General features: G+C 60.8%; 50 protein-coding genes (1 of these 50 running past the window's edge). 38 read left to right on the forward strand and 12 right to left on the reverse strand.

Annotated elements, in window-relative coordinates; all coding sequences use genetic code 11:
• The first annotated feature begins 145 nt into the window (after positions 1-145).
• The 12 genes from EJA72_RS23735 (at position 146) to EJA72_RS23790 (ending at position 14,990) form a co-directional block, all read left to right on the forward strand.
• Positions 146-1,891 carry a protein-disulfide reductase DsbD gene (locus EJA72_RS23735; protein WP_157714338.1) on the forward strand — a complete coding sequence of 582 codons (1,746 nt, stop codon included), beginning with the start codon at positions 146-148 and terminating at the stop codon, positions 1,889-1,891.
• Between the two features lie 132 nt (positions 1,892-2,023).
• Positions 2,024-2,479 carry a type II 3-dehydroquinate dehydratase gene (gene aroQ / locus EJA72_RS23740; protein ID WP_157714339.1) on the forward strand — a complete coding sequence of 152 codons (456 nt, stop codon included), beginning with the start codon at positions 2,024-2,026 and terminating at the stop codon, positions 2,477-2,479.
• Between the two features lie 24 nt (positions 2,480-2,503).
• Complete coding sequence (gene accB, locus EJA72_RS23745; RefSeq protein WP_157714340.1) at positions 2,504-2,968, forward strand: acetyl-CoA carboxylase biotin carboxyl carrier protein; 465 nt, start codon at positions 2,504-2,506, stop codon at positions 2,966-2,968.
• Between the two features lie 17 nt (positions 2,969-2,985).
• Positions 2,986-4,344 (forward strand): acetyl-CoA carboxylase biotin carboxylase subunit, encoded by a 1,359-nt coding sequence (accC, locus tag EJA72_RS23750; protein WP_157714341.1) that lies wholly within the window; start codon positions 2,986-2,988, stop codon positions 4,342-4,344.
• 339 nt (positions 4,345-4,683) lie between these two features.
• Positions 4,684-5,562 (forward strand): 50S ribosomal protein L11 methyltransferase, encoded by an 879-nt coding sequence (prmA, locus tag EJA72_RS23755; RefSeq protein WP_157714342.1) that lies wholly within the window; start codon positions 4,684-4,686, stop codon positions 5,560-5,562.
• Between the two features lie 30 nt (positions 5,563-5,592).
• On the forward strand, positions 5,593-6,801 hold the full coding sequence (locus EJA72_RS23760) for a DUF3426 domain-containing protein (RefSeq protein ID WP_157714343.1): 1,209 nt from the start codon (positions 5,593-5,595) through the stop codon (positions 6,799-6,801).
• Positions 6,802-6,986: 185 nt separating this feature from the next.
• A complete protein-coding gene (gene dusB / locus EJA72_RS23765) occupies positions 6,987-7,997 on the forward strand; it encodes a tRNA dihydrouridine synthase DusB (protein WP_157714344.1) in 1,011 nt (336 codons plus the stop codon).
• Positions 7,994-8,314, forward strand: a complete 321-nt coding sequence (gene fis / locus EJA72_RS23770; RefSeq protein ID WP_007907419.1) for a DNA-binding transcriptional regulator Fis — start codon at positions 7,994-7,996, stop codon at positions 8,312-8,314. The genes dusB and fis overlap by 4 nt, the downstream gene beginning before the upstream one ends.
• A gap of 81 nt (positions 8,315-8,395) precedes the next feature.
• Positions 8,396-10,003 (forward strand): bifunctional phosphoribosylaminoimidazolecarboxamide formyltransferase/IMP cyclohydrolase, encoded by a 1,608-nt coding sequence (purH, locus tag EJA72_RS23775; RefSeq protein ID WP_157714345.1) that lies wholly within the window; start codon positions 8,396-8,398, stop codon positions 10,001-10,003.
• A gap of 153 nt (positions 10,004-10,156) precedes the next feature.
• Positions 10,157-11,452, forward strand: a complete 1,296-nt coding sequence (gene purD / locus EJA72_RS23780) for a phosphoribosylamine--glycine ligase (protein ID WP_157714346.1) — start codon at positions 10,157-10,159, stop codon at positions 11,450-11,452.
• 99 nt (positions 11,453-11,551) lie between these two features.
• Positions 11,552-14,329 (forward strand): hybrid sensor histidine kinase/response regulator, encoded by a 2,778-nt coding sequence (locus EJA72_RS23785; protein ID WP_178129553.1) that lies wholly within the window; start codon positions 11,552-11,554, stop codon positions 14,327-14,329.
• A gap of 64 nt (positions 14,330-14,393) precedes the next feature.
• Complete coding sequence (locus EJA72_RS23790) at positions 14,394-14,990, forward strand: MarC family protein (protein WP_157714347.1); 597 nt, start codon at positions 14,394-14,396, stop codon at positions 14,988-14,990.
• Positions 14,991-15,069: 79 nt separating this feature from the next.
• On the opposite strand, the gene EJA72_RS23795 is transcribed toward EJA72_RS23790, so the two are convergent.
• The 6 genes from EJA72_RS23795 to cobG form a co-directional block, all read right to left on the reverse strand.
• Positions 15,070-15,717, reverse strand: coding sequence for a hypothetical protein (locus tag EJA72_RS23795; RefSeq protein WP_157714348.1), 648 nt, complete (start codon positions 15,715-15,717; stop codon positions 15,070-15,072).
• A 66-nt stretch (positions 15,718-15,783) separates the two neighbouring features.
• Positions 15,784-16,590, reverse strand: a complete 807-nt coding sequence (locus EJA72_RS23800; RefSeq protein ID WP_157714349.1) for a hypothetical protein — start codon at positions 16,588-16,590, stop codon at positions 15,784-15,786.
• 194 nt (positions 16,591-16,784) lie between these two features.
• Positions 16,785-18,488, reverse strand: coding sequence for a precorrin-3B C(17)-methyltransferase (gene cobJ / locus EJA72_RS23805; protein WP_157714350.1), 1,704 nt, complete (start codon positions 18,486-18,488; stop codon positions 16,785-16,787).
• Entirely contained in the window at positions 18,488-19,219 is a 732-nt protein-coding gene (locus EJA72_RS23810) for a precorrin-2 C(20)-methyltransferase (protein WP_157714391.1), read from the reverse strand. The genes cobJ and EJA72_RS23810 overlap by 1 nt, the downstream gene beginning before the upstream one ends.
• Positions 19,219-19,845 (reverse strand): precorrin-8X methylmutase, encoded by a 627-nt coding sequence (locus tag EJA72_RS23815; RefSeq protein WP_157714351.1) that lies wholly within the window; start codon positions 19,843-19,845, stop codon positions 19,219-19,221. The genes EJA72_RS23810 and EJA72_RS23815 overlap by 1 nt, the downstream gene beginning before the upstream one ends.
• Entirely contained in the window at positions 19,838-21,145 is a 1,308-nt protein-coding gene (gene cobG, locus EJA72_RS23820; protein WP_306110003.1) for a precorrin-3B synthase, read from the reverse strand. Before cobG ends, EJA72_RS23815 begins: the two co-directional genes overlap by 8 nt.
• A 142-nt stretch (positions 21,146-21,287) precedes the next feature.
• Between cobG and cbiE the strand changes: the two genes are divergently transcribed.
• The 22 genes from cbiE to ureC all read left to right on the forward strand — a co-directional run bounded on the left by cbiE (position 21,288) and on the right by ureC (position 43,500).
• On the forward strand, positions 21,288-22,499 hold the full coding sequence (gene cbiE, locus EJA72_RS23825; RefSeq protein WP_157714353.1) for a precorrin-6y C5,15-methyltransferase (decarboxylating) subunit CbiE: 1,212 nt from the start codon (positions 21,288-21,290) through the stop codon (positions 22,497-22,499).
• A complete protein-coding gene (locus EJA72_RS23830; protein WP_157714354.1) occupies positions 22,492-23,589 on the forward strand; it encodes a cobalt-precorrin-5B (C(1))-methyltransferase in 1,098 nt (365 codons plus the stop codon). Before cbiE ends, EJA72_RS23830 begins: the two co-directional genes overlap by 8 nt.
• Positions 23,586-24,320, forward strand: a complete 735-nt coding sequence (locus EJA72_RS23835; RefSeq protein WP_157714355.1) for a cobalt-precorrin-6A reductase — start codon at positions 23,586-23,588, stop codon at positions 24,318-24,320. The genes EJA72_RS23830 and EJA72_RS23835 overlap by 4 nt, the downstream gene beginning before the upstream one ends.
• Positions 24,321-24,619: 299 nt before the next feature.
• Entirely contained in the window at positions 24,620-25,018 is a 399-nt protein-coding gene (locus EJA72_RS23840) for a DUF2946 domain-containing protein (RefSeq protein WP_157714356.1), read from the forward strand.
• 48 nt (positions 25,019-25,066) lie between these two features.
• Positions 25,067-25,546, forward strand: a complete 480-nt coding sequence (locus tag EJA72_RS23845; RefSeq protein ID WP_157714357.1) for a copper chaperone PCu(A)C — start codon at positions 25,067-25,069, stop codon at positions 25,544-25,546.
• Between the two features lie 21 nt (positions 25,547-25,567).
• The gene (locus tag EJA72_RS23850; RefSeq protein WP_157714358.1) at positions 25,568-26,026 is read left to right on the forward strand and encodes a DUF2946 domain-containing protein; all 459 of its coding nucleotides are present in this window, start codon (positions 25,568-25,570) and stop codon (positions 26,024-26,026) included.
• Between the two features lie 224 nt (positions 26,027-26,250).
• Positions 26,251-28,368: a TonB-dependent copper receptor gene (locus tag EJA72_RS23855; protein ID WP_157714359.1), complete on the forward strand. Its 2,118-nt coding sequence runs from the start codon at positions 26,251-26,253 to the stop codon at positions 28,366-28,368.
• A gap of 161 nt (positions 28,369-28,529) precedes the next feature.
• The gene (locus EJA72_RS23860) at positions 28,530-29,909 is read left to right on the forward strand and encodes a PepSY domain-containing protein (RefSeq protein WP_157714360.1); all 1,380 of its coding nucleotides are present in this window, start codon (positions 28,530-28,532) and stop codon (positions 29,907-29,909) included.
• A 208-nt stretch (positions 29,910-30,117) separates the two neighbouring features.
• On the forward strand, positions 30,118-30,906 hold the full coding sequence (locus tag EJA72_RS23865) for an ABC transporter ATP-binding protein (protein WP_157714361.1): 789 nt from the start codon (positions 30,118-30,120) through the stop codon (positions 30,904-30,906).
• The gene (locus tag EJA72_RS23870; RefSeq protein ID WP_157714362.1) at positions 30,903-31,850 is read left to right on the forward strand and encodes an ABC transporter substrate-binding protein; all 948 of its coding nucleotides are present in this window, start codon (positions 30,903-30,905) and stop codon (positions 31,848-31,850) included. The genes EJA72_RS23865 and EJA72_RS23870 overlap by 4 nt, the downstream gene beginning before the upstream one ends.
• Positions 31,847-32,857, forward strand: coding sequence for an iron ABC transporter permease (locus EJA72_RS23875; protein ID WP_157714363.1), 1,011 nt, complete (start codon positions 31,847-31,849; stop codon positions 32,855-32,857). The genes EJA72_RS23870 and EJA72_RS23875 overlap by 4 nt, the downstream gene beginning before the upstream one ends.
• Before the next feature lie 316 nt (positions 32,858-33,173).
• Complete coding sequence (urtA, locus tag EJA72_RS23880; protein ID WP_059405752.1) at positions 33,174-34,439, forward strand: urea ABC transporter substrate-binding protein; 1,266 nt, start codon at positions 33,174-33,176, stop codon at positions 34,437-34,439.
• 197 nt (positions 34,440-34,636) lie between these two features.
• Positions 34,637-36,139 (forward strand): urea ABC transporter permease subunit UrtB, encoded by a 1,503-nt coding sequence (gene urtB, locus EJA72_RS23885; protein WP_157714365.1) that lies wholly within the window; start codon positions 34,637-34,639, stop codon positions 36,137-36,139.
• A complete protein-coding gene (urtC, locus tag EJA72_RS23890; protein WP_157714366.1) occupies positions 36,139-37,218 on the forward strand; it encodes an urea ABC transporter permease subunit UrtC in 1,080 nt (359 codons plus the stop codon). The genes urtB and urtC overlap by 1 nt, the downstream gene beginning before the upstream one ends.
• The gene (gene urtD / locus EJA72_RS23895) at positions 37,215-38,084 is read left to right on the forward strand and encodes an urea ABC transporter ATP-binding protein UrtD (protein WP_157714367.1); all 870 of its coding nucleotides are present in this window, start codon (positions 37,215-37,217) and stop codon (positions 38,082-38,084) included. Before urtC ends, urtD begins: the two co-directional genes overlap by 4 nt.
• A gap of 142 nt (positions 38,085-38,226) precedes the next feature.
• Positions 38,227-38,925 carry an urea ABC transporter ATP-binding subunit UrtE gene (gene urtE, locus EJA72_RS23900; RefSeq protein ID WP_019582243.1) on the forward strand — a complete coding sequence of 233 codons (699 nt, stop codon included), beginning with the start codon at positions 38,227-38,229 and terminating at the stop codon, positions 38,923-38,925.
• A 30-nt stretch (positions 38,926-38,955) separates the two neighbouring features.
• Positions 38,956-39,795 carry an urease accessory protein UreD gene (locus EJA72_RS23905; RefSeq protein WP_157714368.1) on the forward strand — a complete coding sequence of 280 codons (840 nt, stop codon included), beginning with the start codon at positions 38,956-38,958 and terminating at the stop codon, positions 39,793-39,795.
• Positions 39,796-39,969: 174 nt separating this feature from the next.
• On the forward strand, positions 39,970-40,272 hold the full coding sequence (gene ureA, locus EJA72_RS23910; protein WP_007907366.1) for an urease subunit gamma: 303 nt from the start codon (positions 39,970-39,972) through the stop codon (positions 40,270-40,272).
• Between the two features lie 9 nt (positions 40,273-40,281).
• Positions 40,282-40,815: a GNAT family N-acetyltransferase gene (locus EJA72_RS23915; protein ID WP_157714369.1), complete on the forward strand. Its 534-nt coding sequence runs from the start codon at positions 40,282-40,284 to the stop codon at positions 40,813-40,815.
• A gap of 6 nt (positions 40,816-40,821) precedes the next feature.
• Entirely contained in the window at positions 40,822-41,355 is a 534-nt protein-coding gene (locus EJA72_RS23920; RefSeq protein WP_157714370.1) for a GNAT family N-acetyltransferase, read from the forward strand.
• Positions 41,355-41,660 carry an urease subunit beta gene (locus EJA72_RS23925; RefSeq protein WP_157714371.1) on the forward strand — a complete coding sequence of 102 codons (306 nt, stop codon included), beginning with the start codon at positions 41,355-41,357 and terminating at the stop codon, positions 41,658-41,660. The genes EJA72_RS23920 and EJA72_RS23925 overlap by 1 nt, the downstream gene beginning before the upstream one ends.
• A 139-nt stretch (positions 41,661-41,799) precedes the next feature.
• Positions 41,800-43,500 (forward strand): urease subunit alpha, encoded by a 1,701-nt coding sequence (ureC, locus tag EJA72_RS23930; RefSeq protein WP_157714372.1) that lies wholly within the window; start codon positions 41,800-41,802, stop codon positions 43,498-43,500.
• A 51-nt stretch (positions 43,501-43,551) separates the two neighbouring features.
• Here ureC and EJA72_RS23935 read toward each other — a convergent pair whose 3' ends face one another.
• Entirely contained in the window at positions 43,552-48,822 is a 5,271-nt protein-coding gene (locus EJA72_RS23935) for an NEL-type E3 ubiquitin ligase domain-containing protein (protein ID WP_157714373.1), read from the reverse strand.
• A gap of 236 nt (positions 48,823-49,058) precedes the next feature.
• Between EJA72_RS23935 and EJA72_RS23940 the strand changes: the two genes are divergently transcribed.
• Both EJA72_RS23940 and EJA72_RS23945 read left to right on the forward strand, forming a co-directional pair.
• On the forward strand, positions 49,059-50,189 hold the full coding sequence (locus EJA72_RS23940) for a sensor histidine kinase KdpD (RefSeq protein ID WP_157714374.1): 1,131 nt from the start codon (positions 49,059-49,061) through the stop codon (positions 50,187-50,189).
• A gap of 243 nt (positions 50,190-50,432) precedes the next feature.
• Positions 50,433-51,362, forward strand: coding sequence for an RHS repeat-associated core domain-containing protein (locus tag EJA72_RS23945; protein WP_157714375.1), 930 nt, complete (start codon positions 50,433-50,435; stop codon positions 51,360-51,362).
• 93 nt (positions 51,363-51,455) lie between these two features.
• Here EJA72_RS23945 and EJA72_RS23950 read toward each other — a convergent pair whose 3' ends face one another.
• Positions 51,456-51,761 (reverse strand): chaperone modulator CbpM, encoded by a 306-nt coding sequence (locus EJA72_RS23950; RefSeq protein ID WP_157714376.1) that lies wholly within the window; start codon positions 51,759-51,761, stop codon positions 51,456-51,458.
• A gap of 23 nt (positions 51,762-51,784) precedes the next feature.
• The gene (locus EJA72_RS23955) at positions 51,785-52,732 is read right to left on the reverse strand and encodes a DnaJ C-terminal domain-containing protein (protein WP_157714377.1); all 948 of its coding nucleotides are present in this window, start codon (positions 52,730-52,732) and stop codon (positions 51,785-51,787) included.
• A 297-nt stretch (positions 52,733-53,029) separates the two neighbouring features.
• Between EJA72_RS23955 and EJA72_RS23960 the strand changes: the two genes are divergently transcribed.
• Complete coding sequence (locus EJA72_RS23960; protein ID WP_157714378.1) at positions 53,030-54,304, forward strand: Hsp70 family protein; 1,275 nt, start codon at positions 53,030-53,032, stop codon at positions 54,302-54,304.
• A 133-nt stretch (positions 54,305-54,437) separates the two neighbouring features.
• On the opposite strand, the gene EJA72_RS23965 is transcribed toward EJA72_RS23960, so the two are convergent.
• The 3 genes from EJA72_RS23965 to EJA72_RS23975 form a co-directional block, all read right to left on the reverse strand.
• Positions 54,438-55,451, reverse strand: a complete 1,014-nt coding sequence (locus EJA72_RS23965; RefSeq protein WP_157714379.1) for an AI-2E family transporter — start codon at positions 55,449-55,451, stop codon at positions 54,438-54,440.
• A 240-nt stretch (positions 55,452-55,691) separates the two neighbouring features.
• On the reverse strand, positions 55,692-55,997 hold the full coding sequence (locus tag EJA72_RS23970; protein WP_157714380.1) for a PsiF family protein: 306 nt from the start codon (positions 55,995-55,997) through the stop codon (positions 55,692-55,694).
• 64 nt (positions 55,998-56,061) lie between these two features.
• Positions 56,062-56,856, reverse strand: a complete 795-nt coding sequence (locus EJA72_RS23975; RefSeq protein WP_157714381.1) for a helix-turn-helix domain-containing protein — start codon at positions 56,854-56,856, stop codon at positions 56,062-56,064.
• A gap of 97 nt (positions 56,857-56,953) precedes the next feature.
• On the opposite strand from EJA72_RS23975, the gene EJA72_RS23980 reads away from it, so the two are divergent.
• A protein-coding gene (locus EJA72_RS23980) for a DMT family transporter (protein ID WP_157714382.1) crosses the window boundary here: on the forward strand, positions 56,954-57,671 show its 5' portion. The gene runs 158 nt beyond the window's last position; only the first 718 of its 876 coding nucleotides appear in the window; it begins with the start codon at positions 56,954-56,956; its stop codon lies off the right edge, out of view.

Consider the following 57,671-nt stretch of genomic DNA (forward strand, 5'->3'; position numbering starts at 1 on the left):
GGCTCGCTCCCACAAGGATCGCGCACAATCCTGTGGGAGCGAGCCTGCTCGCGATGGCGTCAGAACAATCACCCCATAATTCCCCGCCCTGCACACCGCACAACTGTCCGCTATCATGCCCCCTATTCCGATACGCGAGACTGTCATGCGCCGTTTGCTCTGCCTGCTGCTTTTAGTGCTCGCCCTGCCGGCCTACGCCACCGGCTTGCTGGAGAACCGACCCAGTTCAACGCTGGGATCGATCAACAACAGTGCGGACTTCCTGCCGGTGCGCGAAGCCTTTCAGCTGAGCCTGGTAGAAAGCACCCCGCAATCGATCAAACTGCGCTTCGTCGCCACTGACGGGTACTACCTCTACCGCCATCGCTTCCAGTTTCGCGCCGATCCCGCCGACGTCGTGCTCGGCACCGCGCAACTGCCCAAAGGCGAACAGAAACACGATGAGTACTTCGGCGACGTCGAGGTCTACCACGGAATTCTCGATGTCGAGTTACCGCGCACCGATCAACGCGCCTTCAACCTGGCTGTGACATATCAGGGCTGCGCCGACAAAGGCCTGTGCTATCCGCCTGAGACCGAACGCCTGAGCATCGATGGCGTCGGCGGCCCTGCCCATGAAAGCTGGGGCTGGCGCGAACTCGCACTGTTCTTCCTCGCGGGCCTTGGCCTGACGTTCACGCCCTGCGTACTGCCGATGCTTCCGATCCTCTCCGGTGTGGTACTGCGCGGTCAGGTGGGCGGTCTGCGTGGCTTCAATCTGTCCCTCGCCTACGTGCTGCCCATGGCCGCGTGCTTCGCCCTGCTCGGCGCTCTGATGGGAATGTTTGGCGCACAGCTCAATCTCCAGGCGCGGCTTCAATCGGCCTGGGTGCTGGTGCCGTTCGCGATGTTTTTTGCGGTGTTTGCCCTGGCGATGTTCGGCGTCTTCGAGCTCAAGCTGCCTCACGCCATCAGCAGCCGACTGGACCGAATCGCCGGCCGCACCGAAGGCGGCTCGTTGTGGGGCGCGGCGGTATTGGGCGTGGTTTCCAGCCTGCTGGTGTCGCCCTGCGTTTCGGCGCCGTTGGCCGGCGCGCTGCTGTACATCAGCGCCAGCGGCGATGCGTTGGGCGGTGGGTTGAAGTTGTTCATGCTCGGTCTCGGCATGGGCGCGCCGCTGTTGCTGGTCGCCACCGGCGGCGCAGCCTGGCTGCCGAAAAGCGGGCCGTGGCTGGTCTATGTGAAAAACGCGATCGGCGTGTTGTTGCTGGGATTGGCCATCGGTTTGCTCAGCCGCGTGTTGCCGGGCGAGATCACCCTGCTGCTGATCGGCTTGCTGGCCGGCGGTGTCGGCCTCTTCATGGGCGCGCTGGAGTTCGTCTACAAACCGCCGCGAAAACGCCTCGGTCAACTGCTCGGGATGTTCCTGGTGTTTTACGCGCTGGCCTGCTGGTACGGGGCGTTCAGCGGTCAGACCGATCCGCTCAATCCCATCGGTCAACCGCGCGTGGTGACCGGCCATCAGCAACCGCAAAAAGACGTCAGTGACTGGCAAACCGTCAGCACCCCTGCGGAACTGGACCGGATCCTCGTCGAGGCCAGTGCTTCCGGAACGCCACTGTTGCTCGACTGGTACGCCGACTGGTGCATCAGCTGCAAAGTCATTGAACACGAAGTGCTGAACGATGCGAAGGTCGTCGAACGGCTCAAAGGCTATCGCCTGATCCGTTTCGACATCACGGCCAGCAACGCCGAACAACGCGCCCTGCTCGGCCGCTACAAACTGTTCGGCCCGCCCGCCCTGATGTTTTTCGGCAAGGATGGCGTCGAACGCGCCGATGTGAGGGTGATCGGCGAGATCAATGCTGCAGACTTCGCCGAACGTGTCGCGAAAGCAAATGACCGGATTTAATCACGCAGTCACAAATTTTTCGTAAACATCGGTCATCGTGCTGGCTATTGCAGAGAACTGGACAGTCACAAAGGCTTTGCGGCATAGTCGCCGGGTTCTGACAATTGCACACAGATAACCAAGGAACAGCAGATGGCGACCTTACTGGTTCTGCACGGACCCAACCTGAACCTGCTCGGCACCCGTGAACCGGGCGTCTACGGGGCAACCACCCTGGCGCAGATCAATCAGGATCTGGAGCGCCGTGCCCGTGAAGCCGGCCACCATTTGCTCTACCTGCAAAGCAATGCCGAGTACGAATTGATCGACCGCATCCACGCCGCTCGCGGCGAAGGTGTGGACTTCATTCTGATCAACCCAGCAGCTTTTACGCATACAAGTGTCGCATTACGTGACGCGCTGCTGGCGGTGAGCATCCCATTCATCGAAGTGCATTTGTCTAACGTGCACAAACGCGAACCTTTCCGCCATCACTCTTACTTCTCCGATGTAGCGGTGGGAGTGATCTGCGGCCTTGGCGCCAGCGGTTATCGACTGGCCCTGGAGGCCGCCCTGGAACAGCTTGAACTACAAGCTAAACGCCCCTGACCGACCCTTGGGAGTTGATGATTCATGGATATCCGTAAAGTTAAGAAACTGATCGAATTGCTGGAAGAGTCCGGCATCGACGAGCTCGAGATCAAGGAAGGCGAAGAGTCCGTACGTATCAGCCGCCACAGCAAGACGCCGGCTCAGCAGTACTACGCACCGGCGCCAATGCACGCTCCGGCTCCAGCGCCTGCCGCTGCTGCAGCACCTGCTGCCGCTGCAGCACCTGCTGCTCCGGCCGCGCCAACCCTGAACGGCACCGTTGCCCGTTCTCCTATGGTCGGCACGTTCTACCGCAAATCTTCGCCGTCCTCGCCATCCTTCGTTGAAGTGGGCCAGACCGTGAAGAAAGGCGACACCCTGTGCATCGTTGAAGCGATGAAGATGATGAACCACATCGAAGCTGAAACCAGCGGTGTGATCGAATCCATCCTCGTCGAAGACGGCCAGCCGGTTGAGTACGACCAACCGCTGTTCACCATCGTTTGAACCGCGGAGAAACTTTGATGACTGCGAAGTTGGAAAAAGTTCTGATCGCCAACCGCGGTGAGATTGCCCTGCGCATTCTGCGCGCCTGCAAAGAGATGGGCATCAAGACCGTCGCCGTTTACTCAAAGGCTGACAAAGAGCTGATGCACCTGGGCCTGGCAGACGAATCCGTCTGCATCGGTCCGGCTTCGGCCGCTCACTCTTACCTGCACATTCCGGCAATCATCGCCGCGGCCGAAGTGACGGGCGCTACCGCCATTCACCCAGGCTACGGTTTCCTTGCGGAAAACGCCGATTTTGCCGAACAGGTCGAAAACTCCGGCTTCGCGTTCATTGGCCCGAAAGCCGAGACCATTCGCCTGATGGGCGACAAGGTATCGGCCAAGCACGCCATGATCGCGGCTGGCGTTCCAACCGTTCCGGGCTCCGACGGCCCGCTGCCTGAAGACGAAGAAACCGCTCTGCGCATTGGTCGCGAAGTCGGTTACCCGGTGATCATCAAAGCCGCTGGCGGCGGTGGTGGTCGCGGCATGCGCGTCGTGCATAAAGAAGAAGACCTGATCTCCTTCGCCAAACTGACCCGCACCGAAGCAGGCGCGGCGTTCGGCAACCCGATGGTCTATCTGGAAAAATTCCTGACCAACCCACGTCACGTGGAAGTCCAGGTGCTTTCCGATGGCCAGGGTCAAGCGATCCATCTGGGCGACCGCGATTGCTCGCTGCAACGTCGTCACCAGAAGGTTCTCGAAGAAGCGCCGGCACCAGGCATCGACGAGAAAGCCCGCGCTGAAGTCCTCGCTCGCTGCGTCAAGGCGTGCATCGACATCGGCTACCGTGGCGCCGGCACTTTCGAGTTCCTTTACGAAAACGGTCATTTCTACTTCATCGAGATGAACACTCGCGTCCAGGTAGAACACCCGGTTTCGGAAATGGTCACCGGCATCGACATTGTCAAGGAGATGCTCAGCATCGCCGCCGGCAACAAGCTGTCGTACACCCAGGATGACGTTGTCATCCGCGGTCACGCGCTGGAATGCCGGATCAACGCCGAAGACCCGAAAACCTTCATGCCGAGCCCGGGCACGGTCAAGCATTTCCACGCTCCAGGCGGCAACGGCGTTCGCGTCGATTCGCACCTGTACAGTGGCTATGCCGTTCCGCCGAACTACGATTCGTTGATCGGCAAGCTGATCACCTACGGCGCAACCCGTGACGAAGCCATGGCGCGCATGCGCAATGCGCTGGACGAAATCGTTGTCGACGGGATCAAGACCAACATCCCGCTGCACCGCGATCTGGTCCGTGATGAAGGCTTCTGCAAAGGTGGTGTGAACATCCACTACCTGGAACACAAGCTGGCTGACGAAAAGCACTAAGCTTGTATCCCGTCAACAAAGCCGCCTTCGGGCGGCTTTGTTGTATCTGGACATTACCGAACACAAATCCCCTGTGGCGAGGGAGCTCGTCGGATCGCCGCACCGTCCCGCTCGGTTGCGCAGCAACCGCAAGACCATTCAACACCGGCCTGTCAGGCAGATCCGCATTTGCCATTTGGGACCGCTTCGCGCTCCAGCGGGAGCAAGCTCCCTCGCCACAGGTCATCCGTTCACTTGCGAGCCTGTCTACCCGGTCGTCTTCTGCCGCGCGCTCGCGTAAACTTGCGCGCTTCTCGCAGCCCGCTAGGCTGCAATCAACATTATTCAAAGGTGCCCGCCATGCCTTGGCTGCAAGTCCGTCTCGCCATCAGCCCAGAACAAGCCGAAACCTACGAAGACGCTTTCCTTGAAGTGGGCGCCGTGTCGGTGACCTTCATGGACGCCGAAGATCAGCCGATCTTCGAACCGGAACTCAATACCACGCCACTGTGGTCGCACACGCACCTGCTGGCCCTGTTCGAAGGTGGCACAGAAGCCGCTGCCGTACTGGCGCACCTTGAGTTGCTGACCGGAAGCCCGCTGCCCGAGCATCACAGCGAAGTCATTGAAGACCAGGACTGGGAACGCAGCTGGATGGATGGTTTCCAGCCGATGCGTTTCGGCCAGCGCCTGTGGATTGTGCCGAGCTGGCACGCCGCGCCTGAGCCGGACGCCGTGAACCTGCTGCTCGATCCGGGCCTGGCATTCGGTACCGGCACCCACCCGACCACCGCGCTGTGCCTGGAGTGGCTCGACGGCCAGGACCTGAAAGACTGCAACGTGCTGGACTTCGGTTGCGGCTCGGGCATCCTGGCAATTGCCGCCCTGCTGCTCGGCGCCAAGGAAGCCGTCGGTACCGATATCGACGTGCAGGCGCTGGAAGCCTCGCGCGACAATGCCGGGCGCAACAATATTGCAGAAGCGCTGTTCCCGCTGTACCTGCCAGAAGATCTGCCGCAGGTTCAGGCCGACGTATTGGTGGCGAATATCCTCGCTGGCCCGTTAGTCTCCCTGGCGCCGCAGCTGTCGAGCCTGGTCAAGCCGGGTGGCCGTCTGGCACTGTCGGGCATCCTCGCCGAGCAAGGTGAGGAAGTCGCCGAAGCCTACGCGCAAGACTTCGATCTGGACCCGATTGCCAATCGCGATGGCTGGGTGCGCATTACCGGTCGTCGGCGCTAGAATGGACGCCTGCATAAACCGGATCGCCGCATGACCGATAGCTTCGTCACTCAGTGCCCGCATTGCCAAACCAGCTTCCGTGTCAGCCATGCTCAATTGAGCGTGGCCCGCGGAGTAGTTCGTTGCGGCTCGTGCTTGCAGGTGTTCAACGCGGCCAAGCAGTTGCTCGAACAAGCCGGCAAGGAAGCAGTGGCGCCCGTCGCTCCGACGATCGTCGACGCGCCGGAGCAGCGGGCCATCAGCCTCAAGCAGTGGACCGCCGCCGAGCTGGATCTGGACAGCCTGGACCTCGATGAAGAACTTGCCCGGCTTGAACAGCGTGAAATCCAGCCGACCACCGAATTCGGCGGGCATCGCGAAGACAGCCTGAGCGCTCGGCGTGACAATCCGGAAACCGAAGAAACCTGGTCCGACAGCCTGTTCAGCGAATCGGCGGCCGACCGCGCGCAGACCGCTGAAGACGATTTGCCGGAACTCGAGCTCGAACCCAGCAATCACGAGCGCACCGAACCTTCGCTGTCGCTGGAGCTGGAAGAGCTCGAGGAGCCTCAACCTCCACAACTGCGCCTGCACGACCCGCTCGACGCCCCGCTTCACCACGAACGCCTGTCGGCCACCGACGAGATTGACGACGACCTGCCGTCCATCGCCCCACTGCGCAAGCGCCGTGAGCGCAGCGAACCGGCCATGCACGCCGAAGTGTTGCAGGACCTGACCGACGACCCGTTGCAACTCGATTGGCAGAAACGCCGCTCACCCTGGGGACGCCGGTTTTTCTGGATCCTGCTGATCCTGCTCGGCGCGGCCGGGCTTGTCGGCCAGTACGTCGCCTATCATTTCGACGAACTGGCGCGCCAGGACCAATACCGCCCGTGGTTCCAACAGCTCTGCCCGCAAATCGGCTGCACGGTGCCGTCCAAAGTCGACATCGCGAAAATCAAAAGCAGCAACCTGGTGGTCCGCAGCCACCCCGACTTCAGTGGCGCACTGGTGGTCGATGCCATCATCTATAACCGCGCGCCCTTCTCCCAGCCGTTCCCGCTACTGGAACTGCGTTTCGCCGACCTCAACGGTCATCTGATTGCCAGCCGTCGCTTCAAGCCTGGCGAGTACCTCAACGGCGATCTCGAAGGCATGGTTGAAATGCCACCGCAAACGCCGATCCACATCGCGCTGGACATTCTCGATCCAGGTCCCAAAGCGGTGAACTACAGCCTGAGCTTTCATTCGCCCGAGTGAAACGGTTCACCGATCACGGATTGACGACGGCTTTCTGACTTTGCCCGCGTGGACCAAACCGCTGGCAATAACAGAATAACTGTTCAGATTTTGTTCAATTCAGCCTTTATCCAGTCATCGAGAGCGGGTATCATGCCAACCCTTTTTCGAACTCTCATGATCCGGCCCCACAACAGGGAAGTCCTATGTCGGCGGTACGCATCGGTCCATATACATTGCACAACGGCTTGATCCTCGCCCCGATGGCGGGCGTCACAGACCAGCCCTTTCGTCAGCTGTGCAAGCGATTGGGCGCAGGACTTGTAGTCTCGGAAATGGTCACCAGCGACATGAGTTTGTGGAACACCCGCAAATCGCGCATGCGCATGATCCACGAAGGTGATCCCGAGCCACGCTCGGTACAGATCGCCGGTGGTGATGCACAGATGCTGGCGGATGCGGCCCGGGCCAATGTCGAACTGGGTGCACAGATTATTGATATCAACATGGGCTGTCCGGCGAAAAAGGTCTGCAACAAGGCCGCCGGTTCCGCCCTGTTGAAAGATGAAGCCTTGGTGACCGAGATCCTGCAGGCCGTAGTGGCCGCAGTCGATGTGCCGGTCACCCTGAAGATTCGCACGGGCTGGGACCGGGACAACAAGAACGGCCTGACCGTGGCGAAGATCGCTGAGCAGGCCGGCATTACGGCGTTGGCGGTCCATGGCCGCACCCGTGCTGATCTGTACACCGGTGAAGCCGAGTACGACACCATTGCCGCGATCAAGCAGGCGGTGTCGATGCCGGTTTTCGCCAACGGCGATATCGATTCGCCAGAGAAGGCCCGCTACGTGCTCGACGCGACCGGTGCCGATGGATTGCTGGTTGGACGGGCCGCCCAGGGGCGGCCATGGATTTTTCGTGAGATCGATCATTTTCTGCGTACCGGCGAAAAACTCCCGGCGCTGGAATTGATCGAGGTGGAACGCATTCTGCTAGAGCATCTGGCCGCACTGCACGTCTTCTATGGAGACGTCATGGGGGTCCGTATCGCTCGGAAGCATGTGGGCTGGTATCTCGCAACCTTGCCGGGCGCCAGGGAGTTTCGCGCCCACTTCAATCGTTTGGAAGATACGGAAGCACAATGCGCCAACGTTCAGGGCTTTTTCGCTGAACGTTACAAGAGCCTGACAGGGGACGGAGAGTGGGTGGCCGCATGACGATGATGACCGAGACTTTAGTGAGTGGAACAACACCCGTGAGCGACAACGTGAATTTGAAACAGCACCTCAATACGCCTAGCGAAGAAGGTCAGACCCTTCGCGGGAGTGTCGAGAAGGCGCTGCACAATTATTTCGCCCACCTTGAGGGCGCTGCCGTCACGGATGTGTACAACCTGGTGCTCTCCGAAGTCGAGGCTCCCCTGCTCGAGTGCGTGATGAACTACGTCAAGGGCAACCAGACCAAGGCCAGCGAGCTGCTCGGACTCAACCGAGGGACGCTGCGCAAGAAACTCAAGCAGTACGATTTGCTGTAAGCATTCAATCAAACCAGAAAGGCGCCCGCGTAAAAACGGTCGCCTTTTTTGCTGACTCCTTTGCTTTTGATGGAAATTGAAATGACCGACCAGACTACCCGCCTGCCGATCCGCCGCGCCTTGATCAGCGTTTCCGACAAGACCGGGATCCTCGAATTCGCCAAAGAGCTTGAAGCCCTGGGCGTCGAGATCCTCTCCACCGGCGGAACGTTCAAGCTGCTGCGTGACAATGGCGTTGCCGCAGTGGAAGTCGCGGATTACACCGGTTTCGCAGAAATGATGGACGGTCGGGTCAAGACCCTGCACCCGAAAATCCACGGCGGGATCCTCGGTCGTCGCGGTATCGATGACGCCATCATGAACGAGCACGGCATCAAGCCTATCGATCTGGTCGCGGTCAACCTGTACCCGTTCGAAGCCACCATCAACAAGCCAGGCTGTGACCTGCCGACCGCGATCGAGAACATCGACATCGGCGGCCCGACCATGGTCCGTTCCGCGGCAAAAAACCACAAAGACGTGGCCATCGTGGTCAATGCCAGCGATTACGCCAGCGTTCTGGAAGGCCTGAAGGCCGGCGGCCTGACCTACGCTCAGCGTTTCGACCTGATGCTCAAGGCATTCGAACACACCGCCGCCTATGACGGCATGATCGCCAACTACATGGGCACCGTGAACCAGGCGGCTGACACCCTCAGCACCGAAGTTCGCAGCGAGTTCCCGCGCACCTTCAACAGCCAGTTCATCAAGGCTCAGGAAATGCGCTACGGCGAGAACCCGCACCAGAGCGCGGCGTTCTACGTGGAAGCCAAGCCTGCCGAAGTCGGCATCGCCACTGCGACCCAACTGCAAGGCAAGGAGCTGTCGTACAACAACGTGGCCGACACCGACGCCGCGCTGGAATGCGTGAAGAGTTTCGTCAAGCCGGCCTGCGTGATCGTCAAGCACGCCAACCCGTGCGGCGTGGCCGTGAGCCCGGACGCCGAAGGCGGCATCCGTCAGGCCTACGAACTGGCCTACGCCACCGACACCGAATCGGCGTTCGGCGGCATCATCGCGTTCAACCGCGAACTGGATGCTGAAACGGCCAAGGCGATCGTCGAGCGTCAGTTCGTCGAAGTGATCATTGCGCCATCGGTCAGCGCAGAAGCCCGCGCCATTGTCGCGGCCAAAGCCAACGTGCGCTTGCTGGCTTGCGGCGAGTGGTCGGCTGACCGCGCCGCTGCGTGGGACTACAAACGCGTCAACGGTGGCCTGCTGGTGCAGAGCCGCGACATCGGCATGATCGGCGCCGATGACCTGAAAGTCGTGACCAAACGTGCTCCGACCGAACAGGAAATCAACGACCTGATCTTCGCCTGGAAAGTCGCCAAGTACGTCAAGTCCAACGCCATTGTCTACGCCAAGAACCGTCAGACCATCGGTGTCGGCGCCGGCCAGATGAGCCGCGTAAACTCCGCTCGTATTGCTGCGATCAAGGCTGAACACGCCGGTCTGCAGGTCGCCGGCTCGGTCATGGCTTCCGATGCGTTCTTCCCGTTCCGCGACGGTCTGGACAACGCGGCCAAGGTCGGCATCACCGCGGTGATCCAGCCAGGCGGCTCGATGCGTGATAACGAAGTGATTGCTGCGGCCGACGAAGCTGGCATTGCCATGGTCTTCACCGGCATGCGCCACTTCCGTCACTGATAAGACGATCAACTGTGGGAGCTGGCCTGCCAGCGATGGCATCCCCTCGGTTTAATGGATAAACCGAACCGCCTGCATCGCTGGCAGGCCAGCTCCCACAGAAAAGCGTCCCTGCGGCGCTCAACAGAATTTGCGTCATCCGAGGTTTTTGAAATGAATGTTTTGATCATTGGCAGCGGTGGCCGTGAACACGCCCTGGCCTGGAAAGTGGCTCAGGATCCGCGCGTGCAGAAGGTTTTCGTGGCGCCGGGCAATGCCGGTACCGCCATCGAAGCCAAATGCGAGAACGTCGCTATCGACGTACTGGCCCTTGAGCAACTGGCCGACTTCGCCGAAAAGAACGTTTCCCTGACCATCGTCGGCCCGGAAGTGCCGCTGGTTGCCGGCGTCGTCGATCTGTTCCGCGCCCGTGGCCTGGATTGCTTCGGTCCGACCGCTGGCGCCGCTCAGCTGGAAGGTTCGAAAGCGTTCACCAAGGATTTCCTGGCTCGCCACAAGATCCCGACCGCCGACTACCAGAACTTCACCGAGATCGAGCCCGCCCTGGCTTATCTGCGTGAAAAAGGCGCGCCGATCGTGATCAAGGCCGATGGCCTGGCCGCCGGTAAAGGCGTGATCGTCGCCATGACCCTGGCCGAAGCTGAAGAGGCCGTGCGTGACATGCTCGCCGGTAATGCCTTTGGTGAAGCCGGTTCGCGCGTCGTGATCGAAGAATTCCTGGATGGCGAAGAAGCAAGCTTCATCGTCATGGTCGACGGCAAGAACGTACTGCCGATGGCCACCAGCCAGGACCACAAGCGCGTCGGCGACGGCGACACCGGTCCGAACACCGGCGGCATGGGTGCTTACTCCCCTGCACCGGTTGTGACCAGCGAAGTGCACAAGCGCGTCATGGATTTGGTGATCTGGCCGACCGTGCGCGGCATGGCCGATGAAGGAAACGTCTACACTGGTTTCCTGTACGCCGGCCTGATGATCGACAAGGCTGGTAACCCAAAAGTCATCGAATTCAACTGCCGTTTCGGCGACCCTGAGACCCAACCGGTCATGCTGCGTTTGCAGTCGAGCCTGGTGTTGCTGGTCGAAGCAGCCCTGGCGCAAGCACTGGACAAAGTCGAAGCGCAATGGGATCCACGTCCGAGCGTCGGTATCGTGCTCGCGGCTGGCGGCTACCCGGGCGACTACGCCAAAGGCGTGGCCATCAACGGTCTGGATGCGGCGGCGGCACTGGAAGGTAAAGTCTTCCACGCCGGTACTGCCCTCAAGGACGGTCAAGTGGTAACGGCCGGTGGTCGGGTGTTGTGTGCCACCGCCATGGGCACCAGCGTCGATGCTGCCCAGCAACAGGCTTACAAACTGGCGGCCAAAATTGATTGGGAAGGCAGCTTCTATCGCAAGGACATTGGCTACCGTGCCATTGCCCGCGAGCGAGGCGAAAACCAGGAATAAGAGCGCCATTGGGCGAGGCAAGGACTTCTGGTCCTTGCCACACTGTTCCGGCGCTGCGCATCGTTGTAATCTGGCATCAACCTACGAAGGGATTTCGCCGTGCGCTGGCTCAGGATTGCCATAGGCTTCACCGCCACTCTGCTGACCTTGCTCTGCATGCTCCCGGCCCAGGCCGCGCAAGGCAGTGGATGGGCCGTATTGCTCGACGAACAGGGCGATCTGCAACTCAGCGACATCCGTTCCGCTCGCTACACCAATCAATTCAGCCCCATCGAACTCGAACGCCTGACCGCGGCCGAGCCCGAAGGTGCGTTGTGGCTGCGTTTCAGGCTTGCACCCGGCAAGCATGAACAGCTGCTGCGGGTGTTCGCGCCCGACCTCTCAAGCTTCAATCTCTATGTGCTGGACGGCGATACGCTGGTCGAGCATCTGAACACTGGCACCGAGCAACCCCAGGCAGAACGGCCCCTGCCCAGCAGCGACTTCATGTTGCCGTTGCCACAAAGCGACAAACCCCTCGACGTTTACCTGCGACTGGTTTCCGACCACCAGTTGAGGCCTTACATCACGCTGGAATCAGCGGTCGTGACCGCGGCCAATCAGACGCAGACGCTGATTTACGGCCTGCTGTTCGGTTGCATCACCATGCTGATCCTGCACAACCTCATCCGTTACGCCTACACCCGTTCGCGCAGCGCTCTCTGGCTGGCTGGTTGCGAAGCGCTGCTGATGCTGAGCCTGGTGCTGCTGCTGAATGTGGCCGGCCCCTGGCTGCCGGACTGGCATGCGATACAAACGCCGGGGGCCTACCTCTCCCTGCTGCTGACTGCACCGTGCGGACTGATGTTTGCCTATCGGTTCTTTGCACCGCTGGGCCCACACCCGCTGAACAAGGTACTGCAAGCCGACATCGTGCTCATCAGCGTCTGCGCCCTGCTGTTGCTGTTCGTCAACACGTTGCCGCTGAACATCATCACTTATGCACTCGTCGCCCTGGCGGGTCTGACGATGCTGTTCGTCAGCGCCTGGCATTGGCAAAAAGGCTATCGACCGGCGCGCCTGTTCGTGGCCGCCATGGTGGTCTTCAACCTCGGCACGTTGATTATCCTGCCGGCCCTGCTGGGGCTGACCCTGGTAGAACCCCAAGGGCTGATCACCACCTTGCTGGTGTTTATCTGTATCAGCGGCCTGCTGATGAGCATTGCCCTGAGTGAACGCCAGCGCAGCATCACTGAAGACCGATTCAGTATCAGCCGCGACCTGGCCGCCAGTAATGCCGAGATCAACGCAAAAGCCGAATTCCTGGCGAAGATCAGCCACGAGATCCGTACCCCAATGAATGGCGTATTGGGCATGACCGAGCTATTGCTGGGCACACCGTTGTCCGTCAAGCAGCGCGACTACGTGCAGACCATCCACAGTGCCGGTAACGAACTGCTGACACTGATCAACGAGATTCTCGACATCTCCAAGCTCGAATCCGGGCAGATCGAACTGGACGATGTGCAGTTCGATCTGAATGCGCTGATCGACGATTGCCTGAGTATCTTCCGCGCCAAGGCCGAGCAGCAGAATGTCGAGCTGATCAGCTTTATCCAGCCGCAAGTACCCCGTGTCATCAGCGGTGACCCGACGCGCTTGCGCCAGACGCTGCTGAGCCTGCTGGAAAACGCCCTGAAGAAAACCGACGAAGGCGAAATCCTGATCGTCGTCGCGCTCGACGAACGCAGCGCCAAACCGCGCCTGCGCATCGCGGTGCAGGACAGTGGCGAGCCGATGGAGGCCGAGGAACGCGACGCACTGATGCACGCCGAACTGCACAGCAAGAACTTCCTCTCGACCACCCGCCTGGGGGGCAACCTGGGCCTGGTCATCGCGCGGCAGCTGATTCGCCTGATGCACGGCGAATTCGGCATCAAGAGTGGCGCCAGCCAGGGCAGCACCCTGTGGCTGACTTTGCCGCTCGACCCTGACCGACTCGAACACCCGACGTCCGACCTCGACGGCCCGTTGCAGGGTGCACGGGTGCTGGTGGTTGATGACAACGACACGTGCCGCAAAGTCCTGGTGCAGCAATGCAGCGCCTGGGGCCTGAACGTCAGTGCGGTGGCGTCGGGCAAGGAAGCGCTGGCACTGCTGCGCACCAAGGCCCACTTGCGCGACTACTTCGACGTGGTCCTGCTGGACCAGAACATGCCTGGCATGACCGGCATGCAACTGGCAGCCAAGATCAAGGAAGACCCGAGCCTTAACCACGACATCCTGCTGATCATGCTCACCGGCATCAGCAATGCACCGAGCAAAATCATCGCGCGCAATTCCGGGATCAAACGCATCCTCGCCAAACCGGTGGCCGGCTATACCCTGAAAACCACGCTGGCGGATGAACTGAACCAGCGCAACAAAGGCCTCGCCGTGTCGCAGGTTCCACCGACCGGCCCGACCTTGCCGGTCAAGGTTCCCAGCGATTTCCGCATCCTGGTCGCCGAAGACAACAGCATCTCGACCAAGGTCATTCGCGGCATGCTGGGCAAGCTCAACCTGCAGCCGGACACTGCCAGCAATGGCGAAGAAGCCTTGCAGGCCATGAAAGCGCAGCGCTACGACCTGGTCTTGATGGACTGCGAAATGCCCATTCTCGATGGTTTCTCGGCCACTCAGCAATTGCGTGCCTGGGAAGTCGGCAACCAGCGGACGCGCACGCCCGTGGTGGCGTTGACCGCGCACATTCTCGCCGAGCACAAGGAGCGCGCGCGCCAGGCCGGCATGGACGGGCACATGGCCAAACCGGTCGAGCTTTCGCAATTGCGCGACCTGATCGAACATTGGGTGGCACAGCGCGATCTGCAGAACCGCACCGCCACTCAAACGTCCTGAGCCGACAGACGCTGAAACGCCTGATAGACTCCCCCTCGACTTCCCTCGCCAGTGAGCTTGCACCATGCTCCACGTGTTGTTCAGCGTTTACCTGAAGATGCTGGTGCTCTACAGCCCGTTCTTCGTCTTGTCTTGCTTCATTAGCCTGACCCGCGGTTATTCGCGCAAGGAACAGCGTCGACTGGCCTGGAAAGTGGCCCTCGCCACGTTGGTGTCCAGCGTCTTGCTGTACTTGTTCGGGCGGGTGATTTTCAGTGTGTTCGGCATCACCGTGGACGCCTTCCGTATCGGTGCGGGCAGCGTCTTGTTCATCTCGGCGCTGGGCATGGCCCAAGGCAAGTCGGCGGTGCAGACCGACAACGTGCAACAGGACGTGACCATCGTCCCGCTGACCATCCCCCTGACTGTCGGCCCCGGCACCATCGGTGCCCTGTTGGTGATGGGCATAAGCCAGCCGCACTGGGATGACAAAATCACCGCCATCCTCAGCATCGCCCTGGCCAGCTTCACCGTCGGCGTGGTGCTTTACCTGTCCAATCGCATCGAACGCATTCTCGGTGATCAGGGTTTGCAAATTGTCAGTCGCCTGATGGGGCTATTCGTCTGTGCGCTGGCAGCGCAAATCATCTTTACCGGGGTCAAGGGCTACCTCGTGCCCTGATTCACCATGGTTTCTGCGCAACAAAAAAAGGCCCTGTGTTCAACAACAGGGCCTTGTCGTTCCAGTGCTGCCAGACCGATCAGAGCGTCAGTTTGCGCACGAAGATTTTGCTCGAGTACGCGTCTATTTTCTCGTGGACCCGCTCACGGTAGCGCTCAAACACATCACGATTGAAAGCAAACACTCCGCCGTCAGGCATGATCACGACCTCCTTGTAAAACTCGTCCCAGAAGAACGCTTGCCCGGAAACGTGAGTGCGATAGCGCAAACCGTAGAGACACACGACTGTTTCACCCGAGCCCAAGCGTTCGCACGGTGCACATTTAAGAATGCCTGCACCGCCCCGAGCGATATTGCCCTGAAAAAAATCCCAGGCGAACGCGTCCAGTTTCAGGGCGCGGTAGGTTTGCGTCACAAGCTGCGCCATGCGCTTTGACCCGACACGGCCAATCGTGGAATAACTGATGTCCAGGAGCTGATGGACAGTGGACACCCGGATGGGTTCTGTAGGGATGATCGCTGTCAGCGTGAAACCTGCTTTCAGCAATCGCCCCTGATAGTAATCGAACCACATCTTGTTCGAGACAAGCCCCGGGTATTTGTCATTCGCCGCCAGCTCTGCATACAGCAAGCAGTCCTGTATATCTTGCCGGTCCTGAGCCTGTACGGTGTCGGCAAAGGACAACAGACAGCCACCCACTACTACCGCATCAACCAGCGCTGGCATGGTGTGACCTCACCGATTGCTCATGTAAAACACCGAAGTTATCCATGACGATGGTTCCTTTCGGTTTTATTTTCCGGTCAACTTTTTGAACAGCGCATCACCAAACTGATCGATATAGTTATAAATCAAATGGCGCTTGCGATCGAATACACGCTTATTAAACTTTCGCACACCCGCAGCCTGGAAAATATTCAACCCATCCGTCTTGAATGTAAAAAACAGAAAGTGGCCATCATAGTCTTTGCTAACAATATCCAGGCCACCCGTGACCATCGCCATGCCGCCGCCCGGCGCGACAATACAGGGCACCGCCTTAAAGCTGACCACTTCAGTGTCCGTGTTTCCCGATTCGACGATCTTCAGCGCCTCCTTATCGCCCTTCAGCTTTTCCAGACCCGACGCCACCAGGCCCAACACATTGCCAGTCCCCACACTGATGACAGTTTGAAGTATCTGTAATAACGCTTCGTTCATCGTCAGCGTCAGCTGTTTGGAGTCGTACCTTTTGAAGGTGTAGCTTTCGCTCACCCAACCAATCGCCCTCAAGGCTTCGTTGTAGGCGCTGTAGCGCTCTTTCAGTGAAGTACCGGCGGGCAGATTTCTGACAATGGCTTCGGCAAATGCCTGGCTATCCAGCGCGTCCTGTTTGTCGTCGTCTGAAAGCTTCTGCTCGAATACAACTAGCGAAGGCCCAACGACGGAGGCGTCGTATTCGGGTGACAACGGCGTGGCCAAAACCTTGTTGAGCGTGGCTGCCCTTTTGACCCGCCGACGGCGAGGCATTTCAGCCAACCGGACTTCGATGCGATTGAAGTATTCATCTTGTTGGGCATCGTTGAGTACACAATCGATTTCACCATTAACGTTTGACATATTTAATTCCTTATTAAAATCCAACCGCTCCTTGCGGCCAGACTCAAACTAAAACAGGAAATTCATGCCTTCAAGTTTATTATCAGGAAAAACCATTCCAATCATTACCAGCCATAAAAAAAACGCCGACAAGAAGACAACTTATCGGCGCTCTATTATTTTATAAAAACAACTTCCGAACGGGGCCGTTAATATTAACCAGCAGGTTTGGTCTGATACCAGCGCGGCGTATACACCCACTTCCCGCCCTCGACGCGGGGAAAGACACAGGTGGTGGAGGAACCGATCAGCACCATCGTGCGCATGTCCACCTGATCGGGGGTCAGTTGCCCCAGCGTGATGACCCGCAACGTCTGCCCCGGACGGCCGACATCCCGACCCAACACCACGGGTGTCTGGGGGGTACGGTGCCGGGCGACGATTTCCAGCGCGCGGCCGAGTTGCCACGGTCGTGAGCGCGAGATCGGGTTGTAGAAAGCCAGTGCGAGATCAGCCTGTGCGGCGAGATCCAGGCGCTTTTCGATGATGTCCCAGGGTTTGAGGTTGTCCGACAGCGACAGCACACAGAAGTCATGCCCCAATGGCGCGCCGGCTTGAGCGGCGGTGGCCAGTGATGCAGAAACCCCTGGCAGGATTTCCAGGTCAACGTTGTGCCATGAAGCATCATCAGATTCGTGCAACGCTTCCAGCACCGCGGCCGCCATGGCAAAAACACCCGGATCGCCAGATGACACGACCACGACTGAACGCCCTTGGGCCGCCAGTTCGAACGCATGACGGGCGCGCTGCATCTCTTCGCGGTTGTCGGTGCAATGCATCACCTGATCGGTGCGGAACGGGCCGGCCATGCGCACATAAGTTTCGTAGCCAAGGATATCGTTGGCCCGGGCCAGTTCGGCTTTCACCGCCGGCACCATTAACTCGGCCGCTCCGGGGCCCAGGCCGATCACCGCCAGACGACCACGAGCACGACCAATCGACAACGGGTCCAATGGCTGTTCAGCGACCGCGATGGCGATGGCCTCGTCGCCGAGGAGGGCTGCGGGCTGGCCCACAGCATCACGTGCCAGCTCGGCCAGCGCGCCGACGTCATCGGCAAAACGCAATGGCACACCCAACTCCAGGGCTGCGTCACGCAGTGCCGGGCTGGCCATTTCGCTGTCGGCAGCCAGAAGGCAGGCTACCGATTGCACGGCAATTTTTTCCCGATGCAGAGCATCGCGAATGGCGCCCGGCAGATTGACCACGCTGGCATTCACGGCGACCAGCACCCGACGTGGGTAGATCAGCAATTCATTGGCCACCGCCTCACGCTCGACATGATCGACATGAACCGCCAACCGGGCCTGCGGGTTTTCCTTCAACTGTGCTTGTGCCAGCCAAGGCGCCGCGCCCTCGATGCGCACTGTTTCACCGGCCAGCAAATCGGAAACGAAGCGCTTGCCCAGCTCCAGATCCCCCAGCGCATAACCACTCGGCGGGTTGAGCAGGCAAGTGCCGAAGCGTAATTCCCCACTCGTGGTAATCGCCGCGGCCACATCGAGCGCCGCCGCGATCTCGCGCGCCAGCACGTTCACCCCGCCCAAGCCGCCGAGCAACGGCACCACTGCGCTGCCGTCCTCGGCCACCGCCAGAACGGGTGGCTCGACACCTTTCTCAAGCAGCAAGGGCGCCAGCGTGCGAATCACGATGCCGGCGGCGCACAGCGCAATGATCGGTGTGTCCTGCAGATAGAGTTCGCGCACAGTCGCACCGAACTCCTGATAAGTGCGATCCGCGCCCTCGACCCGACCGGCCAGGCCGTGGATCAGGGCACCGGGATACACCTGCTGGATCTTTTGCGCAGTCGCGAGGCTGCCATTGCCGAGGACGACAATCGCCGGAGCTGGACGAGTCATCAGCCTTGCCACCTTTCACCGGGAACGATGATCAACGAGAAATAGGGTGAGGACATGGGCTCGACCTGATCCAGCGGAACGATTTTCTGATTGGCCATGGTCGCGCGTTCGACGTACAGCGCGCGCTCCGCCAGACCGAGTTCTTCGAGCACCTGCCGGACCTTGGGAAAATTGCGTCCCAATTTCATGATCACCGCGGCATCGGCATCGGCCAGGCGACGCTTGAGGTCGTCATGGGGCAACACGCCGGACAGCACCGACAAACTCTGATTGCGATACACCAGCGGCGCGCCGAGTACCGAAGCGCCGCCGAGCATCGAGCAGACACCCGGCACCACTTCCGCTTCGTAGCGCTCGGCCAGGCGATCGTGCAGGTACATGTAGGAGCCATAGAAGAACGGATCACCTTCGCAGATCACCGCTACGTCGCGCCCGGCATCGAGGTGCGCGGCGAGCTCTTCGCCGGCCGCATCGTAAAAATCGCTGATCACTTGTTCATAGGACAGCGGGGCCGGCAACGCTTCGGTGGTCACCGGGTACACCAGCGGCAGCAAGGTCTGAGCTTCCTGCAAATGCGCTTCGATGATGCCGAACGCATTGCCCTTCTTGCCCTTGGCGACGAAGTACGCCACCACCGGCGACTCGCGCAGCAGGCGCAGGGCTTTGACGGTAATCAGTTCCGGATCACCAGGACCAACGCCGAGGCCGATCAAACGTCCACGTGGCTGCATCATTCGATCTCCGTGGCGAGGGCATTGACGGCGGCGGCGGCCATGGCGCTACCGCCCAGCCGGCCCTGCATGATGACAAACGGCACGCCGCGACTGTCGGCGGCGAGCGCGGCCTTGGATTCGGCGGCGCCGACGAAGCCTACCGGGAAGCCGAGGATCAGCGCCGGTTTCGGCGCGCCAGCGTCAAGCATTTCCAGCAGATAAAACAGCGCGGTCGGCGCGTTGCCGATCACCACGACGCTGCCTTCCAGGTGCGGGCGCCACAGTTCGAGCGCGGCAGCGGAGCGGGTGTTGCCCAGCTCACGGGCCAGATCGGGGACGCTGTCATCGCGCAGGGTGCAGATGACCGGGTTGTTCGCCGGCAGGCGCGTGCGGGTCACGCCTTCGGAAACCATCCGCGCGTCGCACAGAATCGGCGCACCGGCGGCCAGCGCATCGCGCCCGGCCTTGCCTGCGCCTTCAGAGAATTGCAGGCCGTCAATGGCATCGACCATGCCGCAGGCGTGAATCACCCGGACCGCGAGTTTTTCCAGATCGGCCGGAATGCGCTCGAGGTTGGCCTCGGCGCGAATGATCGCGAAGGAGTTGCGATAGATCTCCTGACCGTCGCGGATGTAATCAAGCATCTAGGGGGCTCCGTGCGCGGGCGTCGAGCAAGGCTGCGACCGCTTCAATAGTAAGGTTGTGTGCGTGCAAGGCGCCGAAACCCGGCTGCCCCGCTTCACGAAAATAGACGTCGTAGTGACCGGGGGCGACGGCCAGCAACGTGACCGGCGCGGTATGCGCGGCAGCGCAGGAACGCTGGCAGCCGGACAGGTGAACGTTCAGCGTTTGGCCGCGAACCTGCAGCAGCGCCGCCAGTTGCCCGGCATCGCCTTTGGTGTCGGCCAGGCCTTTGCCGCAGCCGGTGGAGCCAGTGCAGGCAATCAGGTGCGCCAAGGCATCGTCGACTGAGCAACGCAGGCCGAGCTGTTCGAGCCTGTGGATAACTTGAGACGCGGTATCACCCTGAACACCGGGCAGTAACAGACTTTGCCAAGGAGTAAACCGCAGGCTTCCATCGCCCCACTGCCGCGCCAGTTGCGCAGCACCCCTGAGCATCATCGGATCGAGACGGCCCAGCGGCGGCACAGCGCCGATGTAGACAAGCCCGGCTTCACGCTGTGGATGAGCGCCGATGTGCAAGTCGTTCGGGCTGACGCCGCGCTGCCAAGTGTCGATGGGCATCAATGGCACCCGCTCGGCAAGACGCGCGAGAAAATCGTCGAGCGCGCATTCGGCAAGCAAATGCCGCATGCGTGTCTGTTCAGGTCGAGCGCCCTCCAAAAACAACTCAAGCACCGCGACTACCAGCGCGTGCCCCTGCTCCAACTTCACCGCCCTCACCGGCGCATCCACCGGGCACCCGGCCAGACCGAAGGCGAACACCGGCTCGCCGTCCCGATCAGCGGCGGACAACCACAGGTCATGGGGATGTTCGAGCATGGCCAGACCTTCGCCGCCATCGAGTTGCACGGCAAACTTGGCGCTGAGGTCGTGGAAGCGTTCATCGCCTTGCAGGGTGGCGAGGATCTCCTCGGCCAGCGGGCGCGTATCGACCCGCATCTGCCGATCGATGCCCGCGCCGGGGCTGAGCATCAGGTTGCGCACATCGTCGCCAGCGGCGCTGTTCGGGCCGAGGCCCGCGACCATCAAACTGTCGATCAACGCGCCGTGCTCACGGCCAATTCCGCGAATCTGCAGGTTGGCGCGGTTGGTCGCTTCGATCACCCCGCCGGCGAAACGCTCGGCCGCGTCGGCCACCGCTTCGGCCTGGGACGCCGTGATCGAGCCGCCATTGAGCTTGATCCGGCAGATGCCGCCGTCCAGCGCCTGGACAATACGCAGCAACCCCGGACAGGCCGAGGGGCGTAAGGCTGATGACATCGGGCGTTCGTTCAAAGGGGTGACCGGCAATGTGGGAAAGGCGCTTCGCAAGCGAAGGCGCGGTATTATGCCTGCTTTGTTCGACGGCATGAAAAGCCTGCCCGTCGGAACAGTACGTGTGTGGACTTTTTGAGGACTGCCAATGGCGCCCTGGCTGACAGTAGTAGGCATCGGTGAAGACGGCTACAAGGGCCTGGGCAAGAATGCCCGGCAAGCCCTTTTGGGCGCTTCACGGATTTTCGGCAGCCCGCGCCAGCTGGATTTGTTGCCTGTGTGCCTGCGCGGCGAGCGCCTGTTGTGGCCGAGCCCGTTCTCCCTCGAGCCGTTACTGGCCCTGCGTGGCGAGCCGGTGTGCGTGCTGGCCAGCGGCGACCCGATGTTCTTCGGCGTCGGCGCCAGCCTCGCTCGGCAAGTCCCCGGCGACGACATGTTGATCCTGCCGGCGCCCTCTTCCTGTTCCCTGGCCGCCGCCCGAATGGGTTGGGCGTTGCAGGAAGTGGTGACGCTTTCGGTGGTCGCCCGCCCCCTCGCCGCGCTGAACGCCCATATTTTCAGCGGCGTTCGCCTGCTGGTACTGAGCAACGACGGGCAAAGCCCGGGCGCAATCGCCGCGCTGTTGCGTGATCGCGGGTTCGGGCCGAGTCGCCTGAGCGTGCTGGAACATCTGGGCGGCGCCACTGAACGACGCATCGACGCCATTGCCAATGACTGGACCGACCCGGTGATTGCCGACCTTAATCTGATCGCCATCGAATGCATCGCCGAGCCCGATGCACCGCGCCTTTCGCGGCTGGCCGGGTTACCGGACTCGGCATTCAGGCACGATGGCCAGCTGACCAAGCGCGACGTGCGCGCGATCACCCTCGCCCGCCTCGCGCCGACACCCGGCGAACTGTTGTGGGACGTCGGCGCGGGCAGTGGTTCGATCGGCATCGAATGGATGCGCGCGCACCCCAGTTGCCGGGCGCTGGCCATTGAGGCCGATGAAGGCCGGCAGCAGTTGATCGAGCACAACCGCGATGCGCTCGGTGTGCCCGGCCTGCAATTGATTCGCGGCAGCGCGCCGCACGCACTGGCGGGTCTCGAACGCCCGGACGCCATTTTCATTGGCGGCGGGGTTACCCGTGAAGGCGTGCTGGAGGCCTGTTGGGCTGCACTCAAACCTGGTGGCCGGCTGGTGGCCAACGCAGTCACCCTGCAAAGTGAAATGACCCTGATGGCCTGGCGTGAACAGCACGGCGGTGAGCTGACGCGCATTCATATCGCGCAAGCGCAACCGCTGGGGGATTTCGATACGTGGCGTCAGGCGCTGCCGATTACTTTGCTCGACGTGGTCAAACCCCTCGATGCGTGACGAAACCGCCGAACAACCCGCGCCGCTGCGCAGCGGCCTGACCACGGGCAGCTGCGCCACCGCCACGTGCCTCGCCGCCGCTCGCCTGTTGCTGGGGGGCGTGAGCTCGGACGCCGTGGAAATCACCCTGCCCAAAGGCAAGCAGGTGCAAATGCGCCTGGAGTTCTGTCGGCGGCTGGAGGACGGTGCCGAGGCCGGAACCATCAAGGACGCCGGCGACGATCCCGACGTGACCCACGGCGCCCTGCTCTATTCCCACGTGCGCCTCGGCACCGAGCCCGGCATCCGTTTCAAAGCCGGGCGTGGTGTCGGCACCGTCACCCGGCCGGGGCTGGTGTTGGGTGTGGGCGAACCGGCGATAAACCCGGTACCGCGCAAGATGATCACCGATCACTTGACCCAGCTGGCCAGCGAGTTCAACTACGGCGGCGGCTTCGACGTCACGATCAACGTCGAGGGCGGTGAGGCGCTGGCCTTGAAAACCATGAACCCGCGCCTTGGCATTCTCGGCGGCCTGTCGATCCTCGGCACCAGCGGCATCGTCCGGCCGTTTTCCTGTGCGGCCTACATTGCCTCGATCCACCAGGGCATCGATGTCGCAAAAACCAACGGTTACCTGCACATCGCCGCGTGCACCGGCAACGCCAGCGAAGACACCATGCGCCGGGTCTACAACCTGCCGGAAATCGCCCTGATCGAAATGGGCGACTTCGTCGGCGCCGTCCTCAAGCACCTGCGCAAAGTCCCTGTGGATAAACTCAGCCTGTGCGGCGGCTTCGGCAAGATCAGCAAACTGGCGGCCGGGCACATGGACTTGCACAGCCGGCATTCCAGCATCGACCTGCCGCAACTGGCCGACTGGGCAGCGGCGGTGGGCGCCGATGAAACGTTGCAGCAGGCGATCCGCGACGCCAACACCAGTCAGCAAGCCCTGGCGATGGCCAGCGCGGTGGGCATCGCCCTCGGTGATGCGGTGTGTCAGCACGCGCTGGAGTTTGCCCGCAGCGTGGTGCCGGCGCAGGTTCAGGTTGAAGTGTTTGCCATCGATCGCCAGGGCGGCATTGTCGGCCATGCCGGAGCTTTTCAATGAAGCGTATTTTGCTGCTCGGCGGCGTGACTGAAGCCTTGGCGATCGCCCGCACGCTGGGACCGGAACACCTCTACAGCCTGGCCGGCGTTGGTCGGGTGCCGACGGATTTGACCTGTCAGGTGCGCGTCGGCGGCTATGGTGGTGCAGAGGGGCTGGCGCAATTCATCCGTGATGAAGGGATCGATCTGCTGCTGGACGCAACCCATCCTTACGCCGCACAAATCAGCCAGAACGCAGCGACCGCCGCGCAGGTGACCGGCATCACTTGCTGGGCGCTGCGACGTCCGGCCTGGCAACCGCAACCCGGCGACGACTGGCGTGAGGTCGGCGACTGGGCCGAACTGATCGAGTCCCTGAAACCCTTCCGCCGACCGCTGTTCACCCTCGGCCGCGAACCGTTGCAGCACCTGCACGAAATCCCGCCGGAGCAATTCTGGACGTTGCGCGCACTGGACGTTTACCCGGGCAACGAACGCTGCGAAATCATCGGCGCACGAGGGCCGTTTCTGCTGGAGGACGAGCGCGAGCTGTTTGAACGGCGACAGATCGATGTGCTGATCAGCAAAAACAGCGGCAGCACCGCGACCGAGCCGAAGCTGGACGTGGCGCGGGAGCGGGGAGTGCCGGTGATCGTGTTGAGGAGGCCAGAGTTGCCAGCGGTGGATCGGGAGTTCGGGTCGGTGACAGACGTGCTGACTGCCCTGATACCAGAACCACCCCAAAACCTGTAGCAGCTGGCGAAGCCTGCGTCCGACTGCGCAGCAGTCGTAAATCCTGCACCCGCGAATAACCTGAAAGACCGAGTCGATTGATTTTACGACTGCTTCGCAGCCGGACGCAGCCTCCGGCAGCTGCTACAGAGAATGTGTAACGGCTGATCTGGACGGGGCTGGCAATTTAAAATTCGCGGCTATCATGAAGGCTATGGATGTTTGGCGCTGCGACACCACACCGCACGCCGCTTTTTTACTTATCGGCCCTGATCAGGCTAAATAGCCGCGCTTGATCGCCCACCCAATGGATTTTGCCCATGTCCCGACAACGGCTCGCAATTGCCTGGATCGCCTGCTTCGCAGTGCTGTTCAACCTGCTCGCCATGCCGATGACCGAAGCGATGGCGCAGACGGCGAAATCGCCGGTCGAGCAGCTGTTGTGGGGCAGTTTTTGTACGTCCAGCGGGACGAAGATGGTGGCGATCTCTCTGGGCACTGTCGAGCAGAAGGCCCCGCAAAACGACGATCATTCCAACATGCAGCATTGCTGGTGTTGCTCCGGTTCCGCGCCATTGGTGGCGTTGCCGGGGCATGTGCCGCAGCTGTATTTCGCGCGTTTCGAGGCCAATCGAAGCGTGCCTTCCGTTTCACTCGATACCCCCAGTCCGCGCCAGCAATGGCCGAGTCTCAATCCCCGCGCGTCCCCTCTGGTGTGATTCCTTCTCGCAATTGACCTGCGTCTTGAATCGCTCTGGAGAACTGCCATGTTGAACAAACTCATCGTTCTGGCTGCGTTGCTGCTGCCCGCCTGCTTTGCCAATGCCCATGAATACAAGGCCGGCGAACTGCAAATCGCGCATCCCTGGTCGCAGGAACTGCCACCCAATGCGCCGACCGTTGCGGCGTACTTCGTGATTCACAATGCCGGCAAAACGGACGACCGGCTGCTCAGTGTCGACTCACCGATTGCAAAGGTTGCCCAGTTGCACGAGCACGTGATGCAAAACGATCTGATGAAAATGCAGCAGGTGCCGAGCGTGGACATCCCCGCCGGTGGCGACATCACGTTTGCACCGATGGCCTATCACGTGATGCTGTTGGATTTGAAGGACCGCAGCCTGCTGAGTGATGGCAAGCGCTTCCCGCTGACGATGCATTTCGAGAAGTCCGGTGACGTGACCGTCGAGGTCGCGGTGCAGAAAACCGCGCCGGACGGCATGCAAGCGCACGTGCACACTCAGTAATCAACAGAGCCGAAAACGCCCATGCGCCCGCTTAGCGCCAGGTCATCCGCCGCCCGCCGTCAGCCGTTGAGCCTGACTCGCGGCAGCTGGATCAGCCTGTTCGCCATGTTGATGATCTTTATCGGCCCACTGATTTCTCAGTCGATGCCGATGAATCAGCGCGCCTCCGCGTTGATGCAAGTGTCCATGAACCTGTCGATGGACATGAGCATGGACATGCCGTCGATGGAGCACGCCGACCACGGCGCGCAGTCCGCCGAAGAACACTGTCCACCCAAAGCCTCCCACCATGCGCTTTGGGAAAAATGCGGCTATTGCAGCCTGTTGTTCAACTGCCCGGCACTGACCGGCGGTCAGTCCTTCGTCGCCTTCGACACACCCATAGCCACACCCTTCACCACACCCGCCCTTCGCCTTGGCCACGCCCGGCAAACCTTCTTCCCCGGCGCCCGAACCCGCGCCCCACCCATCGCCGCGTAAACACCCACCCGATCTCACACGGTTCTGAAGATTGCCTGCGCAATCCCTGTGGAACGGGCTTTTGTGGCGAGGGAGCTTGCTCCCGCTTGAGTGCGCAGCACTCACAATATGGGGCAGCTTCGCAGCCCAGCGGGAGCAAGCTCCCTCGCCACACAAGCCCGCTCCCACAAGGAGTGGCGCTGGCGGTCGGCCGTGTCGTTTACGACTGTTCGATGGAAATTGTCATGTCCAGGTTTTCTGCTGACACACGCTTGAGCATTGCCCAGGCTTTCTTTGCCCCGGACGAATCCAGTATTCGTTTCCGCCGCGCGTCCGCCGTTCTTTGCGGCGCACTTCTGACACCGATGGTGCAGGCCGATGAACACGCCGGGCACCCGGAAGAACTGAGCCCGACGGTCATCACCGCCATCGCGCCGAGTTCGCCGCTGACCATCGTCACCAACCCCAAGGACCCGCGCCAGCCCGTGCCGGCCAGTGATGGTGGCGACTACCTGAAGACCATTCCGGGCTTCGCGCTGGTCCGAAATGGCGGCACCAACGGCGATCCGGTGCTGCGCGGCATGTTCGGCTCGCGGCTGAACATCCTCACCAACGGCGGCCAATTGCTGGGCGCCTGCCCCGGCCGCATGGACGCGCCGACCTCCTACATTTCGCCGGAAACCTACGACACACTCACCGTGATCAAAGGTCCGCAAACCGTGCTTTGGGGGCCAGGCGCCTCGGCCGGCACCCTCCTGTTCGACCGCGAGCCGGAACGCTTCGGCGAACTCGGCACCCGGGTGAACGCCAGCGTATTGGCCGGTTCCAACGGCCGTTTCGACAAAGTGGTGGATGCCGCTGCCGGCGGCCCCTTGGGTTACGTGCGCGTGATCGGCAACACCGCGCACTCCGATGACTACAAAGACGGCAACAACGACACCGTGCCGTCGCGCTACGACAAGTGGAACGGCGACGTCGCGGTGGGCTGGACGCCAGACGCCGACACCCTGCTGGAATTGACCGCCGGCAAAGGCGATGGCGAAGCGCGTTACGCCGGGCGCGGCATGGACGGTTCGCAGTTCAAGCGCGAAAGCCTCAGGCTGCGGTTCGAGAAATCCGGCATCGGTGACGTGCTGGACAAGGTCGAAGCGCAGATCTACTACAACTACGCCGACCACGTGATGGACAACTACACCCTGCGCACACCGTCCGGCACCGGGATGATGGCCGGCCCGATGGCCTCGAACGTCGATCGCCGAACCCTCGGTGCACGGATCAAAGCCACCTGGCGCTGGGCCGATGTGCAGTTGATCAGCGGCATCGATGCACAGACCAACGAACATCGCCAACGCAGCGCCATGGGCGTCGACGTCTACAAGGACCTGCCCTACACCAAGGACGCCGACTTCCACAATTACGGCGTGTTCAGTGAATTGACCTGGTACGCCGCCGACCGTGACCGGTTGATCACCGGCGCACGACTGGACCGCGCCTCGGCAAAGGATTACCGGCAGACCACCGGTTCGGGAATGATGACCCGCCCCAACCCGACCGCCGACGACACCCGCGCCGACACCCTGCCCAGCGGCTTCATCCGTTACGAACACGACCTGGCCGACAGCCCGACCACGCTGTACGCCGGCCTCGGTCACACCCAGCGTTTCCCGGATTACTGGGAGCTGTTTTCGCCCAACTCGGGGCCCGCGGGTTCGGTGAATGCCTTCGACGCGATCAAGCCCGAGAAAACCACCCAGCTCGACGTTGGTGCGCAATACAAGACCGCCCGCCTCGAAGCCTGGGCCTCGGGTTATATCGGGCAGGTGCGCGACTACATCCTGTTCGACTACACGCCCGGGATGATGGGCATGACCTCGCAGGCCGAGAACATCGACGCGCGAATCATGGGCGGCGAGCTGGGCGCCGCGTACAAGCTGACGGATCACTGGAAGACTCACGCAACCCTGGCCTACGCCTGGGGCAAGAACAGCAGCGATGGCAATGCACTGCCGCAAATGCCGCCGCTGGACGGCCGTTTAAGCCTGACCTACAGCGAAGACAACTGGAGCGCCGGCGCCTTGTGGCGAGTGGTCGCGGCGCAAAACCGCATCGACCAGAACAAGGGCAACGTGGTCGGCAAGGACTTCGACAAGACCGCCGGTTTTGGCGTGTTCTCGCTCAACGGGGCGTATCGCATCAACAAGAACTGGAAGGTCAGCAGTGGCGTCGACAACCTGTTTGGCAAGGCTTACGCCGAGCATTTGAACCTGGCCGGCAATGCCGGTTTTGGCTACCCGGCCAATGACCCGCAGGCCATCAAGGAGCCGGGGCGAACGCTCTGGACCAAGGTGGACATGAGCTTTTAACAGCATCGCCCTGTAGGAGCGAGCTTGCTCGCGATGGTCGCAAACGATAACGCGGCCATTCTGAATGAACGCGGTGTATCCGAATTCATCGCGAGCGAGCTCGCTCCTACATGGCCCGCAAAATGACAACTAAAAGATCCAAGCCAAGCGGAGCACACGAGATGAAACAGCCCAAAGTGAATTTCTACAACCTGGCCTGGCGCTGGCATTTCTATGCCGGTCTGTTCGTCGCGCCCTTCATGGTGATGCTGGCCCTGACCGGCGTCATTTACCTGTTCAAGCCGCAACTCGATCCGTTGATGTACGGCAGCCTGATGAACGTTCCGGCCGGGCATCACAGCGTCCCGGCCGACGACCTGCTCAAGCGCGTGAAAGAGGCGTATCCACACGGGACGATCAAACAATACCTGCCACCGGTCAACGCCGAGCGCAGCGCGCAATTTGTCGTGATTAATGGCGGCAATGAGCTCAACGTATTTATCGATCCGTACCACGGCGACATCCTCGGCGAGCAAGACGCCAAGATGAATCTGCAAGCCATTGCGCGAGCCATCCACGGCGAATTGATGATTGGTACGGTCGGTGATCGACTGGTCGAACTGGCCGCCGGCTGGGCCGTGGTGCTGGTGGTGTCCGGCGTATTCCTGTGGTGGCCGCGCGGTCAGGCCGCGGGCATTTTGTGGCCACGGCTGAGCAGCCGCGGCCGCGTGTTGTGGCGTGACCTGCATGCCGTCACCGGTTTTTGGGGCGCCACGTTTCTGCTGGTGATGCTGCTCAGCGGCATGACCTGGACCGGGTTCTGGGGCCAGAAATACGCACAAGTGTGGAACGTGTTTCCGGCAGCGATGTGGGACGACGTGCCGAAGTCGGACGTCGAGGCGCGCAGCCTGAATACCGCCACCCGCCAGACCGTGCCTTGGGCCATGGAAAACACGCCGATGCCCATGTCCGGCGATCACGCCGAGCACATGGCCCACGGCGGCGCTCAAGCCGGTCCCGCCGCGCCGACCATCAGCCTGCAAGACGTGCAGAACATCGCCATGCAGCGCAAGGTCGAACCGGGTTACAGCATCACCTTCCCGACCACGGCGACGGGCGTATTCACCATCGCGGTGTTCGCCGATGACCCACGCAACGACGCCACGCTGCATATCGATCAGTACACCGGCGATGTCCTCGCCGATGTGCGCTGGGAGCATTACGGCGCCGTCGCCCGCGCCACGGAAACCGGCGTAATGCTGCATGAAGGCAAGATGTTCGGTGCGTTCAATCAGATCGTCGTGCTGCTGATCTGCTTGATGATTTTGCTCAGCGCAGTCAGTGGCGTGGTGATCTGGTGGAAGCGTCGGCCACAGGGCAAGTTCGGCGTTCCACCGCTGCGCCACGACCTGCCGAAATGGAAAACGGCGATGGTCATCATGTTTGCACTGGCCGTCGCGTTTCCGTTGGTGGGCGCGTCCCTGGTGGTGGTCTGGGTCCTGGATCGACTGCTGTTGTCACGATTCACCCGGCAAACTGAATCGGCTTCATCTTCATCGTGAAACAGGCGAGATGCGCGGTTTAGAGGGTTCTGTAGACTTTCCGCGCTGATCGCCCACCGCGATCATCTTTCGATTCAAGGGCCCCTTCGCGGGCAAGCCCGGCTCCTACAGGGTTTATGTCGTTCACAAAAATTGCGAACGACACAAACCTTGTAGGAGCCGAGCTTGCTCGCGAAGAGGCCATCAGCATCACCTCAAGAGTTACTGCATGACCTCGCTAACCCTCACCAACCTCTCTTGGACACCCCTGGGCCACGGCCACTGCCATCACCAGTTCCAACTGCGTGACGCCAGCCTGCACATCGCCGCCGGTGAGTTCGTCGGGTTGATCGGCCCCAACGGCAGCGGCAAGACCAGCCTGCTGCGCTGCGCCTACCGTTTCAGCAAACCCGAGGCCGGTGAGGTCCGGCTCGACCATCACAACGTCTGGAAGCAATCCTCGCGTTGGTGCGCACAACGCATCGCCGTGGTGCTGCAGGAGTTCCCCGATGCCTTCGGCCTGACCGTCGAGGAAGTGGTCGCCATGGGTCGCACGCCGCACAAAGGCCTGTTCGACGGCGACACCCTCGAAGATCACCACCTGGCGACTCAAGCCCTGGAGTCCGTCGGCCTCAAGGGTTTCGAAGACCACGCCTTCGCTACCCTTTCCGGCGGTGAAAAACAGCGGGTGATCCTCGCCCGCGCCCTGGCCCAGCAGCCGCAATTGCTGATCCTCGACGAGCCCACAAACCACCTCGACCCGCGCTTTCAGCTCGAACTGCTGCAACTGGTCAAACGCCTGAACATCGGCACGCTCGCCAGCATCCACGACCTCAATCTCGCTGCCGCTTTCTGCGACCGGCTGTACGTGCTCGATCACGGTCGCATCGTCGCCAGCGGCACTCCCAAAGACGTCCTGACCACTGAGCTGTTGCACAACGTATTCGGCGTCGACGCGCTGATCGATGAGCACCCTTTGCACGGCTACCCACGAATCACCTGGATCACCCAACCATGACTTTGCGTTCACTGCTGTCCGTCGTTCTGTTGCTGGGCAGTGCCCAGTCGTTTGCCGAGGCGACGAAATATCCACTGACGATCCAGAGCTGCAACCGCGAAGTGACATTCAAACAGGCACCGAAGCACGCGGTCAGTCACGACATCAACATGACGCAAATGATGCTCGCTCTCGGCCTGAAGCCGAGCATGGCCGGCTACAGCGGCGTCAGTGGCTGGAAGTCGGTCACGCCTGACATGCAGGCCATCCTCGACGGTCTGCCGGAGTTGTCGGCCAAGTACCCGTCGGTGGAAACGCTGCTCAACGTCAACGTCGATTTCTTCTTCGCCGGGTGGGATTACGGCATGCGAGTGGGCGGTGACCTGACGCCGCAGACGTTGCAACCGCTGGGCATCAGCGTCTACGAGCTGACCGAGTCCTGCGCCTTCGTGATGAAGCGTCCACCAGCCAGCCTGGAAGACACTTACAACGACCTGAGCAACCTCGGCAAGATCTTCGACGTGCAGGACCGTGCCAACGCCTTGATCGCCGGAATGCAGGCGCAAGTCGCCGAGGTGCGCAGTCACTTGCCGGCGGATAAACCTCGGGTCTTTCTGTATGACAGCGGCGAAGACCGGGCCATGACCTCCGGCCGATTGGGCATGCCGCAAGCGCTGATCGACGCGGCGGGCGGGCGCAATATTCTCGATGACGTCGAGGCGAGCTGGACCCGCGTGAACTGGGAAAACGTGGTCGAGCGCAATCCGCAGGTGATCGTGATCGTCGACTACGGCGAAGTCACCGCCGCGCAGAAAGAACAATTCCTGCGCAGTAACAAGGCGCTGCAATCGGTGGACGCGATCAAGCACCAGCGCTTCATCGTCATTCCGTATGTGCAGGCCACGCCGGGCATCGACAACGTGTTGGCCGTCGAAACCCTGGCCAAAGGTTTCCGCGGCGAATGATCAATCGTCGCTATGCCGTGTTGCTCGTCGTCCTCGGGGCGTTGCTGCTGGTGTCGTGCGTGGTGTCGCTGGGCTTCGGCCCGGCGCGGGTGCCGGTGGACGTGGTGTGGCGGATTTTGCTGCACAAGGTGTTCGGTGTCGGCGACGTGAGCTGGGCCACCGGCCAGGAACACATCGTGTGGTTGATCCGCGTGCCGCGCATGTTGCTCGGTGCATTGGTCGGCGCCGGCCTGGCGTTGATCGGTGCGGTGCTGCAAGCGGTGACGCGCAATCCGCTGGCTGACCCGCACCTGCTCGGCGTCACTTCCGGGGCGACCCTTGGCGCGGTGATCGTGGTGCTGCATGTCGGTGAAATCGTCGGCCTGCTGACGTTGCCGATCGCGGCGTTTGTTGGCGCGCTGCTGAGCATGCTGATCGTGCTGCTGATCGCTAACCGCAACGGGCGGCTGGACAGTGACCGGCTGTTGCTGTGCGGTGTGGCGGTGTCGTTCGTGATGATGGCGATTGCCAATCTGCTGTTGTTTCTCGGTGATCATCGCGCCAGTTCAGCGGTGATGTTCTGGATGCTCGGCGGGCTTGGGCTTGCGCGCTGGGAACTGCTGGCGGTGCCGGCCGCCAGCGTGTTGCTCGGGCTGGTGTTGCTGCTGGGCATGGCCCGGCCGCTGAACGCGTTGATGGCGGGTGAACAGACGGCCGTGACCCTGGGACTTAACGCCCGCACCGTGCGGTTGCGGGTGTTTTTGATTGCGTCGCTGATGACCGGGGTGCTGGTGTCGATCAGTGGCTCCATCGGGTTTGTCGGGTTGATGGTGCCGCACATTGCCCGTCGATTGGTGGGTGCCGAACACCGGCGTTTGCTGCCGGTGTGCGTGTTGTTGGGCAGCGTGTTCCTTGTCTGGGTCGATGTCGCTGCGCGCACGCTGATCGCCCCCGAAGACTTGCCGATTGGCGTGGCCACCGCTGCCATCGGCGGCCTGTTCTTCATCGGCCTCATGCGCCGTCGCTGACACACATAAATCAAAACTGTGGGAGCGAGCCTGCTCGCGATGAGGGCGTATCAGTCACCTTTTATGTGTCTGACACTCCGCCATCGCGAGCAGGCTCGCTCCTACATTTGATCTGCGGTGTCGCCCCAATGTGGCGCACCTGCTCGCACCAACACACCGGGCACGGCCCTTCATGGTGCGTCGCCATCCCCGCGCAACCGCTCTAACACGACATTTCCATACCAAAAGCCGACCGGGCACAGCCTTTGCAAAACACCCTTCAGTAGTCCGCATCTGCCAACCAAGAAAAAATTCTAATGTTCATGGAGATCGCACAATGAAGCGTCGCAGCTTGATCAAGGCTTTCACACTCACGGCAAGCATTGCCGCGATGGGCATGACCTGGACTGTCCAGGCCGCCGAGACCATCAAGGTCGGTATTCTGCATTCGTTGTCCGGCACCATGGCGATCTCCGAAACGTCGCTCAAAGACATGGCGTTGATGACCATCGACGAGATCAACGCCAAGGGTGGCGTGAACGGCAAGATGCTGGAGCCGGTGGTGGTCGACCCGGCGTCGAACTGGCCGCTGTTCGCGGAAAAGGGTCGTCAGCTGCTGACTCAGGACAAGGTGGCCGTGGTGTTCGGTTGCTGGACTTCGGTGTCGCGTAAATCGGTGCTGCCGGTATTCGAAGAGCTCAACGGCTTGCTGTTTTACCCGGTGCAATACGAAGGCGAAGAAATGTCGCCCAACGTGTTCTACACCGGCGCCGCGCCGAACCAGCAGGCGATCCCTGCCGTTGAATACCTGATGAGTGAAGAAGGCGGCAGCGCCAAGCGCTACTTCCTGCTCGGCACCGACTACGTCTACCCGCGCACCACTAACAAAATCCTGCGCTCGTTCCTGCATTCCAAAGGCGTGGCCGACAAGGACATCGAAGAGGTCTACACCCCGTTCGGTCACAGCGACTATCAAACCATCGTTGCCAACATCAAGAAATTCTCGGCCGGTGGCAAAACCGCGGTCATCTCCACCGTCAACGGCGACTCCAACGTGCCGTTCTATAAAGAGCTGGCCAACCAGGGCCTGAAGGCCACCGACGTTCCGGTCGTGGCGTTCTCGGTCGGTGAAGAAGAACTGCGCGGCATCGACACCAAACCGCTGGTGGGCAACCTCGCGGCGTGGAACTACTTCGAGTCGGTAGAGAACCCGGCGAACAAGAAATTCGTCGCCGACTGGAAAGCCTACGCGAAGAAACACAACCTGCCGGGCGCCGACAAAGCGGTGACCAACGACCCGATGGAAGCCACCTACGTGGGCATCCACATGTGGGCGCAAGCGGCCGAGAAAGCCAAGTCCACCGATGTCGACAAAGTCCGCGAAGCGCTGGCCGGCCAGACGTTTGCGGCGCCGTCGGGCTACACGCTGACCATGGACAAGACCAACCACCACCTGCACAAGCCGGTGATGATCGGCGAGATCCAGGCGGACGGTCAGTTCAACGTGGTGTGGCAGACCGAAGGCCCGATCCGCGCCCAGCCGTGGAGCCCGTTCATTCCGGGCAACGACAAGAAACCTGAGTATGCGGTGAAGAGCAACTAAGCCACTGGGTGTCGGGCTTGAGCATGGAGCTTGGGCCCAACACAACTCCCTGTGAGACCGGACTTTTGTGGCGAGGGAGCTTGCTCCCGCTGGACTGCGCAGCAGTCCCGTTTTGGGGCCGCTTCGCGGCCCAGCGGGAGCAAGCTCCCTCGCCACATGAGTCTGCTTCCACATTTAGTCCGCGCAAGGCCAATGACATGCCCACCGCCCTTTACCGCTTCATCCTCGCCATCGCACTTTTATTGCCAATGGCCGCGCATTCCGGCGATGCCGAAGACTTCGTCTCTGCCAATCCCGTGCAGCAAGCCAAGCTCCTGGAAACCTGGGCCGCGCAGCCCGATCCGGCCCGTGTCGAGCTGATCAACGCCCTGCAACAAGGCGAGTTGACCATCGACGGCCAAGCCAAACCCCTGCGCCTGAACAACCGCCTGCGTGGCCTGATCGACAGCGCGCTGGCCAGTCATCAATTGCTCGCCGCCGACGCGAAAACCCGTCTGGTCGCCGCACAGCAATTGCAAAAAAGCGCCAAGCCGGCGCAGCTGAAATTCCTCGACCAGCAACTCGCCGCAGAAAAGGACGACAGCGTTCACGCCGCGCTCAGCCTGGCGCTGGCCAACCTGCAATTGGTGGACGCCGACCCGGCCGTGCGCCTCGCGGCTGTGCGTCTGTTGGGTGAAACCGGCGACCCGCTCGCCCGCACTCGCCTCGAAAGCCTGCTGGAACCGGGTGTCGAAACCGACGCTGCTGTGCGCACCGCCACCGAAACCAGCCTGGCCCAGGTCAAACGCAAACTGCTGATCGGCGAAATCCTCGGTCAGGCGTTCAGCGGCATGTCCCTCGGTTCCATCCTGCTGCTCGCCGCCCTCGGCCTGGCGATTACTTTCGGCTTGCTCGGCGTCATCAACATGGCCCACGGCGAGATGCTGATGCTCGGCGCGTACTCGACGTACGTGGTGCAGTTGATGTTCCAGCGCTTCGCCCCGCAAGCCATCGAGTTCTACCCGCTGATCGCATTGCCGGTGGCGTTTTTCGTCACCGCCGCCATCGGCATGGCGCTGGAACGCACGGTGATTCGGCACCTCTACGGTCGTCCGCTGGAAACCCTGCTCGCGACCTGGGGCATCAGCCTGATGCTGATCCAGCTGGTGCGGTTGCTGTTTGGTGCGCAGAACGTCGAAGTGGCCAACCCGGCGTGGTTGTCGGGCGGGATTCAGGTGCTGCCCAACCTCGTGCTGCCGTACAACCGCATCGTGATCATCGCCTTCGCCCTGTTTGTGGTGGTGCTGACCTGGCTGCTGCTGAACAAGACGCGCCTGGGCCTGAACGTGCGCGCCGTGACCCAGAACCGCAACATGGCCGCTTGCTGCGGGGTGCCAACCGGGCGCGTGGACATGCTCGCCTTTGGCCTTGGCTCTGGCATTGCCGGCCTCGGCGGCGTGGCGCTGAGCCAGATCGGCAACGTCGGCCCGGACCTCGGCCAGAGCTACATCATCGACTCGTTCCTGGTGGTGGTGCTCGGCGGTGTCGGTCAACTGGCCGGCAGCGTGCTCGCCGCGTTCGGCCTCGGCATCGCCAACAAGATTCTCGAACCGCAGATCGGCGCCGTGCTCGGCAAGATCCTGATCCTCGCGCTGATCATTCTGTTCATCCAGAAGCGTCCGCAAGGCCTCTTCGCACTGAAAGGACGGGTGATCGACTGATGAACCAGCCCCTGATGCTCACGGCCAGCCAAAAGGCCGGCCCCAAAGTCACGATTGCCGTCGGCGTAGTGATCCTCGTTGTGTTGCTGGCGTTGCCGTTGATGTCGCTGTTATCGCCGGTCAGCGTGTTCCACGTCTCGGCCTACACGTTGACACTGGTGGGCAAGATTCTCTGCTACGCCATCGTCGCCCTCGCGCTAGACCTCGTCTGGGGTTATGCCGGCCTGTTGTCCCTCGGCCACGGCCTGTTCTTCGCCCTCGGCGGCTACGCGATGGGCATGTACCTGATGCGCCAGGCCTCGGGCGATGGCTTGCCGGCGTTCATGACGTTCCTGTCGTGGACCGAACTGCCGTGGTACTGGACCGGTACCAGCAGTTTCCTCTGGTCGATGTGCCTGGTGGTACTGGCGCCCGGATTGTTGGCGTTGGTGTTTGGGTTCTTTGCCTTCCGCTCGCGGATCAAGGGCGTGTACTTCTCGATCATGACCCAGGCCCTGACGTTCGCCGGGATGCTGCTGTTCTTCCGCAACGAAACCGGGTTTGGCGGCAACAACGGCTTCACCAATTTCCGCACCATTCTCGGGTTTGGCATTACCGAACCGGGGACGCGCGCGGTGCTGTTTTTCGCCACGGTGCTGTTGCTGGTGGCGAGCCTGTTCATCGGTTGGCGTTTGGCCCAGAGCAAGTTTGGTCGGGTGCTGACCGCCCTGCGCGATGCGGAAAACCGCTTGATGTTCTGCGGTTACGACCCACGGGGTTTCAAGCTGTTCGTCTGGGTGCTGAGTGCGGTGTTATGCGGCCTGGCCGGCGCGTTGTATGTGCCGCAAGTCGGGATTATCAACCCGAGCGAAATGTCGCCAACCAACTCCATCGAAGCCGCCGTCTGGGTGGCACTCGGCGGTCGCGGCACGCTGATCGGGCCGCTGCTCGGCGCCGGCGTGGTCAACGGCATGAAGAGCTGGTTCACCGTGGCCTTCCCGGAATACTGGCTGTTCTTCCTCGGCGCACTGTTCATCGTCGTGACCTTGTACCTGCCCAAAGGTGTGATCGGTCTGCTGAAAAAAAGAGGTGAACAATGAGAGTCACTGCGACGGCGCAATTCATGCTCGAACCCATCTTCTATCCACCGGAACCCAACAAGGACGCCGGCAGCAGCCGCGACGCCATCGGCCTCGGGCAACGCGCCGGTCCCGGCCTGGACACCCGCCATGGCACCATCCTGACCCTGGAAGACATCAGCGTCAGCTTTGACGGTTTCAAGGCGCTGAACGCGCTGAACCTGTACATCGGCGTTGGCGAACTGCGCTGCATCATCGGCCCCAATGGCGCAGGCAAGACCACGCTGATGGACGTGATCACCGGAAAAACCCGGCCCAGTCACGGCAAAGCCTGGTTCGGTGAAACCCTGGACCTGACGCAGATGAGCGAAGTGCAGATCGCCCAGGCCGGCATCGGCCGCAAGTTCCAGAAACCGACGGTGTTCGAAGCCTTGAGCGTGTTTGAAAACCTGGAACTGGCGCAGAAAACCGACAAGTCGGTGTGGGCCAGCCTGCGGGCTCGCCTGAGCGGCGAACAGAAAGATCGCATCAGCGAAGTGCTGGAAACCATTCGCCTGACCAGCTCGGTCAATCGCCCGGCGGGCTTGTTGTCCCACGGACAGAAGCAGTTTCTGGAGATCGGCATGTTGCTGATGCAGGACCCTCAGTTGCTGTTGCTCGATGAGCCGGTAGCGGGCATGACCGATGCCGAAACCGAATTCACGGCTGAACTGTTCAAGAGCCTGGCCGGCAAGCATTCGCTGATGGTGGTGGAACACGACATGGGGTTCGTCGGCTCGATTGCCGACCACGTGACGGTGTTGCACCAGGGCAGCGTGCTGGCCGAAGGGTCCCTGGAACAGGTGCAGGAAAACGAGCGGGTGATCGAGGTTTATCTCGGTCGCTGAATCCTGTGTGCATTGCTCTAATGTGGGAGCGAGCCTGCTCGCGATGGCGGCGGATCAATCAACATCATCGTCGCCTGACCCACCGCTATCGCGAGCAGGCTCGCTCCCACAGGGTTCTGTGTGGAACATAAGGAATTTGAACATGCTGCAAGTCGACAAGCTGCATCAGTATTACGGCGGTAGCCACATCCTGCGCGGCCTGACGTTTGAGGTGAAGGTCGGCGAAGTCACCTGCCTGCTCGGGCGTAATGGCGTGGGCAAAACCACGCTGCTCAAATGCCTGATGGGTTTGCTGCCGGCCAAAGAGGGCGCGGTGAACTGGGAAGGCAAACCCATCACCACGTTCAAACCGCACCAGCGGGTGCACGCCGGGATCGCCTATGTACCTCAAGGCCGCGAGATTTTCGGTCGGCTGACGGTCGAGGAAAATCTGCTGATGGGCCTGTCACGATTTCCGGGCAGCGAAGCGAAAGAAGTCCCGGCGTTCATCTACGAGCTGTTCCCTGTATTGCTGCAAATGAAGCAACGGCGCGGCGGTGACTTGTCCGGCGGGCAACAGCAGCAGTTGGCGATTGGTCGTGCGCTGGCCAGCCGTCCACGGCTGCTGATTCTCGACGAACCCACCGAAGGCATCCAGCCGTCAGTGATCAAGGAAATCGGCGCGGTGATCAAGAAGCTCGCGGCCCGTGGCGACATGGCGATTTTGCTGGTCGAGCAGTTCTACGATTTCGCCGCCGAACTGGCCGATCAGTACCTGGTGATGTCCCGGGGCGAGATCGTGCAGCAAGGTCGCGGAGAAAATATGGAAGCCGAGGGTGTGCGGGGGCTGGTGACGATCTAATCTGTAGCGTCCCGACGATAATCAAAAAATATGAATTTACCTCTTTCTACTGCCCTGTTTACCCCGAGCTGGCACGCCGAGCTGGAGCTGGGCTACGCCCGTTTCGGCGACAGCACACGCCCGGTCCAACGCCGTCACAAAGGCCCGTTGCGGGTGCAAAAGCACCTGTATGCCGAAGGCCCCGAGGTGTGCCAGCACATCATCGTCCACCCACCCGGTGGCATTGCCGGCGGTGATCGGCTGGACATCGCGGCCAGCGTCGGCCGCGATGCCTGGGCGCAGATCACCAGCCCCGGCGCCGCCAAGTGGTACCGCGCGGCAGCCCCGGCTTATCAGCAGCTGGACTTGAGCGTGGCGGCTGGCGCGACGCTGGAATGGTTGCCGCAAGAGACGATTATTTTCAGCAACGCCCAGGCCGAGCTCAGCACCTCGATAGACCTGGAAGGTGACGCCCGGCTGTTCTATTGGGACGTCGTGGCGCTGGGGCGTCCGGCCAGTGGCGAACGCTTCGACCTCGGTCACTTCCAGGCGCAGCTGGACATCCGCCGTGACGGCCAGTTGCTCTGGCACGAACGCCAGCGCATTGTCGGGGGTGACGGTTTGCTCGACTCACCGATTGGCCTGGATGGGCAACCGGTGTTTGCGACGTTGCTGGTGACGGGCGAAGTGGATAGCGAGCTGCTGGAGAAGTGCCGTTCGCTGGGCAATGATGTTCGCGGGGATTTGACGCAGTTGCCGGGGCTGTTGGTTGCCCGATGCCTGGCCAGTGAGGCGCTGTTGGCCCGTGGCTGGTTGATTGAGTTGTGGCGATTGCTCCGGCCTGCCTTGCTCGGCCGGGAAGCAGTCCCCCCAAGAATATGGAGCACGTGACATCACTGCACACACGATCGATGTAGCAGCTGCCGAGGCACGAGGCTGCATTGGGTTGCGCAGCGACCCCCGAGGGCGGTCCTGCGGACACGCAACGCAGCCTCGTACCTCGGCAGCTGCTACAGAACACAATTCGCTTGCGATTTATTAACTGCCGATTATGGATTCCAAACGATGGACCTGACCCCACGCGAAAAAGACAAGCTGCTGATCTTCACCGCCGGCCTCGTGGCCGAGCGGCGTTTGGCGCGCGGTGTGAAACTCAATTACCCCGAGGCGATGGCCTATATTTCGGCGGCACTGCTCGAAGGCGCCCGTGACGGCCAGACCGTGGCCGAACTGATGCACTTCGGCACCACCCTGCTCAGCCGCGAACAAGTGATGGAAGGCATCCCGGAAATGATCCCGGAGATCCAGGTCGAAGCGACTTTTCCCGACGGCACCAAACTGGTCACCGTCCACCAACCTATCGCCTGAGGCCGCGCCATGACTTACCACATCCGCGATGCGGTGCACGCCGACCTGCCGGCGATCCGCGACATCTACAACGACGCCGTGCTCAACACCACAGCGATCTGGAACGAACAGGCCGTGGACCTGGGCAACCGCCAAGCCTGGTTCAGTGCCCGACAAGCCCAGGGCTATCCGATCCTGGTGATCGTCGACGGCGACAACACGGTGCTGGGCTACGCTTCGTTTGGTGACTGGCGCCCGTTCGACGGCTTTCGCCACACCGTCGAACATTCGGTCTACGTGCGCAGCGACCAGCGTGGCAATGGCCTGGGCCCACAACTGATGAAGGTGCTGATCGATCGTGCCAGAGGCTGCGACAAGCATGTGATGGTCGCGGCCATCGAAAGCGGCAATGCCGCATCCATCCGCCTGCATGCGCGCGCCGGGTTTATCACCACCGGGCAAATGCCGCAGGTGGGCACCAAGTTCGGTCGCTGGCTTGACCTGACCTTCATGCAACTGACCCTCAACCCTGGCGCCGAACCGCCGCCCGCCAGCAAGGAGTAACGCCCGATGAACGCCGCCCAATTGCGACGCGTCAATGTTGAAAGCTTTGCGCATTATCGTCAGGGTTTGATTGAGTTGCTGCTCGACGCCGTCGGCTATGGCGCCAGTGTCGGGTTCATGGCCAACCTGGATGCGGCGCAGGCCCACGCCTATTTCGACGAGGTCCAGGACAACCTGAACAAGGGCAACGTGCTGCTGTGGGTGGTGGTCAAGGACGAACAGGTTCAGGCGAGCGTGCAACTGACCCTGTGCCAGAAAGCCAATGGGCTGAACCGCGCCGAAGTGCAAAAACTGCTGGTGCGCGAGCACGCGCGGCGTCGCGGTCTGGGCCAGCAATTGATGAGTGCGCTGGAACAGGCCGCCCTGCAGCACAAGCGCGGCATGCTCTACCTCGACACCGAGGCAGGTTCCCCCGCCGAGGCGTTCTACCAGTCCCTGGGTTACACCCGCGCCGGTGAAATCCCCGACTACGCCTGCGACCCGAGCGGTCGATACAAGCCGACTGCCCTTTACTACAAGATTCTCCAAGGAGCCCATTGATGATTCCCGGTGAATATCAGATCCAGCCCGGTGACATCGAACTCAACGCGGGCCGCCGCACGGTGAGCCTGAAGGTGGCCAACAGTGGCGACCGTCCGATCCAGGTCGGCTCGCACTATCACTTTTTCGAAACCAACGACGCCCTGACCTTCGACCGCGCCGCCAGTCGCGGCATGCGCCTGAACATCCCTGCCGGCACCGCCGTGCGCTTTGAGCCGGGGCAAAGCCGCGAGGTTGAGCTGGTGGACCTGGCCGGGCATCGCCGGGTGTTCGGGTTTGCCGGCAGGATCATGGGCGACCTCTGAATAATGCGGTGTCGGTTCTGGCCCCATCGCGAGCAGGCTCACTCCCACAGTTGATCGCGTTCCCCTGTGGGAGCGAGCCTGCTCGCGATAGTGAGCGAAGCGAACGATCTCAAATACAATTGAATTTCAAGGCGAACGAATGAAGATTTCCCGTCAGGCCTACGCCGACATGTTCGGCCCCACCGTCGGTGACAAGGTCCGCCTGGCCGATACCGGGCTCTGGATCGAAGTCGAAAAAGACTTCACCACCTATGGCGAAGAAGTGAAATTCGGCGGTGGCAAGGTGATCCGCGATGGCCAGGGCCAGAGCCAGCTCCTGGCCGCCGAGGTCGTCGACACCGTGATCACCAACGCGCTGATCATCGACCACTGGGGCATCGTCAAAGCCGACGTCGGCCTCAAGGACGGTCGCGTTGCCGGCATCGGCAAGGCCGGCAACCCGGACGTGCAGCCGAACGTGACCATCGCCATCGGCGCCAGCACCGAAGTGATCGCCGGTGAAGGCATGATCCTCACTGCCGGCGGCATCGACACCCACATCCACTTCATCTGCCCGCAGCAGATCGAAGAAGCGCTGATGAGCGGTGTGACCACCATGATCGGCGGCGGCACCGGCCCGGCCACCGGCACCAACGCCACCACCTGCACCTCCGGCCCGTGGCACCTGGCGCGCATGCTTCAGGCGGCGGACGCGTTCCCAATGAACATCGGCCTCACCGGCAAGGGCAACGCCAGTTTGCCGGAGCCGTTGATCGAACAGGTCAAAGCCGGTGCCATTGGCCTCAAGCTGCATGAAGACTGGGGCACCACGCCGGCGAGCATCGACAACTGCCTGAACGTGGCCGATCAGTACGACGTGCAGGTGGCGATCCACACCGACACCCTCAACGAGTCCGGCTTCGTCGAAACCACCCTCGCCGCCTTCAAGGGCCGAACCATCCACACCTACCACACCGAAGGCGCGGGCGGCGGCCATGCGCCGGACATCATCAAGGCCTGCGGGTTTGCCAACGTGCTGCCGAGTTCGACCAACCCGACCCGGCCGTTCACACGTAACACCATCGACGAACACCTCGACATGCTGATGGTCTGCCATCACCTGGACCCGAGCATTGCCGAAGACGTGGCCTTCGCCGAAAGCCGCATCCGCCGCGAAACGATTGCCGCCGAGGACATCCTGCACGACCTCGGCGCGTTCTCGATGATCAGCTCCGACAGCCAGGCCATGGGCCGTGTCGGCGAAGTGATCACACGCACCTGGCAGACCGCTGACAAGATGAAAAAACAGCGCGGCCCGTTGCCCGGCGACGGTGAGGGCAACGACAACTTTCGCGCCAAACGCTACATCGCCAAGTACACGATCAATCCGGCGATCACCCACGGCATCAGCCATGAAGTCGGTTCGGTCGAAGTGGGTAAATGGGCGGACCTGGTGCTCTGGCGTCCGGCGTTCTTTGGGGTCAAACCGACGTTGATCCTCAAGGGCGGCGCCATTGCGGCCAGCCTGATGGGTGATGCCAACGCTTCGATCCCAACACCGCAACCCGTGCACTACCGCCCGATGTTCGCCAGCTACGGCGGCTCGTTGCACGCCACCAGCCTGACCTTTATCAGCCAGGCGGCGCAGGCGGCCGGTCTTCCCGAAGCGTTGGGTCTGAAGAAGAAAATCGCTGTGGTCAAAGGCTGTCGTGAGGTGCAGAAAACCGACCTGATCCACAACGACTATCTGCCAAGCATCGATGTCGACCCGCAGACCTATCAGGTCAAGGCCGACGGCGTGCTGTTGTGGTGCGAGCCAGCGGACGTGCTGCCGATGGCCCAGCGTTACTTCCTGTTTTGATCGCTCACACCGGAGCCTGGCTGGCCAGGCTCCGGCGTAAAGCCGCAACGATCAGCTGTTGGGCTGCACGGTGAAAGGGATTTCTACCCGTTGCAGTTTTGCGCGGTCGATCGCCTGTTGAGTCAGGGTTTTGACCAAGGCCGTTTTGTCGTCGTCGATCACGTTCAACTCAGCCGCATACTCCGCTTCGGTCATGACGCGACCCGGCGCAAACTCGCTTTCCGGTTTGTTCAATTCAGCGCCCAGCACCCTGAGTTCTTCCTTCAACCGGGCCTTTTGCTCAAGGGAAAGCGCTGGGGCTGTCGCACGCTCGTCCAATGCCATGTAGAACTCGGTCGTGGCATTGATGCGGCGTCTGAAGCCCTTGAAAATACTGCGGTTGGAGCCCTCGACGTAGGAGGACCAGAACGGCTGGTCGATCAGCAGATCACTGAGCAACTCTCCCTCTTCAAGGTCGAGCACACGCCGGTACGCCGACTCGATCATCATGGGCGTGACCCCAGCGATTTTTCTGAACTGCATCTTTCGTGACTGCCAGGGCAGGTCCAGCCGGTCGGCGAGATCGGTCATGAACGCCAGATGAACTTCAACTTCATCAATCGTGCCCGTCGCCTCCCCCATCGCATTGATGCGCCTGAACTGCTCGCCCATCGCCTCACGCTCGGCAATCGTTTTGCGGGCAATCCTGCTCAGCTCATCCAGCCGTGATTTGCCCCGCGCCAACAACACCAGCTCAGCCTCCACCAGCGCGGGATTGGCCAGTTCATAGGCCTCATGAATCAGCACTTCCATGCCCATGGCGTTGAACAACTGCGCGCCGGCATCGACGCACGCCGTGGGCACGGTGGACATCGTAAAGAGCTTTTGCCTTAACTCGGTGTTCTTGGACATGGCGTCGAGCATTCGCCAGACCTTGGAGGTCATATCAATCCGAAACCCGGGGTCGCGGTTGAAATGTCCTGATTCGGTGAGTTTGCGAATCTCGTTGAAGAACCCGACCGAACCGTGCTCATCCTCGACGCTGTTCCAGACTTCCTGTTTAGCCACCCACTCCGGCCGTGTCATGCCGGCTTCCCAGTCCAGGCTGTCGCGCACGCCGCGAGGTGGATACGGTCGGTCCGGGTCCAGCCCGACAGACGCGATGAATTCCCTGAGCGTCTGCAGATTGAAGGCCGGCAAAAATTCCGGTTCCCGGTTCAACAACGTACGCGCCAGCAATTCCGCCTGGACGGAGCCACGCGTGACCATCGGCACGTAGGTGATTTCGTTGCGCTGCATGTCCAGGTAAAAATGCCGAAACCGTGGGTGTGCAAACAATCCATCTGGCCAGGTCCGAATGCCGGTGTCCGCCAGAATCAACGTATGCAACATCCTCATGCTGCCAATGTCCGGGACTCGCCCCAGCGGGTTGCCGTGCAAATCCAGGCTCTCGAGCCGCGTCAGGTTGCGCAGGTCTGCAATCCCTTGCGCATCCAGCACCACCCGGTTTCCGCGCAGGTACAACTCCGTCAGGGTGCGCATCCGGGCGACGGCACGAGGAAGTCTGGTGAGCGAATTGCCGTTGATGTTGAGCGAGCGTAATCGGGGGAAGTGATCGAGCAAGGCAACCTGCGCGTCGGTCAATTCAGTTGCGCGCAGGTTGAGACGGGTGACGTGATCGAAATTGCCCTCCAGCGCAGGCATGGTGCGCAAATGTCGCCCCAGCGGCATGTTCTCGAGGTTGAGTACGACACCTTGCAGTTCGCCGTACGAGTCCACATCGCGCAATCCGGTTTGCTGCCAACACTCCCGGATCGCTTTGTACAACGCGTTTCTGGACTGCCATTCGGCGATCCCGGCGGACGAGTAGCGGAACGCCTCGGTCGGTGACTTCAGCCAACGCTGGAAATTGGCGTTCAACCGATTGAATTCCGCTTCGAGCGCACTCGCCCGCTGCTCAAGGCTGGCCTCGCTGCCCCCCGCTTGTAGATAGGACAGGGCTTGGGCGTCAGTCCATCCGGGGCGAACGACTCTGACCCGCTCTTGCGGCGTCAACCGCCCGGGGACTCGACGAAGCCCCTGAGCAGCCCCAGGCATGCCGCCGCGCAGCCGCATCGTGACCGGGTCATACACGGGTTTTCGAACCGGATTATCCGCCAATAGCGCTGCGAACCTGTCTCGTGGCAATGGTGCGTTTTGAATAACCTGCTTGAGCGTCGCGCCTTGATTGATGTGGTACCCCAACGCGTTTCGCTCGGCATCAGGCAGGGCATGCAATACGGACGCGTAAAGGTCGTCAGGCCCATGCAGGTGAAGATCCTCGTCATCGCGGGCCTGGTACTGACCGTCCTCGCTGACCAGGACTCGGCGAACGGAGGCATCTGCCGGGCCCACGCTGTCATGCAACGGTCCATCAAAAGAATACTCACGAATTTCGATCCGGACGTTTTGGGGCCATTCGGGCAACGCTTGTAACGAGTGCAACGCCAGTCGTTCGGAATCGACACTGTACGCGGCATCGAGAAAAAGTCCTTCGTAGGCACGTGCCGTTCGTATTGCCTGCAAGGTCGCCCGCGTGCGTTCTCTGAGCTGTAAGGGGATGCGCGAAGACTCGGTGATATTGAGCAGTTCTTGCGGTTCGATGTTGGCCAGCAATTCCCGGGCTATCGCGGTGGGAAGCCCGTTGTACGCGTCCTGGAGCGCCCGCACTTGCGGGTTGTCGGACTGTTGCAGGCGACGATTGAGCGCATCGAACAAAGGCCCGCGCTGACGGGTTGCCCGCCCCGCCAGCTTGTTTTTCAAGGCATCGATACGGACGCGCTCGTCAGTAGAGATTGCCTGTCCGAACATCGCGTGAATGTCCGCCTCGTTCACAAACTTCACAGCCAACTCGGGAAGCTTCCCGGCGCTGAGCTCGGCACGGCTTATTTTCAACGTGTTGGCGGGCGAGGCATCGACATAGCCGTACTTGATCGAAGATCCCGTCTGTCCGGGGCCTTCAAAAAGCTCGATGCTTTTCTGCTCAGGCCATCGCGGCAGATCCACCATCAAACGCGGCACCTGCTCGATGACCGCTTCGGGGACCTCATCCCGCAGGATCTGCTCGGGCAGTTTTTGCACATCAGCCCAGGTCTTGAAGCGTTCGACTGTGTCGGCCAGCAGGGCTGGCGCTGCTTCGTTGACGACGTGCAGCCGGCGCAATGAGCCCTCTTCGAGACCGCTGACAATACGAATCTGCTCCAACGTAGCATCGGAAAGGCCTTCGACCGCTGGCCCCATGCGCCGCATAAGGGTCGGGCTGTCCCATTCGACGGGCCGGTCGAGCTCGGTTTTCCACACGCCGGCACCATCGTGTTCAAGCGTTGGCTGATACGCCTGCGGCCGATCCGGATGCTGGATACGTGGCTGGCCGGTTTGCGAATCGTTTCTGACTTCGAAGTGTTTGCCTTCATGCTTCAGGATGTCTTTTTCGCCTTGGCGGTACAGGCCCTTTTCGCTGGGTGTTGCGCCATCAGGCAACACCACGTCATGGGCATAGGGCGCCAGGTCCGGCTTCCAGAGGCGCGTCTTGCCATCCGGCAGTTCAACCTTTTTCAACTGATCGATAAAGGCCGACGGTTTGACCGATGCCGCCGCACCGGCGGGTAATACGTGCCCCGCCGCCATGATTGCCAGTTGCGCGAAATTGATCATGACGCCGGTGAGATGAGCCGCCGCTTCGTCCTTGTCGCCCTTGCTCCACTCTTCAATGCCTTCCATGGTTTCGAACAGCATCTGCCCGACCATGATCGCCAGCATCGCTTCGCCCAGGCCGGGAACCAGCATGGCGCCGAAGTTGAACACGTTCCAGCCGATGTTCAGGTAACTGGTTAGCCGGCTCCAGCGGGTGGTGGCGTCTTCATCGCCGGTCGGCACGGCGATGTGCCGCGCATCGGCCAGCGCCTTGTCCCTGCGCCAGCGACCGATCTGCAACCAAAGATCACCGGTGATGATGGTGGTGATGGGCTCTGCGTTGGTGTTTTCAACGGCGGTTTCGCGCCACCATGGCCCCATGTCCAGCGGCTCGCGTTCCGTCCAGGTGAATGTGGAGAATCGCTCGCGAACTCGGCTGAAGAATTTACCGTGGTCTTTTTGGGCCACGAAACGGCTGAAAAACTGTTGGTAGTCCGGCGAACGCAACTGGATCGTCAGTTCCTTCATGAAGTCCGTAAAGGACGCATATTCTTTGAGGGGGTGGTCAGGATCATCCGGAACATAGGCGATCAACGTTCCGTCGAGGCGGCTTTGTTGAAAACCATCTTCTCTTTGCGACATGGCATCGACAAGACCACTGGGGCCATTGGCGAAAAACGCCTCAAGCAACTTGAACTGCTCAAACTCCTGCCCTGGCAGCAGCGTCAAATTCCTGGACCATTCCAAGAGGGCGCGTTGATGCTGGGGCACCAGACTGTCGTAGAGCCTTCTGACTTCCGTCGGGTCTGCCACGGCGCTGAACACTACAATCCCGGACAACCTGAAACCCATTAACGACAGTCGATGGCTTTGCAAAGGGCGATTGCCCAACATGATGTTTTGTTCATTGTCTCGAAGTTGGCGAAGTTTCCCGTAGCCAGATGAAGTGGCGTCTTTTTTCAGATAAGCGATCAGCGCGGATTCGCTAAAGGCGGCTTTTTCACTGGCCAGGCAGTGCCCCTCTATTGTTGCCTTGGCCGTGAGATCTTCGGGTATCAGGGCCGCCTTGATGTGGCGCTGATAGCGCGCACCGATATCAAGTGTCCGGCACAGGGCAGCGAACCGTTCAACCGTCAGTGGATGTCGCTGTAACTCGTTTTCGTCGCTCAAGGTGAAGATGCCGGAGCCCTCGCGAAAAGCGCCTGCCTGAGTCTCCGGCTCCTCGAAATTATGAAGCGCTGCTTCGAGTAATGAGGATTGCCTGAGTCGACTGGCGTTGGTATCGATGCCGATCCCCAGTTTTGCCGGGATATACAGCCGAATGAGTGTTGTATTGACGTCCAGCCGCACATTCAACTGCTCTTCCAGTGCCTGAACGAGCAAGGGTTCGGCAAAGGCATGAATATCCTTCTGCAAATCCACCAGCGTTTCGTCTAGATCACCCTGCGTGCGCCAGCGTTCATCTATCAACTGATCGAGATACTGGCGATCCATGGCCCGCGCATTCATATACCAATCGGGAACCACCGGATTTGAACCCGCCATCGAGAGCAGTCGCGAGACCGATGCCTCTTTTATCGGAAAGGGCAATTTACTCAGCAGGAAATCGTGATGCCCTGCGGCATCCACAACGGCCAATTGCACTGGCGTGGCGCCAGATAGTTCGTTCATGTCGCAAATCCTTATGCGATGAAAAGAACTACCAGACTATTCAAACCAGACAAAAACAAAAGATTAAAAAACAACGTGAAAAACCGCCCCTGGTCAACATTGCATTCGATTTCAGAATCTAAAAAACAATTAATTACCACCCGCGGGCCACCGAAGAATGATCGTCCGCGTAATGGTAGTTTTTAGGGGGCACCAAAGGGGCTAAGATGCCCCGGATTGCCATCAGGAAACCGACCATGCGCTTATCCGAATTCATCAGGCAACACGTGGACCGTATCGTCGATGAATGGGAACAGTTCGCCAGAACCATCACCCCTGCCGCCGAAAACATGGATCAAGAGGCGTTGCGCGATCACGCCAAAGCTATCCTGCTGGCCGCCGCGCGCGACATGACCACCGCCCAGACCGCCAGCGAACAGCTCGCCAAGGCCAAGGGCGAAGGCCCGGAGAAAACCCCGAGTCTGGACGAAGCCGGCGCCAGTCACGGTGAGCTGCGGCACACGGTGGGCTTCGACCTGGTGCAAATGACCAGTGAATTCCGTCACCTTCGCGCCTGTGTGATTCGCTTGTGGGTCAACAGCCTTGAATCACCGGACCTGAGCTATTTCCAGGACATGATCCGCTTCAACGAAGCCATCGATGAAGCCCTGGCCGAATCGACGGCGGCGTATGCCGAACAGGTAAATCGTTCGCGGGATATCTTTCTGGCGATACTCGGGCACGACCTGCGCGCGCCGTTGCAGGCGGTGTCCATGTCCACAGAAGTGTTGATGCGCAAAGCCACCCTTGAAGGCGATGCGCTGGCCTGTGCGAACAACATCAGGCGTGGCGCGCGCCACATGGCGGTGATGGTCAGCGACTTGCTGGAGCTGGTGCGCAGCCGCCTGGGCAAGAGCCTGCCGATCGAACCGACGCCCATGGACCTGGCCGATGCGGCACATTCGGCCGTTGCCCAAGCCTGTGCCGGTAACCCCGAATGCGATCCAACGGTAACGGTGGAGGGTGATACACGGGGTTGCTGGGATACCGGGCGGCTGGATCAACTGCTGCAGAACCTGATTGGCAATGCACTACAGCATGGCCTGAACAAACGCGATGTCACGGTCACCCTCACCGGCGAGCCGGACAGCGTACGCCTCACGGTGCACAACCATGGCAATCCGATTCCCGAGGATGCCATCGGCACGATCTTCGACCCACTGGTGCGCAGAGCCGACGAAGAACTCGGCCAGCCGTCCACCAGCCTTGGGCTGGGACTGTTTATCGTCAAGGAAGTGGTCACCGCCCACGCCGGGACGATTGAAGTCACCTCGAGCGAGGCAGACGGGACGTTGTTTACGGTGGTGTTGCCGCGCGGAGCCCTATAGCCGCTTCCTCGCACCCCTGTAGCAGCTGTCGAGTGAAACGAGGCTGCGTTTTTTGGACTCGAAGATGTTCAAGCAGATCAAAAACGCAGCCTCGTTTCACTCGACAGCTGCTACAAAAGTCCTGTGCAGGTCCTTTCAGCAGTCGGGATTTCACTATCAGTTCTGATAGTTCCCGGTGCTCAGCAATAAGCTCACACTAAGGCCGTTGATCACAGTCGACTTTCTCACAGAGGAAAGGATCCCATGACCTACGCTTCCTCAAGCCAGCCTCACACCCTACTGCTGGCGACAGACAGTAAACATTCAATACTTGCGGAGCTTGCCGGGGGGCGGCCCAACTCCGTTACTTATTGCACCTATGGGCATCAGACCGCCCAGCAAAAGGTAGCCACGCACATGGGGTTCAACGGAGAAGTGCGCGAAAGCAGCCTCGGATGGTATTTACTGGGAAACGGCTACCGAGCTTACAACCCGGTATTAATGCGCTTTCATAGTCCGGACAGTTTGAGTCCATTTGGGGCGGGCGGCTTGAATGCGTATATGTATTGTGGTGGAGAGCCAGTGATGGGCTCGGATCCGTCGGGGCGGTTTAACCCTCGAAAGTGGTGGCCCAATATCAAGAAGACTTTCAAACCCAGGACGACAAATTCGTTTCCTGCCCTCGAAACCAGGCCAGGGACTCGCCCCAACGAATATTTACCACTTCCAAGGAACTCGCGTGCAGCGGCTGTTCCAACGTCGACAGTAAGCCTCCCGTCGAACACAAACTCACAAACACCCCCATCAGTGCGAGAAAATAGACGTAGAGGGTTACCGGACGGGTATGAGGACTATCAAGTTCCACCACCAAGACGCTACCTAAAAAAGGAATCTCCTCTTAGCCAAATTGTTAGCGCAGTAGCCAGCAACGCACGCGGTCCAGCTGGAGGAAGTACTACGCCGGCTCCATCACAGAATTACTCATTACCAGGCTCGTCCCGAAGCCGTGCATCCGTCCAAGCCGAAACTTCTACCTATGTAGTTCCTCCACTTGCACCAAGAAGGCTGCCGGATGGTTCTATCCGTCAATACCGTGTTCAAATAACGGAAGATGGCAACGTTACGCATAGTAGTTATGAAAAAACGGATTTGAGCGCGATACAAAAACAAATCAGACGGGATCCTCGTGGTTGATTTTCGACCCCAACGAAAGGGGTGGGCCATTAGACCCTCTCTGGTCTGATAAGCGGCGGAGTTATCGAGACGCATCTGTCCACAGTCCGCGACCTACTCCACCACCAACCGCGCCAACCGCTGCTTCAGCATCCGGTTCTCCGCCCTGAGCTGCTGAACTTCCTCGAGCAAGTCCAGCGCCAGGGCGACGCCTTCCCATTCCAGATCCAGGTCGTGCCGCAGCTTGGCGGCACGCTTGGCCAGTGCCAGTTCGTAATCGTTGAAACGCCAATCCTTGGGCTGCTGGCCCTGAGGTTCGAGGATGCCGTGTTCGACGATTTCGATCACGTAGACGTCCGACAGGTCGGTCGCCTCACAGAATTCTGCCATGTCCAGTTGAACGATCAGGGGGTTGCTCATGATGGGCTACTCCGTCTCTTGGATCAGAAATTTTCTCTTGGGTCGAAAGCGGCTTTTTTCGCCAGTTCCTGCCACAGCGCCTTGACCTCGTCGCTCGACGTTTTAGGCATCACGGCCTTCAATTGCACGAACAGGTAGCCACGCTCACCCGCTTTATTCAACAGGCCATGGCCCTTGGCACGCATGCGCTGGCCGTTCTGGCTGCCGGCGGGAACCTTGAGGTTGATCTTGCCGGTCAGTGTCGGCACCGCCACTTCGGTACCCAGCGCCAATTCCCACGGTGCGAGCGGCAGCGTGATGATCAGGTTCTCGCCTTCGACGTCGAACTTCGGATGCGGCGCGAAGCGGATGATCAGGAACAGGTCGCCATTGGCACCACCACCGATGCCGGGAGCACCCTGGCCTTTCAAGCGAATGCGCTCGCCGTCGGTCACGCCTGCGGGGATCTTCACGTTCAGGCTTTTGCTGGTGTTGCTGACGTGTTGGCCGGCAGCGTTGTACTGCGGCACCTGGAAGGTGACCTTCTTCGATTCATTCGAAAGTGTTTCTTCCAGGAAAATCGCCAGTTCCATTTCCACGTCTTGCCCTCGACGTCCGGCGCTGCGGCCTGACTGTCCACCACCAAAACCAGGGCCACGGTTGCCGAAGATCGAACTGAAAAAGTCCGAAAAATCGCCCGTGTCCTGACCACCACCAAAACCGCCCGTGCCACGCCCCTGCCAACCTGGCGGGCCCTGGAACGGTTGGCCGTGCTGGCCGTATTTGCGCAAGTCGTCGTATTCGGCGCGCTTGTCGGCACTTTTCAGCGCTTCATAGGCTTCCGAGGCGTCCTTGAACTTGGCCTCGGCGTCTTTTTCCTTGCTGACGTCGGGGTGGTATTTGCGCGCGAGTTTGCGATAAGCGGCCTTGATGGTCTTATCGTCCGCGGTCGGTTCCACACCGAGAATCTTGTAATAGTCTTTGAAGTCCATCTGAGGATCACCATCCGTTATCGATATCGCGCCGTCACCGACAGCATGCGCTTATTGGCTGCCGTCAGGTTGACCGATCTCAAGGTAGTGACCGGGAGGCGCATCAGAAGTTTATCGGCAGCGGGAGGCGGTTCTTGTGACCGTCCGATGGCTGCCAGGCTCAATGCAGACAAGTTTGGGGCATCCCGCCAGCTTATCAAGGCGCTATTGGTTGAGATTTAGCGGATAGTCGGCCTTCGAATCTGTGCCGCTCTGACATACACTGCGCGGCCGTTTTTTAACCGGAACCTGAAAGACATGAAAAACGCATCTCCAGCCCGTGCCTGTGGTATCGACTTCGGCACGTCCAACTCCACCGTCGGCTGGCTGCGCCCCGGCATGGAAACGCTGATCGCGCTGGAGGACGACAAGATCACCCTGCCTTCGGTGGTGTTCTTCAACATGGAAGAACGCCGCCCGGTGTACGGCCGCCTGGCGCTGCACGAGTACCTGGAAGGCTACGAAGGCCGCCTGATGCGCTCGCTCAAGAGCCTGCTGGGTTCCAAGCTGATCAAGCACGACACCAGCGTCCTCGGCACCGCGATGCCGTTCAAGGACCTGCTCGGGCTGTTTATCGGTCAATTGAAGAAACGTGCCGAGACCGCCGCTGGTCGGGAATTCGAGGAAGTGGTGCTGGGTCGTCCGGTGTTCTTCGTCGATGACGATGAGATGGCCGACCAGGAAGCCGAAAACACCTTGGTCGACGTGGCTCGCGCCATCGGCTTCAAGGACGTGTCGTTCCAGTACGAGCCGATTGCAGCCGCCTTCGACTACGAGTCGACCATCGAAAAAGAAGAGCTGGTACTGATCGTCGACATCGGCGGGGGTACGTCCGACTTCTCGCTGGTGCGCCTGTCCCCGGAACGTCGCACCCACGATAACCGTCACGACGACATCCTCGCCACCGGCGGCGTGCACATCGGCGGGACCGATTTTGACAAGCAGTTGAGCCTGCAAGGCCTGATGCCGCTGTTTGGCTACGGCAGCCGGATGAAGAGCGGCGCCTACATGCCGACCAGCCACCACATGAACCTGGCGACCTGGCACACCATCAACTCGGTGTACTCGCAGAAATCGACCCTGGCCCTGGGCAGCATGCGCTACGACATCGAAGACACCGGCGGCATTGACCGTCTGTTCAAGTTGATCGACCAGCGTGCCGGGCACTGGCTGGCCATGGAAGTGGAAGAAACCAAGATCCAGCTGACCCACGCCGACAACCGTCACGTGCCGCTGGATCGCATTGAACCGGGTTTGAGCGTTGAGCTGAGCCGTGCGCTGTTCGAATCGGCCATCGAAAACCTGCTGGAGCGCGTACGCAATAGCGTGACCCAGATGCTGAACGACGCCGATGTGCGGGTCGATCAGGTGGACACGGTGTTCTTCACCGGTGGTTCGAGCGGGATTCCGGCCTTGCGCAACAGCGTTTCGGCGATGTTGCCGAATGCGCGGCATGTGGAAGGGAACATCTTCGGCAGCATCGGCAGTGGTTTGGCGATTGAAGCCGCCAAGCGTTACGGCCCGATGGATTGACCGAAATCCTGTGGCGAGGGAGCTTGTCGGAACGCCGCACCGTCCCGCTGGGTCGCGAAGCGGCCCCCAAAATGGGACTGCTACGCAGTCCAGCGGGAGCAAGCTCCCTCGCCACAGTTAGATCGGCACTGGGTCAAACCATCCCCACCAGCTTCAACTCACTCTTCAGGTACGCGTAATAAATCGGCCCCGCCACCACCCCCGGCAGGCCGAACGCGGCCTCGAACACCAGCATCGCCAGCAGCAACTCCCACGACTTGGCACTGATCTGCCCGCCCACGATGCGCGCGTTGAGGAAGTATTCGAGCTTGTGGATAAAAATCAGATAACCCAACGCCGCCACTGCAACCCAGATCGACAGCGACAAACCGACGATGGTGATCAAGGTGTTCGACATCAGGTTGCCAATCACCGGCAACAAGCCGAGCAGGAACGTCAGCACGATCAGGGTTTTGGTCAGCGGCAGCTTGATGCCGAACATCGGCAGGATCACCGCGAGGAAGATTGCGGTGAAGAAGGTGTTCAGCAGCGAGATTTTGATCTGCGCGAACACAATGTTGCGAAACGCCTGGACCAGCAGGTGCAGACGCTCGAACAGCGCAGCAGCCAACGGCTTGCGCTTGGTCACGTCCGGCACCCGCTGCAAGGCAATGATCGCCCCCAGCACCATACCGATCAGCAGCGTCACGAACATGTGCGCCGCGTCCTTGCCGACGAGCTGCAGGTCGCTGAGGTGTTTGCTCATCCACTCGCCAATGGCCACGCGAAATTCGGCAGCGCTGGCGGGCAGGTAGGCGTCGATGAACGGCGGCAATTGCCCACGGGCGCGGTCGACCACATGCATGAATTTGTCGAGCGATGCGCCGGGGTTTTCCGCTTCGTGCAGCAGGAAGCTGATGGCGCCGGCGAAGATCAGCGTCAGCACACTGACCACTAATGTGCCCAGCAGCGCTACCGCCAACCAGCGCGCACGCCGCCCTTCGATCAGTCGTTGCAATTGCGGGGTGAGCATGTTGACCAGCTCGAACACCAGCAACCCGGCCAGCAGGCTGGGCAGCAAACGCAGCGGGAGCACTAGCAGCAAACCACCAAAAATGATGACCCAACTGATCAGCAGCAAAACTTGGCGTTGAGAAAACGTTGGCATACAGCCTCAAAACGAACGGCGTAAAGGATTGGCAGTCTGCCAGCGTTCCGATGTCAGCACTAGGGATTGTGTGGGGCGACCTTGGTCGGGGGTTCAGGCGACTATTTACAGCGCCCCTGCCGCCCTCATCGCGAGCAGGCTCACTCCCACACTTGACCGCGCAGCCGAACAAAATGTGGGAGCGAGACCGGCTTGCCGGCGATGGGGCCCTCACAGCCCCCACATCTCTCGGCCCATTATTTATTTTTTCTTCAGGCAATCACTCATGAACGCCTTGCGCTCATCGCCCTTAAGGGCCTTGGTCGCCGCATCGGCGTTGCAGGTTTTCATCTTCTCCTGCTGAGGGGTCATGGTCTTGGCGTCGTTGGCCGCCGGCGCGGCTTTGAGGCAGGTGCTCATGAAGGCTTTGCGCTCATCGCCCTTGAGGGTTTTCGCGGTAGCGTCGGCATTGCACGTGGTCATCTTGTTCTGTTGCGCAGTGGCGGCGAAGCCTTGGGAGCAGAGCAGCAAACCGATCATCAACAAAGGGACACGCAACATCTTCATGGAGTTTTCTCCTTGTTACCGCACCGAGGGGCACGGCCTCGTTTTGCAGTGTAGACAAAGCCTGTTACACCTTCCTGCTCTCGAGGTGGCTGCGTCGATACTGCTCCGGCGTACACCCGGCCTGACGCTGGAACATCGCAATAAAAGCCGAGCCTGTGCTGTAACCCATGTCGAAGGCGATTTCCTGAATGCTGAGGTGACTGTCCAGCGCCTCAATCGCCACCAGAAACCGTAACCGCTGACGCCACTCGCCGAAACTCATGCCCAGTTCGCGCACGAACTGCCGCGCGAGGGTCCGTTCGCTGACATGGACCTGCTCGGCCCACTCCGCCAACGGCCGATTGTCACCCGGATCGGCCTGCAAGGCTTCGAGTATGCCGAGCAAGCCGGGACTGCTGGCGTAAGGCAGGTAACACTCATGCACCGGCGCCTGTTGCAACTGATCCACCAATACCTGGGCCAGGCGCCTGTCGGCCTCCTGCTCGGGAATTTGTACATCACGGGCTGCGAAATCCTTGAGGATCGCCTTGAGAATGTCGCTGATCGCCAGGGTGCAGGCCTGCGCCGGCAGATCGCGACACAACACAGGTGCGAGGCAGACGGCACGATAGTTGATCGGTTGATTGCTGTAGAAACTGTGCTCGACCTGCGGCGGCACCCAAACGGCGTACTGGGGTGGCGACATGAAACGACTGCTGCCGATTTCCATGTGCAAGACGCCATTGGCCGAGTACTCGAGCGTGCCCCATGGATGACGGTGCGCTGAAGCGTATTCGTGAGTGTCGAAGTCGGCATAACGGAAGTACACCGGCGACGGCAGTTCGCTGAAATCGAGCAGGTCGATGTGTTTGCTGTTCATGCTGTCCGTCAAAAGGGCCGAGTTGTCTGGATCGAAGTATAGGCTTTCATCCAGACACCGGATAATGCCCGCTCATTCATGTTCTGGTTTGTTCCTGATGCAATATGCGTATCCCCTGCTGGCCATTTTTATCTGGGCCGGCAACACCGTGATCACCAAAATGTCGGCCGGGGCGATCTTCCCTGCCGAGATCGGCTTTTACCGCTGGCTGCTGGCCGGATTGTTGTTCACGCCCTTCATGCTCAAACCGGTGATCGCCCATTGGCCGCTGATCCGCCCGAACCTGGGCAAGGTGTTCGTCCTGGGCGTGCTCGGGATGGCGGTCTATCAAAGCCTGGCGTATTTCGCCGCCTCGCTGACCACGGCCACCAACATGGGGATCATCCTGTCGCTGATGCCATTGATGTCGCTGGCCATGGCGATCGTCAGTCTCGGCCAGCGCCTGACCGCCGGTGCACTGGCAGGTGCGGTGCTGTCGTTTGCTGGCGTGTTGGTGGTGGTTTCTTCTGGAAGCCTGGCCGTGCTGCTGGAGCACGGGATCAACCTGGGCGACGCGATGATGCTGGTCGCCACGCTGGCCTATGCGATTTACAGCACGCTGCTGAAAAAATGGCAGCTGCGCCTGCCGCCGCTGGTGTTGCTGTATTTGCAGGTGCTGGTGGCGGTGGTGGTGCTGTTTCCGCTGTTTGTCGTATCGCCAAAAATCGGCCCGACGCTGCAGAACATTCCGCTGGTGCTGTATGCCTGCCTGTTGGCTTCGATGATTGCACCACTGGCGTGGATGCAGGCGGTGGTGCGCCTGGGGCCTAGCCGGA

Origin of the sequence: Pseudomonas sp. PB120 (assembly GCF_009761815.1) — a bacterium.
Classification (GTDB): Bacteria; Pseudomonadota; Gammaproteobacteria; order Pseudomonadales; family Pseudomonadaceae; genus Aquipseudomonas.

Coding starts and splice junctions, on each gene's coding strand:
- EJA72_RS23860 (WP_157714360.1), top strand. CDS start 28,530: ATGAAACAGCCCAAAGTGAATTTCTACAACCTGGCCTGGCGCTGGCAT.
- EJA72_RS23875 (WP_157714363.1), top strand. CDS start 31,847: ATGATCAATCGTCGCTATGCCGTGTTGCTCGTCGTCCTCGGGGCGTTG.
- EJA72_RS23945 (WP_157714375.1), top strand. CDS start 50,433: ATGACCTACGCTTCCTCAAGCCAGCCTCACACCCTACTGCTGGCGACA.
- ureA (WP_007907366.1), top strand. CDS start 39,970: ATGGACCTGACCCCACGCGAAAAAGACAAGCTGCTGATCTTCACCGCC.
- EJA72_RS23845 (WP_157714357.1), top strand. CDS start 25,067: ATGTTGAACAAACTCATCGTTCTGGCTGCGTTGCTGCTGCCCGCCTGC.
- EJA72_RS23935 (WP_157714373.1), bottom strand. CDS start 48,822: ATGAACGAACTATCTGGCGCCACGCCAGTGCAATTGGCCGTTGTGGAT.
- EJA72_RS23940 (WP_157714374.1), top strand. CDS start 49,059: ATGCGCTTATCCGAATTCATCAGGCAACACGTGGACCGTATCGTCGAT.
- EJA72_RS23855 (WP_157714359.1), top strand. CDS start 26,251: ATGTCCAGGTTTTCTGCTGACACACGCTTGAGCATTGCCCAGGCTTTC.
- ureC (WP_157714372.1), top strand. CDS start 41,800: ATGAAGATTTCCCGTCAGGCCTACGCCGACATGTTCGGCCCCACCGTC.
- EJA72_RS23790 (WP_157714347.1), top strand. CDS start 14,394: ATGCTCCACGTGTTGTTCAGCGTTTACCTGAAGATGCTGGTGCTCTAC.
- EJA72_RS23795 (WP_157714348.1), bottom strand. CDS start 15,717: ATGCCAGCGCTGGTTGATGCGGTAGTAGTGGGTGGCTGTCTGTTGTCC.
- urtE (WP_019582243.1), top strand. CDS start 38,227: ATGCTGCAAGTCGACAAGCTGCATCAGTATTACGGCGGTAGCCACATC.
- accC (WP_157714341.1), top strand. CDS start 2,986: ATGACTGCGAAGTTGGAAAAAGTTCTGATCGCCAACCGCGGTGAGATT.
- urtB (WP_157714365.1), top strand. CDS start 34,637: ATGCCCACCGCCCTTTACCGCTTCATCCTCGCCATCGCACTTTTATTG.
- fis (WP_007907419.1), top strand. CDS start 7,994: ATGACGATGATGACCGAGACTTTAGTGAGTGGAACAACACCCGTGAGC.
- EJA72_RS23760 (WP_157714343.1), top strand. CDS start 5,593: ATGACCGATAGCTTCGTCACTCAGTGCCCGCATTGCCAAACCAGCTTC.
- EJA72_RS23975 (WP_157714381.1), bottom strand. CDS start 56,856: ATGAACAGCAAACACATCGACCTGCTCGATTTCAGCGAACTGCCGTCG.
- urtA (WP_059405752.1), top strand. CDS start 33,174: ATGAAGCGTCGCAGCTTGATCAAGGCTTTCACACTCACGGCAAGCATT.
- prmA (WP_157714342.1), top strand. CDS start 4,684: ATGCCTTGGCTGCAAGTCCGTCTCGCCATCAGCCCAGAACAAGCCGAA.
- urtD (WP_157714367.1), top strand. CDS start 37,215: ATGAGAGTCACTGCGACGGCGCAATTCATGCTCGAACCCATCTTCTAT.
- cobJ (WP_157714350.1), bottom strand. CDS start 18,488: ATGACTCGTCCAGCTCCGGCGATTGTCGTCCTCGGCAATGGCAGCCTC.
- urtC (WP_157714366.1), top strand. CDS start 36,139: ATGAACCAGCCCCTGATGCTCACGGCCAGCCAAAAGGCCGGCCCCAAA.
- EJA72_RS23800 (WP_157714349.1), bottom strand. CDS start 16,590: ATGTCAAACGTTAATGGTGAAATCGATTGTGTACTCAACGATGCCCAA.
- EJA72_RS23925 (WP_157714371.1), top strand. CDS start 41,355: ATGATTCCCGGTGAATATCAGATCCAGCCCGGTGACATCGAACTCAAC.
- EJA72_RS23970 (WP_157714380.1), bottom strand. CDS start 55,997: ATGAAGATGTTGCGTGTCCCTTTGTTGATGATCGGTTTGCTGCTCTGC.
- EJA72_RS23865 (WP_157714361.1), top strand. CDS start 30,118: ATGACCTCGCTAACCCTCACCAACCTCTCTTGGACACCCCTGGGCCAC.
- accB (WP_157714340.1), top strand. CDS start 2,504: ATGGATATCCGTAAAGTTAAGAAACTGATCGAATTGCTGGAAGAGTCC.
- purH (WP_157714345.1), top strand. CDS start 8,396: ATGACCGACCAGACTACCCGCCTGCCGATCCGCCGCGCCTTGATCAGC.
- EJA72_RS23905 (WP_157714368.1), top strand. CDS start 38,956: ATGAATTTACCTCTTTCTACTGCCCTGTTTACCCCGAGCTGGCACGCC.
- EJA72_RS23955 (WP_157714377.1), bottom strand. CDS start 52,732: ATGGACTTCAAAGACTATTACAAGATTCTCGGTGTGGAACCGACCGCG.
- EJA72_RS23810 (WP_157714391.1), bottom strand. CDS start 19,219: ATGCAGCCACGTGGACGTTTGATCGGCCTCGGCGTTGGTCCTGGTGAT.
- EJA72_RS23950 (WP_157714376.1), bottom strand. CDS start 51,761: ATGAGCAACCCCCTGATCGTTCAACTGGACATGGCAGAATTCTGTGAG.
- EJA72_RS23735 (WP_157714338.1), top strand. CDS start 146: ATGCGCCGTTTGCTCTGCCTGCTGCTTTTAGTGCTCGCCCTGCCGGCC.
- EJA72_RS23960 (WP_157714378.1), top strand. CDS start 53,030: ATGAAAAACGCATCTCCAGCCCGTGCCTGTGGTATCGACTTCGGCACG.
- EJA72_RS23835 (WP_157714355.1), top strand. CDS start 23,586: ATGAAGCGTATTTTGCTGCTCGGCGGCGTGACTGAAGCCTTGGCGATC.
- aroQ (WP_157714339.1), top strand. CDS start 2,024: ATGGCGACCTTACTGGTTCTGCACGGACCCAACCTGAACCTGCTCGGC.
- EJA72_RS23870 (WP_157714362.1), top strand. CDS start 30,903: ATGACTTTGCGTTCACTGCTGTCCGTCGTTCTGTTGCTGGGCAGTGCC.
- cobG (WP_306110003.1), bottom strand. CDS start 21,145: ATGTCATCAGCCTTACGCCCCTCGGCCTGTCCGGGGTTGCTGCGTATT.
- dusB (WP_157714344.1), top strand. CDS start 6,987: ATGTCGGCGGTACGCATCGGTCCATATACATTGCACAACGGCTTGATC.
- EJA72_RS23920 (WP_157714370.1), top strand. CDS start 40,822: ATGAACGCCGCCCAATTGCGACGCGTCAATGTTGAAAGCTTTGCGCAT.
- EJA72_RS23850 (WP_157714358.1), top strand. CDS start 25,568: ATGCGCCCGCTTAGCGCCAGGTCATCCGCCGCCCGCCGTCAGCCGTTG.
- cbiE (WP_157714353.1), top strand. CDS start 21,288: ATGGCGCCCTGGCTGACAGTAGTAGGCATCGGTGAAGACGGCTACAAG.
- purD (WP_157714346.1), top strand. CDS start 10,157: ATGAATGTTTTGATCATTGGCAGCGGTGGCCGTGAACACGCCCTGGCC.
- EJA72_RS23965 (WP_157714379.1), bottom strand. CDS start 55,451: ATGCCAACGTTTTCTCAACGCCAAGTTTTGCTGCTGATCAGTTGGGTC.
- EJA72_RS23915 (WP_157714369.1), top strand. CDS start 40,282: ATGACTTACCACATCCGCGATGCGGTGCACGCCGACCTGCCGGCGATC.
- EJA72_RS23840 (WP_157714356.1), top strand. CDS start 24,620: ATGTCCCGACAACGGCTCGCAATTGCCTGGATCGCCTGCTTCGCAGTG.
- EJA72_RS23815 (WP_157714351.1), bottom strand. CDS start 19,845: ATGCTTGATTACATCCGCGACGGTCAGGAGATCTATCGCAACTCCTTC.
- EJA72_RS23830 (WP_157714354.1), top strand. CDS start 22,492: ATGCGTGACGAAACCGCCGAACAACCCGCGCCGCTGCGCAGCGGCCTG.